We start from the raw sequence: 57,671 nt of genomic DNA on the forward strand, positions 1-57,671 counted from the left end.
CGGCGACACTTCTTGAATTTTTGATTTAAGTTCATTTGAAAGACCTGAAATTGCCTGAACATCAAGAGAAGAAGGAATTTCTAAACGCTCATCTCTCTGAAGAGAGGCAATATCTTGTGCTTGTTTATCTAAATAAACCGCATATTGTGCTTCAATTTCTAAAGATTCTGCTGTTTTAGAATCAATTGTTTGTAATTGTGGCCAAAAATTTGAAAGACGCTCTAAGGTCATATGAGGATAAGCAAGAAAATCATAAGCCGAACGCCGAATTCCATCATGATTAACATGTAATCCATGAGCAGAAGCTTCATTGGGTGTTAAAAAAAGATTTTGACATATTGATCGTGCTTGATCAAGCCGTTGTTGTTTTTTCTGATAACATTCCCAACGTATTTTACTCACAATACCCCATTTTTGTGCCAAAGGTGTTAAACGCGTATCAGCATTATCAGATCGTAAAGATAAACGAAATTCAGCACGTGATGTAAACATCCTATAAGGTTCACAAACACCACGTGAAACCAAATCATCAATCATAACACCAATATAAGCAGTAGAACGACTTATAAGTATTTCATCTAATTTACCTACTTTACGTGCAGCATTTAATCCAGCTAAAAGTCCTTGTGCTGCTGCTTCCTCATATCCTGTTGTACCATTAATTTGGCCTGCTAAGAACAAACCCGGTAAAGAACGTAATTCTAAGTTTCTCGTTAATTGTTGTGGATTAACAAAATCATATTCAATAGCATAACCAGGTTGCAAAACTATAGAATTTTCCAATCCTTCAATGGTTTTCAATAGAGAAATTTGTACATCTTCAGGAAGAGAAGTAGAAAGACCATTTGGATAAACAGTATCATCATTTAATCCTTCTGGTTCCAGAAAGATCTGATGTCCATCACGTTCTCCAAATTTCACAATTTTATCTTCAACAGAAGGACAATAACGTGGTCCTAACCCTTCAATATTTCCAGAATATAAAGCAGAGCGATAAATATTCTCGCGAATAATTTGATGTGTTTTCTCATTTGTACGTGTTATTGCACATTCAATTTGTGGTTGTTCAATTTTCTCTGTTAAAAGAGAAAAGGGTATGGGATTTTCATCTGCTTGTTGTTTTTTGAGAGCTTCCCAAGCAATTGTTTTTTTACTCAAACGAGCAGGGGTTCCTGTTTTTAATCGTCCAAGTTTTATATGATATTTTTTCAAATGTTCAGCAAGTTTTACACTTGACTGATCTCCCATACGACCAGCAGCCCATGTTTTATTACCAATATGAATAAAGCCATTTAAAAATGTACCTGTTGTTAAAACAACAGCACCAGAAAAAATTGTTCCTTGTTTTTTTAAAATAACACCTGATACACAATTATCTTTAACAACCAGATCAATAACTTCATCCTCAATAAGAGTAAGATTTTCTTGTTCTTTTAATAATTTTTGAATTGCTTTTTTATAAAGTTGTCTATCTGCCTGTGTCCGTGGTCCTCTTACTGCCGGTCCTTTACGTCTATTAAGTAGTCTAAACTGAATTCCAGCAGCATCTGCTGCTCTTCCCATAAGACCATCTAACGCATCTATTTCACGAACTAGATGCCCTTTTCCAAGTCCACCAATAGCAGGATTACACGACATTGTTCCCAGTGCTGATATTTTATGTGTAACAAGCGCTGTTTTGGCTCCTACACGTGCTGAAGCTGAAGACGCTTCACAGCCAGCATGACCACCACCAACAATAACAACATCATATGATTGCATTTAATTCATTCCGTAGAAAATATTATAAGGTTTCACGTGAAACAGAATATAAATTACATAATCTTTATAATCTGTCTATGAAATAATCAATGTTTCACGTGAATCATTATTTACCAACACAAAATTCTGAAAAAATAATATCAAGCAAATCTTCAACATCAATATCTCCTGTAATTTTCCCAAGAAAATCACTTGCACAACGGAGATGTTCTGCACGTAAACTGAGATCAAGAGAATGATAATTAAGAGAAAATTCAATCTCTTTAACAGCCTGCTTTAATAATTGAAGTTGCCTTTTACGTGCTGGAACAATATTTCCAATTTCAGAAGCACGATAATAACAAAATGATTCAAGTTCTTTTATAAAATAATCAAAATTTAAACCAGTTAATGCGGAAAATTGTATAGACCAACGCTGAGCACTTTTTTCATAAAGATCAAGCTTATTGCCAACACACCATATTTCAGCCGATGTTTCTGGTAAATCAACTTGCGTAGGATTTCCTATATCATAAACCAAAATAACCAAATCAGCTTCCATAACATGCTGTTTAGCAACTTCTATTCCCATCTGTTCTATTTTATTTTCTGTTTTTCTAAAACCAGCAGTATCTGTTAAAAAAATAGGTAAACCACCAAGAATAATTCTCATTTCTAAAGCATCACGGGTTGTTCCTGCTTCTTCCGTTACAATAGCAACAGATCTTCCTGAAAGACGATTCATAATGCTTGATTTTCCAGAATTTGGAGCACCAGCAATAACAATTTTTAATCCATCACGTAAAATACTCGCACGTTCTCCTTCAGTAATATATTCCCGAATAGAAGTACAAAGATCATCAACATCTTTCCAAACTTTATCAGATATTGCGTTGGGAATATCTGCTTCATCAACAAAATCAAGTTCTGCCTCAATAAAAGCACGCGCCTTCATAAGCTTATGACGCCAATCACGATAAAGCGTCGTTAAATGTCCACTTGTACCCATAACAGCTAAACGCCGTTGGCTTTCCGTTTCTGCTTCTATTAAATCAGCAAGACCTTCTGCTTGAACAAGATCTAATTTTCCTTCCATAAAAGCACGACGTGAAAATTCACCTGCCTCTGCAATACGGCATCCAGAAAATGTCGACAATTCATCGAGAAAACGATTAACTACTGCTTTTCCTCCATGTAAATGGAATTCTGCACAATCTTCCCCCGTAAAACTATGAGGAGAAGGAAAAAAAACAGTTAAACCAGAATCTAAAAAACTACCATCACGAGCAGTAAGATTTCCATAATGCATAAAACGTGCTTTAGGTAAACGACCACAAAGCGTTTTAACTATATCCACAACATGAGGACCAGAAAGCCGAATGACTGCAACCCCTGAAGGTAACAATCCACTCGAAACAGCAAAGATTGTATCCACAGGTTTTATCCTAATAAAAACTTTAATAACTCTACGTATTCATTGAATCAAAAAATTCACTATTATTTTTTGTTTGCTTTAATTTATCAATCAAAAATTCAATTGCATCTGTTACATTCATAGATGCTAAAATACGACGAAGAACAAAAATTTTGTGTAAATCTTGTCGTTCTACCAGAAGTTCTTCTTTACGCGTTCCTGACTTTAAAATATCCATAGCAGGGAAAATACGTTTATCAGCAACTTTTCGATCAAGAACAATTTCCGAATTACCTGTTCCTTTAAATTCTTCAAAAATAACCTCATCCATACGACTTCCTGTATCAATCAAAGCCGTTGCAATAATAGTTAAAGATCCGCCTTCTTCAATATTACGTGCTGCACCAAAAAAACGTTTTGGACGCTGGAGGGCATTTGCATCCACACCACCTGTTAAAACTTTACCCGAAGAAGGAACAACTGTATTATATGCACGTCCAAGACGTGTAATAGAATCGAGAAGAATAACAACATCACGCCCATATTCAACGAGACGTTTGGCTTTTTCAATGACCATTTCTGCCACTTGTACGTGACGTATTGCTGGTTCATCAAAAGTAGAAGAAACCACTTCTCCTTTTACTGAACGCTGCATATCAGTAACTTCTTCTGGTCGTTCATCTATTAAAAGAACAATGAGATAGCATTCAGGATGATTAGTGGTAATAGAATGAGCAATATTTTGAAGTAAAACTGTTTTTCCCGTTCGAGGAGGAGCTACAATTAACCCTCTTTGTCCTTTTCCCAATGGAGATATCAAATCAATCACGCGTGATGACATATCTTTCTCTGTAGGATCTTGTATTTCCATTTGGAAACGTTCATTTGAATAAAGAGGAGTAAGATTATCAAAGTGGATTTTATAACGAATCTTTTCAGGTTTTTCGAAATTAATTGTATTAATTTTAAGGAGAGCAAAATAACGTTCTCCCTCTTTTGGACTGCGTATGGGTCCTTCAATTGTATCGCCTGTTTTTAAAGAAAACGACTGTATTTGTGCAGGTGAAAGATAAATATCATCAGGACCAGGAAGATAATTAGCATCAGCAGATCTCAAAAATCCAAATCCGTCTTGTAAAACTTCAACAACACCTTCTCCTATAATTTCAACGTCTTGTAGAGCAAGTTTTTTCAAGATAGCAAACATTAATTCTTGTTTGCGCATAAGGGAGGCATTTTCAACTTCTAATGTTTCAGCAAAAGAAACAAGCTCAACGGGATTTTTGCTTTTAAGTTCTTGTAGTTTCATTTTTTGCATGAAATATGCTCTTTGTAATTAAGGAGAAGATTGTTCTAAATAATTTATGGAAATTTATGAGTGAAATATTATTAAGAAAAAATATCCTACACTCAATTTTTTTAATCTGCAAGTACCATTTATATGAAATTTGTTCCTGTAATATTAAGTAATTATATGAAAAACTTGAAAAAATGTAAAATCCAAATAGTATTTAATTATTTTAATAACAAAAATGTGAGTTAGAATTATAGCATTAATGAAATGCTATTCAAAAGTATTTTTTACAGAAATTTATATTAATAAATTTATATTAAAGAAAGGATTATTCTTATTTATAACTGTGTTTAGTGTGGATTATTATTTATCCTCAATTTTATCCACAAAAGGAACTGAAAAAAGAATAAAAATATCACTATCTTAAAGATATTATCCCCTCTTTTTTTATAAGAGGGATTAAATTATCACAAGCATTTAATTTGTGCATAAAAAAGGAGAATTTTTCATAAATTTTAGTTTTATAAAAAACGGTGAGGATATATACACATGTCTTAACAAGGAGTTAAAATTTTTGTGACAAAAGAAAAAAAATTCTTTCATTTACACATGCTTTCTGATGCAACAGGAGAAACATTAATTTCTGTTGGAAGAGCTGTAGCATCGCAATATGCAATGATTCAGGCAACAGAGCATATCTATCCTATGATTCGTAATAGAATACAGTTACAGAAAGCTCTTGATGAAATACAACAAGAGCCAGGTATTGTTCTTTACACAATGATTGATGAAGAACTTAAACTACTCCTTCAAAAAAAATGCAAAAAAATAGAAGTTCCCTGTATTGATATATTGCATCCTGTTTTAAATGCTTTTCAGTCTTACCTTGGAATGCCAACACATTTACGTGCGAGCGCACAACATGATCTTAATGCAGATTATTTTCGCCGTATTGAGGCACTGGATTTTACAATAGAGCATGATGATGGACAGTCTTCCAGTAGCTTATCCGAAGCAGATGTGATCCTTGTGGGAATTTCAAGAACCTCTAAAACACCAACAAGCATCTATTTAGCAAATCGCGGAATCAAAACGGCTAATGTTCCTCTTATTCCAGGAATTGATTTGCCAGAATCTCTTTTAGAGGTAAAAAATTCTTTAATTATTGGTTTAATTGCTTCAGCTGAAAGAATCTCACATATTCGTCAAAATAGAGATTTAGGAGAAGGTTTTGCTCTTGATAATTATACTAATCGTATCAACATAGCTGAAGAATTAATCCATGCAAAACGCATTTGCGAACGTTTTGGTTGGCCTATTATTGATGTCACAAGACGTTCTATTGAAGAAACTGCTGCTGCAATATTTGAACTGTTATCACGATTTCGTGAAGGAAATGAGAGAAAATTCTCATGAACGCAGATACTTTAATATTAGCATCTCTTAGTTTTTATCGTGCAAAATTATTAAAAAAAGCAGGCTTAAATTTTTCCATTGAAGGAGCTTCTTTTGATGAAAGAGAAGTAGAAAAAAAAGCAAAAGAAAAAACACCTAAAGAACTCAGCTGTTTTCTTGCGAGCGCAAAAGCAAAAAATGTTTCAGACCGTTTTCCTGATGCTTTCGTTATTGGTTGTGATCAAGTTCTTGATTTTGAAGGTCAAGTTTTTCACAAAGCAACAAATATTAAAGAAGCACATCAACGTTTATGTGAATTATCAGGAAAAACCCATTCTCTTCATAGTGCGGTAGCTTTATTTAAAAATGGTCAAAAAATTTGGGTTGAAGCTTTTAGTGCACATATGTCCGTCCGTTTACTCTCATCAGAATTTATTGAACGTTATTTAGCACGCGTAGGAAAAGATGTTTTAAACAGCGTGGGAGTATATCAAATTGAAGGAGAAGGAATTCATCTCTTTGAAAAAATTGAAGGAGATTTTTTTACCATTGTTGGTTTACCTTTGCTGCCTCTACTCATAAAACTGCGCCACTTAGGAATTATTGATGGTTGACTTAACAATAAAAAAAACAAATTATCCGCGTGCTTTTGTTGTTGGTTCTCCAATTCATCATTCAAAATCGCCAAGAATTCACAATTTTTGGCTTAAACAATATGGTTTACAAGGAGAATATCTTGCACAAGAAGTAACATCTGAAGAGTTCAGTCATTTTATTGCGTCTTTACAAAAAATAGGCTTTTGTGGAGGAAATGTTACTTTGCCTTATAAACAGGAAGCTTTTCGTTTAGCAGATTATAAAGATGAGAGAGCAACAATGATTGGTGCTGTTAATACACTTTGGTATGAAGGAGATAAGCTTTGTGCCACGAATAGTGATGCCTATGGTTTTAGCGCTAATCTTGATGATTTTGTATCTGATTGGGGAGGGGAAACAGCTCTTGTTTTTGGAGCAGGTGGTGCCGCACGCGCTATCATATATGCCTTAAAAAGACGCGGATTTGAACAGATTTATTTAATTAACCGTACAAAACAACGTGCTGATAATTTAGCTCAGCATTTTGGAAAAATCATTAAAGTTTACGATTGGCATAAAATCCATGAAATACTTCATCAAGCTGATTTGATTGTTAATACAACCTCTATTGGCATAAAAAGTCCAGAAGAAAAAAGTGATTCTTTTTTTTGCGATTTTCATAAAGCAAAAAAAACGGCATTAGTAACAGATATTATTTATACACCATTGATAACTCCTTTTTTACAACAGGCAAAGGCTTGTGATCTCAAGACGGTTGATGGACTTGGGATGCTTCTACATCAGGCTGTTATAGGGTTTGAACAGTGGTTCGGAATAAGACCACAGGTAACAAAAGCGTTACGGACAGCTATTTTAGAGGATATGAGTGAAAAAAGAGAATGAAGATCATAGGATTAACGGGATCAATTGCTATGGGAAAATCAACAGTTGCTGATTTTTTCAAGCAAGCGGGTATTTCTGTTTTTAGTGCTGATGAAGCAGTACAACAGCTTTATAAAAGTGAGCCAGCTTTGTCATTCATAGAGCGTATTTTTCCTGGTGTGGTTGAAAACGGAGAAGTTAACCGTTTGAAACTTTCTGAAATTTTGATTGATGATAAAGAAAAATTACAAACATTAGAAAAAATAATTCATCCTTTGGTGCAAGAAAAAGAAAGGGAATTTATTGATATAGCGCGTGAACAAGGGAAAAAATTAGTTATTCTTGATATTCCACTTCTGTTTGAAAAAAATGGTGAAAGTCGTGTGGATAGCGTTATTGTTGTTTCTGCTCCACCAGAAATACAAAAAGAACGTGTAATGATTCGCCAAGGTATGAATGAGAAAAAATTTGCCTTTATCAACGCTCAACAAATGCCAGATGAAAAAAAACGAGAACGCGCTGATTTTATTATTGATACAGGGAAAGATTTAGAGAATACACGTCAACAGGTTTTTGATGTGATAAAAAAATTGCTAAAGAATTAAAATTATGCGTGAAATTATTTTTGATACAGAAACAACAGGTTTAGATAAAGAGAAAGATCGCATAATCGAAATTGGTTGTGTAGAAATGGTTGATCGTTATCTCACAGGACGCCAATTTCATGTTTATTTAAACCCTGAAGGCGTTATTATTCCTGATGAAGTTGTAGCAATTCACGGATTAACCAATGAACGCTTGAAAAACGAGAAAAGTTTTAGTGATATTGTTGATGAATTTTTGGAATTTATCAAAGACGCGACAATGATTGCGCATAATGCGAGTTTTGATATTGGTTTTATTAATGCAGAATTAAAACGCGTCAACAAACCGCTTATCAGTGTTGATAATATTCTTGATACATTGGCTATGGCGCGGCGTAAATTTCCTATGGGTCCTAATTCTCTTGATATTTTATGCAAACGTTTTGGAATTGATAACAGCCATCGTGTTCTTCATGGTGCTTTGCTTGATGCAGAGATTCTAGCCGATGTTTATATTGAGCTCATCGGTGGAAAGCAAGGTGTATTGGGTTTTGATAACAGAAGGGGTATTGATGAACATATCCAGAACGATAAAGATACATCTTATGCCGTTAAAATTCGCCCGCAGGCTTTACCTTCAAGATTGAGTATGCAAGAAAAAAAGTTACACGCTGATTTTATCTACAAAATGGGTGAAAAAGCTCTGTGGAATAACTTCAAAATTCATGAATAACATCATCTTTTATCTAAAAGAGTCACGATTGAAATTAAAGAATATCGATGTCAAAAAAAACGGTCGTTGTGGGGAGGGGAACACCACAACGACCCTGTCGCTACATCGTACCTCAGCTATCATAGGAGGAGCAAAATGAAAGCTATTAATCCTGTAACAGCAAAGAAAAGCTCTAGGTACTTAATATAAAGTGCAACGACTTCACGTCTTATGAAGAGAAAAAATGGCTTTTTAGAGGCAAAGTGAAAAAATATATAAGGGTAATTTGTTTTTTTAGCTGAAATGGAGAAAAAATGTCATGAAAGCAACAGATCATCTTTTTTTGGTTGACGGATCAGGCTATATTTTTCGTGCTTATTATGCTTTGCCGCCTTTAAAACGTAAAAAGGATGGACTTCCTGTAGGAGCAGTAGCTGGTTTTTGCAATATGTTATGGAAATTACTTTGTGATGCTCGTAATACAGCTACGGGTGTTGTTCCAACACATTTTGCTGTTATTTTTGATTATTCATCTGATACTTTTCGGAAACAAATTTATCCTGAATATAAAGCGAATCGCGTTGAACCTCCTGAAGATCTAATTCCTCAATTCGCGCTAATACGCCAAGCAACGAAGGCTTTTAATTTGCCTTGTATTGAAAAGGAAGGCTTTGAAGCGGATGATTTAATTGCTACCTATGCAAAGTTGGCAACAAAGGTTGGGGCAAAAACAACCATTATTTCTTCTGATAAGGATCTTATGCAACTCGTAAATACGCATGTATCTTTGTATGATGGAATGAAAGATAAGCATATAGGTATCTCAGAAGTTATAGAAAAATGGGGTGTTGCGCCTGAAAAAATGATTGATTTACAAGCATTAATTGGAGATTCAACGGATAATGTACCGGGTATTCCAGGCATTGGTCCAAAAACTGCAGCTCAGTTGTTAAATGAATTTGGTTCTCTTGATCTTTTATTGCAAAACGTAACAGAAATTAAACAAACAAAACGACGTGAAAACATTCAAGCTTATAGAGAACAAGTTAAAATATCTCGTGAACTTGTCAGGCTTAAAACAGATGTTCCTATAGATAATGATTTAGATGATTTTATTTTGGAGCCACAAGATGGTCCACGTTTAATTGCTTTTTTGAAAGCGATGGAGTTTTCAACATTAACGCGTCGCGTGGCAGAGGCAACGACATGCGATGCAGCTGTTATTGACGCACTTGATATAGATGTTGAATGGGAAAAACTAAGCCCCAGGAATGATTCTGATATCAGGCATGATTCTTATATCAAGAATACTGAGCGCGCATCTCTTCATAATTTTTCTGAAAATTCTCCACAAGTTTTTGCACAAAAACGTAAAGATCAAGCGCTGACTCAAAAAATTACAAGAGATGCTTATACAACAATTCTTGATGAGGAAATTTTAAAAGACTGGTTATCACAAGCACAAGAGCAGGGTTTTTTTGCTTTTGATACTAAAACAACATCTCTTGATCCGATGCAAGCAAAGCTTGTTGGTTTTTCACTCGCATTACAGCCGGAAAAAGCAGCTTATATACCTCTTGAACATTTTGATGAAGGAGAAGAGGACCTTTTGAGGGGCGGGCGCATTGCCTCACAGATTGAGGACCAAAAAGCTTTAGCACTTTTAAAACCGATATTAGAAGATTCAGCGGTGTTAAAAATTGGTCATAATATAAAATATGATTGGTTGGTGATGAAGCAATATGACATTATGATAAGCTCTTTTGACGACATCATGCTTTTATCATATGCTTTTGATGCTGGAATGTTAACCCATAATATGGATGATTTGTCTGAACGTTGGCTTGAGCATAAACCAATTGTCTATAAAGATTTAACGCATAACGGGAAAAAAATTACTTCTTTTGCACAAGTAGATTTAAAACAAGCAACCCTTTATGCGGCGGAAGATGCTGATATAAAGCTACGTCTTTGGCAAGTATTGAAACCGCAACTTGTTGCTCGTGGAATGACAAAAATTTATGAGCGTCTTGATCGGCCTCTTGTAGAAATTCTTGCAAGAATGGAAGAACGGGGGATTCTTATTGATAGGCAGATTTTATTGCGTCTTTCAGGAGAGTTAGCACAAGCTGCTTTGATTCTAGAAGAGGAAATTTACAAACAAGCTGATGAAAAGTTTAATCTTGCTTCGCCAAAGCAATTAGGGGATATCCTTTTTGGCAAAATGGGATTGCCTGGAGGCGCTAAAACTAAGGGTGGACAATGGTCAACTTCTGCACGGACCTTAGAAGAGTTGGCTGCTGAAGGTCATATTTTACCGCGTAAAATTATTGAGTGGCGTCAACTTTCAAAGCTAAAATCTACCTATACAGATGCCTTGCCTTCTTATATTTTTTCAAAAACAGGGCGAGTTCATACAAATTATTCTTTGGCAATAACATCAACAGGTCGGTTATCATCATCAGAGCCAAATTTGCAAAATATTCCAGTGCGAACTGCTGAAGGACGTAAAATTCGAACAGCTTTTATTGCTCCCAAAGGACATGTGTTACTTTCTGCTGATTATAGTCAGATTGAGTTGCGCATTCTTGCACATATTGCGGATATAAAAGCATTAAAAGAAGCTTTTGCTAAAGGGCATGATATTCACGCTATAACGGCATCACAAATGTTTGGTGTTGCGATAGAAGGAATGCATTCAGATATACGACGGCGTGCAAAAGCGATTAATTTTGGTATTATTTATGGTATTTCAGCTTTTGGACTAGCCAATCAATTGGGAATTTCACGCCAAGAAGCGGGTCGTTATATTCAACTGTATTTTGAAAGATTTCCAGGAATTAAAGATTATATGGAGAAGACCAAAATCTTTGCACGTGAAAATGGTTATGTAGAAACAATTTTTGGACGTCGTATCCATTATCCAGAGATAAAAGCAAAGAATGTAAAAATTCGTTCTCTTAATGAGCGGGCAGCTATCAATGCTCCAATTCAAGGTTCTGCAGCAGATATTATTCGTCGCGCTATGATACATATGGGAGATGCTTTAAAAGAAGAAAAACTATCAGCAAAAATGTTGCTGCAAGTTCATGATGAACTGATTTTTGAAGTACCAGAAGAAGAAAGTAAAAAAACCATGACTGTTGTTAAAAATGTTATGGAAAATGCTACAATACCGGTTCTATCTTTATCTGTACCGCTTGAAGTAAAAGTTATGACGGCTCAAAATTGGGATGAGGCACATTAATTTTTTTTATTTATTTTTAAGAATATTGATTGCGTTGGAAAGATTAAGATAGGCTTTGATAGGCAAATGATCTGAAGCAATGCGTGCAAGTGGTGAATAATGATTTTCAATACTTGTTACCAATTGGTGGGGAAAAGAAAAAACTCTATCAAGGGCTAACAAAGGAAAACGAGAGGGAAAGCTTGGTACAACTTCAAAAGTGCTATCAAAATAGGGAGAAAAATGATTTAAAGATGAGCCTTTTCCCATTCGCCATTCATTAAAATCTCCTATGAGGAGTGTAGGCATAAGGGGGCGTTTTTGGAAAATTTCAAGGAGCATTTTTGTTTGTTGTTTACGAGAGTAACGTAATAAGCCAAAATGAGCCGCAATAATACGAATAGGGCCTGCTGCCATTTCCAACTCTACAATTACAGCCCCACGTGGTTCAATACTAGGAAGAGTGACTTGTAAAGTATCACGTACATATCCCTTTCGCAAAAAAAGAGCATTCCCATGCCAACCATGGCCATGAGGTGACGTAGTATTAAGAGGTACAGGAATCAAACCGGTTTCAGCTTTTAATAGCTGAAGATTAATCAAACCGATGCGTTCCCCAAAACGTTTATCTGCTTCTTGAAGAGCAAGGATATCAACTTGTAATTCAGTAATAACACGGACAATTCTTGTAGGATTAAAAACTTTATCAACACCTACACATTTATGCACATTATAGGAAGCAACGGTCAGATCATAATTACTATTTTGATTGACGATGTTTGATTGATGATGAGAGCGGCTGTGAGTTGTATTTAAAAAGGAGCTATGGAGTTTTTGTTGGATAAAACCGGTAAACCAAGGGAATTTTTGCTTATAAGGGATTTTTGTCATTTTGCGAAAAGAATAGTTTCTAAGAAGCAGAGGATAAAGATTTACACTAAAAACAAAAGAACCTTGTCTCTTTTAGAAACAAGGTTCTTTAATTAAGTAATGATTTTTACAATCAATCACGGTTTGAGCCAAGAAACTGTAGCAAGAAGACAAACATATTGATGAAATCAAGATAAAGATTCAGCGCGCCCATAATAACTTTACGTCCTCTGGTATCGCTTTCATCTCCTTCATAATACATCAACTTAATGCTCTGGGTATCGTAGGCTGTTAAACCAGCAAAGATAAAAACACCAATCACAGAGATAGCAAACTGCAAAGCGCTTGATCCAAGAAAAATGTTCACAATCATGGAAAGCAACAAGCCGATCAATCCAATGAATAAGAATGAACCGATTGCTGTGAGATCACGCTTTGTTGTGTATCCATAAAGTGAAAGAGCTCCAAAAGTTGCGGCGGAAATGACAAAGGTTTGCACAACACTTTCTGTCGTATAGCGCAAAACGATTGAAGACAGTGAAAGACCAACCAGAGCAGCATAACCAAAAAAGAGACTACGAGCAGCATTTGTGCTCAATGTATTAATTTTAAAACTGAGAAATAAGACTGCTATGAGTGGTGCAAACATAACAATATAAGAGAATGGCGATGTATAAAATGTTACTCCAAATGGTGTTAGATAAACACTGCTATTGATTTGAGCTGCTGCTTGGCTCATATCTGTTGTCGTTGCTAATGATACAATTGCATAAGCGGCAGCAGCTGTGATAAGCAAACCAATGGCCATTGCATTGTAGACACCCAACATATAGTCGCGTAATCCCTGATCAATTGATGCATCGGCATGAGAAGCAGGTGCCGAACGTAAATCTTTAAAATTAGCCATAATATAAAATCCTTTAGCATATGTTCTGTCAGGTATAGGGCTTTAAAGGTGTCTCTGTCATTACACAGATAAGCTTGGTATAAGCCTTAATTGGGCAAATACAAAAACCCTTAAGAATCACTGACAGAATTCCAGCATATATGCTCTTATTATGGAGATTTATTTAAAAATTACAAGAGATTTATATGAAGAAGGAACCTTACAAATTGGTAAGGAAATAGTTCATTTTAATAAAAAATATTTCCATTTTTTGCCATATTTTTGCAAGATAAAAAGACTACACTTAAAAACTTTTCTATTGTTCACAGAAACTATGTAATACAATCCCTTATAAAATATTCACTATTTTTGCGTTTATGAGAAGAGCGGCAAGTATCATCACACTATTTTCAACCTCCAATATTGCATCTGTTTTGCACGGTTATAAGAGCTGTTGAATTGGATTTTTATATAATATATTGATGTATAATGATAAATTGTCTTTTTGAATGCTAAATGATACTCCGAATATCGCAAGATTCTCTGGTTGAAAATCTGTTCATATTAAATCAATCAAGATTATTGACTTGCTTGTGTCTTACAAGAGACATGGTTTTAATGGATTCAACATGAACAGATTCCAAATAAAAGAGATTTAGGATAGTAAGGGCTTTTATTCAATATGAAAAACGGTAATTTATATTTATAATCAATATGTTGCTTTAACAAGACACCATTGAAAATAGTTGAAAAAATGTTTTTTATTAAACAATATATAAAATAAAAAAGGAGAGTTTTTAAACGAAGCACTTAAGAAAGGCTCTGTAAAAGCGATATCTGTAAAAACTAAAAAACATACGAAAAGCAATTGTTCTAATCAAATAAACAGAACTTCAAATGCTGTGAAATGTCTCCTCAAAAATTGTGATGTAGGACACATGGATAAAAAATATTGATTCTATTTGGGTTCATTTCTTTTGCACTAACTAAGTGTAGAAATGTAAAGTTGGAAAGAAAGTAAGATCTTATAGTCCCATGAAGAGAAACACGTGAAATGACGAGCAACAAGAATTGATTAAGAGAAATCAATGCGTAATCAGACTTGTGATGGTCAATAATCTCTGTTTTCTAAGGCACTGAACATATCAATGAGAAGATGTACTATTGGAATGACGCCTTGCTTTCATCCAAGTACGCAATTCTTCAATAAGGATGGCAATAACACCGAGAGTGATAAAACTATCTGCAAGGTTGAAAATAGCAAAATAAAAAATATCATCAATATGAAAAAGTATATAATCAGTGACATGATGAAAGCGAATACGATCAATGAGATTGCCGATGGCTCCCCCAATAATAAGAATAAGACCAAAGCGCATTAAAGACTTATTATATTCAGTATTTTTCCATAACCATAGAAGAAAGATAATCACAATGATCGTGATGGCGATGATTCCCCACTGAGAAAAGGAAGAAAAAAACGAAAATGCAATGCCAGAATTGCGCACATGATAAAGGGAAAGAAAAGGAATAAGCGAAATTTCTGTTCCTAAAGGCATATTGTGCATAACCCAGTATTTGACAGCTTGATCAAGTACTACTGTAAAAGCCAAGCCCAAGAGAAGAAAAGGGAGTGATTTACGAATCATGTTTTTCCTCACATGGTTCCAGTATTAAATAGGGGCGACGGATTTCATAAAGCATAACAGCTGTTGCTACAGCTAGATTAAGCGAGTCTGCTCGTCCGCTTTGTGGAATACGCGTAAGTTTATCACACCGATTCGTAAGAAGATCTGATAATCCCTGTTTTTCATTTCCCATTAAAAGGATAATAGGGCCATTTTTGAAGTCAAGTGTGCGATAATCCAGAGAACCTTTGAGGTGTGTTCCAACAATCATACCTTTAAAGTGAGAAGACCAGTTTAAAAAGCCGTTTTCATCAAAACGATAAAGTGGTACAGAGAAAATAGATCCCATGGTTGCACGGACTGTTTCAGGCGAGAAAGGGTCTGTTGTCTCGCCAATTAAAATAACACCTTTAGCACCTACAGCATCAGCTGTTCGAATAATGGTACCAAGGTTTCCAGGATCACGTACACGATCAAGCGCGATGTAAACATCTTTAATCTGCCCTTTTATCATTTCAAAAGAGTGCCATTTTTGCTTGAAAATACCAATAACTGTTTGTGGATTATCGCGTCGGGTAAGTGATTCCATAACCTTTTGTGAGGCTTTAATAACAAAACCACCGTTGGCTACAGCACGTGCGGCAGTATTTTCGATAGTAGCATTACCGATTTCACTTTTAGAAAAAATAAGCGTCTGTATTGTCCAGCCAAGATTGAGAGCATCAATGACCAATTTCAATCCTTCTGCCATGAAAAGACCTTCTCTATTACGGTTTTTCTTTTGGCTAAGTGCTTTAAGATTTTTTATGATGGGGTTGCTAAGAGAGGTAATTTCTTTCACTCTACCAGTTTTGGGTCTACACATATTCAAGCAATCCAACGGCTAAAAAGAGAAGTAGAAAGAGCACGTCCTGCAACTTCTTCACGCAAAATGAGTTCTCCTGATTCGACCGTACCACCAAGATTTACAAATGCATCACGCATTAAAGCATGAAGTGCAAAGAAGGAAGCACGAATAGAATAAGCCGTAAGGACAACAGAGAGCGGTTTATCAGAGAGAAGTTTACGACAATTTGTGATCATAGCGGGTAAATGATCAAACAGTTGCCAAATTTCACCATGGGGTCCACGCCCATAAGCAGGGGGATCAAGAAGAATCATATCATAGCTTTTCTTACGACGCAGTTCACGCTCGACAAATTTCATAGCATCATCGCAAATCCAGCGAATAGAATGATCTGGTAATCCTGCTCTTTCTTGATTAGCTTTTGCCCACGCAATGGCTTTTTTAGAAGCATCAACATGGGTAACATTCGCACCTGCTCGTGCTCCAATCAAAGAGGCAATACCTGTATAGCCAAAAAGATTCAACAATTTTATAGGGCGTTCGGCTTTAACAATTTGTTCTTCCATAGAGCGCCAATGGGCATCTTGTTCAGGAAAAACCCCCACATGACGAAAGGAAGTAAAACGGCCTAGAAAAGACAATCCATTCCAAGCAAGAGCCCATGTTTCATCAAGTGGCTTTTTAGGAAAATGCCAACGCCCAACCCCTTCTTCATCAAGGTTTCCTGTGAAAATAGCATCAACATCAGCCCATTTTTTTTGTGGTAAAGCGGGTTTCCATAGTGCTTGACCTTCTGGTCGAATAATGCGGTAAGCTCCATAACGTTCTAATTTTTGTCCATGACCAGAATCAATGAGAGCATAGTTTTCGCTTATACCCGTTTCTAAAATAAGGGGCAGCTTTTCCTGCGGATATCTATTGTTATGGGAGAATTGAAAGCATTGTGCGGGCATGTTTTGTATCACGGTATATGAGGTATAAAAATATATTATAAAACTCTTAAATGTTTCGTAAAAGTGCAAAAAAGCTAAAGTCAATTAAAACATGTATAAAAAAGAAAAAGAGCACTTTTAACTCTGTACTGAATATAGAATACAGAGAGAAAAGATTTCATTTAAATACCATTACACCAGATTTGTGATAGATGTTTTCAATTTTTCAATCTCGGCTTTACTTTTTTTGAGAGCTTTTTTGTATTTGTGGTAGGAAAACCAACTGATCAGATTTCCTAATAAAATACCAAAAACAAAGAAAATAAAGAGCCATATAAAGAGGGGAGCATGATAAGTAAAACTTTCAGGATTTGCTCGAAAAGGATCAAGGGTTAACGGAACCATTTGACGATTAGCCACGATAAAAACAATCAAAACCGCTGCGAGAATCACACCGATACTTGTTAGAAGAATACGTTTAATTATCATAAGTTTCTCACTGATTAAGACGGTCGCGTAAATCCTTGCCAGTTTTAAAAAAAGGAATCCACTTTTCTTCAACAGAAACGGCTTCACCTGTTCGTGGATTACGTCCATTACGGGCTGAACGGCTTTTTACAGAAAAAGCTCCAAATCCACGAAGTTCAACGCGATTGCCATTTGCAAGTGCTGTTGCAATTTCCTCAAAAATAGCATTTACAATATTCTCCACATCCCGTTGAAAAAGATGCGGGTTATGACGAGCGATAATTTGCACAAGCTCTGATTTTACCACAATAGCCTCACTTTCACACAAAAAAATTTTGTAATTGTGCACTCCATGCATATTACAATATATAAACGGATAAAAGCAAAATAAAATCAAGAAAAAACAAATTGCAAGAAACAAAATTTGAAAATACCTTCTATAAAGGGTATACAGATTAAAAATGCGGAGGATTTAAGAGATCAGGAGAGTATGTCCGTACACAATCATTATAAAGCCTTTTCAACGCAATCATCTTTTGGAGATGTTTTAAAAAAAGCATCTCGTCATTCGCGTCGCATTAGCATATTAAAAATTTTTTTACCTCTCTTAGCGTTGATTTCAGCGCTGGTTTTTTGCTGGTTGACGTTTTTCTTGGTTCCCGTTACTTCTGATTCTATGCCTTTGAATAATGGAGAAAGTGGCGTGATGAATTTGACGATGCTCAATCCAAAATTAGAAGGGTATACGCGTGCTCATGAACCTTATTGGCTTAAAGCAGAAAAGGCATTTCAAGACCATACCCACGCTGGAATGATTGGGTTGCAAAACATTACAGCTAGAGCATTTATGGGCCAACAAAGACAGGTTTTTCTTTCAGCACAAGGGGGGGGTTACGATAACATTAATGGTTTTTTACAGTTGGATAAGCCATTCACGATTACGACAAATGATGGGATGATGGTACAATTTATGTCAGCTAGTATTAACTTATCCGAGGGACAGTTAAAAACAGATCAACGTGTTAATATTCAGCAAGCCGGTTTGAATCTTGCCGCAAACGCCTTACAAATTCGAGAAAAAGGAAAAAACATATATTTCCATGGTGGTGTGCATTTAGTGCTTCAAAAGCAATAACGCAATATCAATACAAATCTTTAAAGGATATTTATAAAGAGAAGTATGTGTATATACAAACAGAAGAATTGAAATAATGAAATCGTACAAAAGATGGATAGGTGTGATGTTGGCTTTTAGCATGGGAATGTTAGGAGAAGGAGCAGTTTTAGGATATGCTGAAGTGGCCCATTTTGGAATAAGTCTATCAAGCGATAAAGAACCGGTAGAACTTCATGCAGATTCTTTGGAAATACGTGATAAAGAAGGGATAGCGCTTTTTAAGGGTGACGTTTCAGTGGTACAAGGTGAACGTCTTTTAAGAACGGCAGAATTAGTTGTTTACTACGATAAAGCATATAAAGAAATTGATAAAAACAGGAAAGATACAAAGGCATCATCTGTTTCTTTATTTGGTTCGTCGAGTATACAAAAAATGGAAGCTTTAGGAAAAGTTTATATAAAAATTGCTACGCAAGTTGCTACGGGTGATAAAGGCGTTTTTGATGGAAAGTCAAAAATGATGAGTTTGACAGGGAATCATGTTGTGTTAACTGATGGTGACAATGTGGCAACGGGGTGCAAACTAACGGCAAATATGGAAAGCGGAAAGGCTTTTTTAGAAGGTTGTGAGACGCCTAAGAAAAAAGGCCGTGTTTCTATTATTTTAAAACAAAATCAAAAGAATGGCCATTAAGATTTCATGTTTGGAATCAAAAGAAAAAAACAGACCGATAGGTATAATCTTGAAAGTGAAGCTTCAAAAAATCCCTTAAAAGGGACCTTGATTGCCAGTAATTTGATTAAAGTTTATCGAGGAAGACGAACTGTTAATGGTGTTTCTTTTGGCATTCGTACGGGAGAAGCCGTTGGCATTTTAGGGCCCAATGGGGCAGGTAAAACAACTTGTTTTTATATGGTGACAGGGCTTATAAAATCTGATGGAGGATCCATTAAAATTGATGGATTTGATATTACGCATCTTCCGATGTATCGACGTGCGCGTTTAGGTATTGGATATCTTCCACAGGAAGCGTCTATTTTTCGTGGTCTTTCAGTAGAAAATAACATTAAAGCTGTTTTAGAGGTCGTTGAAAAAGATCGCCTTAAACAACGTGAAGAGTTAGATAGCCTTTTACATGAATTTAAAATTGATCATTTACGTAAAATGTCTGCACTTTCGTTATCTGGAGGTGAACGTCGGCGACTTGAAATTGCGCGCGCTTTAGCTTCTCGTCCCCATTTTATGTTACTTGATGAACCATTTGCAGGAATTGATCCTATCGCTATTTTCGATATTCAACAACTTATTCGTCATTTAACGAGGCGTGGCATTGGTATTTTAATAACGGATCATAATGTGCGTGAGACATTAGGGCTTGTCGATCGCGCTTATATTATTCATACAGGGCGGGTGTTAGTTCACGGTTGTCCTAACGATATTATCAACAACGTTGATGTACGCAGAATTTATTTGGGAAATCAGTTTTCTCTTTGATTTTACAGCTTTCACGAGTTTCCATTTAAGTTTAACCAAACATTATTACTGAAAATCTCCTTATTTATGCCAAAACTTCTTTTATGACTATAACCTTAATGTTGTTATTGAGTGGTGAAAAAGGCTTCATCATTAGAGGTTAGTCTGTTGTTTTATAAGTTTAGCTTACTCATAATTGTATCATAGAAAAGATATCACTAGATTAACGTGATAATGAGTGATAAACGAAGCGCTCAATAAATGCGTGTGTTATTGAAAGGTAAGAGATATTTATCATATTTTTCTCTGTCGAATCAAATCATATATCGATGATGCTGTTTTAGGTATTTTGATGGGAGCACCGGTTTATATATTGCGGTTATTCAATAGGAGTTGTCGTATTTTATTGGTTTATATGGCCTATTTGAAAATAGGAGCTTGGCTACAGATATCAGGCTAAATCTATAAATCTTTTAAAATAATCATTAAATTTCTAAAAATCTTTATATTCTTGTTATAAGTCGATGTTCAAGCTATACAGTAATTTTCAAAGTAAAGGTCCATTTTGCTCAGTATGCTTTTCATCTTAATTTAAGGGCTCATTTTTAAAGAAAGAAAAACTCTGATGGCGGATTATACATCAACTCTTATGACAAGTTTAATAAATTTATGAATAATGGCCTTTTCTAGAGTCGTAAGGAAATTAACTTTATGAACAACTTCATTTCTTTGGTTTCTTATGCCGTTAATGATGATCCGAATAATATTTATTGTTGTTTTAGAAGTGATATGAGATGTATTGAGCCATCACCCATTATAAATTGAAAAGTAAAAACACATGCGATGTTGCGAAAAGTGAAAGAACATTAAGTATCTATAGCGTTTATAGGTTTATTGATGAGCATTTTAGCGTGTAAGAGGAAAATTAAAGTATGAATTTGAGTGAGTTAATAGCACCGGAAGCGATCATTCCGGCTCTTAATGCTAATTCGAAAAAACAGGTTCTGCAAATTTTAGCCGAAAAAGCTTCCAAGCTAACAGGTCTTAGTGAGCATGTGATTTTTGATGTTGTTTTACAACGCGAGAAGCTTGGTTCAACGGGTTTGGGTGGAGGTATTGCGATTCCTCATGGAAAATTACCTGATATTAATCGGATCATTGGTATATTTGCACGTCTTGAAAGTCCTGTTGATTTTGAAGCTCTTGACGACGAACCTATAGATCTCGTTTTTCTCCTTTTAGCACCTGAAAATGCTGGTGCAGATCACTTAAAAGCTTTATCACAGATCGCACGTGTTTTGCGTCACACTGATGTTGTACAAAAGTTTCGCAGTACGCATAATGCCAATGCGCTTTATTCTTTATTGATTCAGACTTCAGAATCAAATGCAGCTTAAAAGTTATTATGAGCGTATAAATTGCGAGGTATGCACTACAGAGCGTAGGAAATAATATAATTTGCATCTTAAGACTAATAACAAAAGGTTATGTCATGAGATTTAAGAAAATCACTTCTAAGTGAACCTTCTTTTTAAAGAGCAAGCAACAAAAACGAAGGGCTTGTCCTTTCTTGTTCTCGTATATTAAAGCATCTAATTATTATGTTCGTGGATTCTTTTATCCTGTTATACTGTAAAAACACTATCATTTGAGATATGGTGAGATAAATTCTGTAAGTCTTCTTAATATATTAAGTGCTTTAGAGTGCGTGGTAAATATTTTTAAGCAGGACTTGTCTGTAGAGCCTTTAGTTAAGTGAATCACATGAGTGGGAAGAAAAGAGGAGACCGCTCGACAAGAATCCAAACTTTTTCAGTCCAGATTGGATTAAGAATCTTCGTCCTTTGAAAGCGGGAAAGAAATCAACAGAAAAGTTTATTTGTGCATTGAATTTTTTTGTAAGTTGAGTTTGAGTGTTTAGGGATAATATTTTAATGCTCAAGAAGAAATAAGAGATATATTGTATCTTCAGTATAGCAAGATATTGATTTTAAATATAATTCACTATTTCGCATGTTGGATGAGAGATCCGAATATTGTAAAATTCTCTCATTCCAAACTTGTTTATGTTGAATCAATCAAAACCATTTCCTTGCACGTTGTAAACGGAATTAGCGTGTGGATAAAAACTGTACAAGAAAGGGGTAAAAATGCTTCCTATGAATCGTCTCAAGTATCGAGAGTTGTAGCAGAACATTGGGAGCTGGAAAATAGTGTTATGGTGCCAGCTTTCTTCTTCACAAGTGGAGAGATCAACTATTTTATAGATATGATTTAGATGTCTGCTGTTGTATAGAGCTCATGCTAAAGAACAATTTTGTACGGTAAGAATGAAAATTATACCTTTAGGTTGGGTGAAAGAGTTTTTATGCATAGGAAGATTTATTTAAGTGTCTTTAATTGATTAAAATATTGTTTAAAAAACGGTAATGTTAGAACTGCTATAGAAAAAAGTTTTATATTTCTTTTTATAAATTACTTAGAAATAAGATAAGGAGACTTTCCCAAAGAATTCTTAAGAAGTTTTTTATAACAGAAAGAAAAATATCGTCTAATACATTAAAATAATACGATTAAGCTATTATAAGCTACTAAAATCATTTTAGAAATTAATAATTGGATATGAAATATATAAGGAAATAAGATCAAAAGAAACAAAGTTGTATGTGATTATTGAGATAGAATCTAAATTCTTTATGTTTTATTATTAATATCTTGATAATATTTTATTATTTTTACAAGGTATTTTGAAGATTGAGAAAAAGTGTTATCGGGACGATATTGAATACGAAATATGAATGCACTATAATGAGTAAAAGATGGAGTATTTTGCGAACATAAATGTATTGAATGCATAAAGTCGAGAAGTGATATTCGTAAGGCGATTAAGCTTTTTTGCGGGGAGTCCGGGGTGTATTTTCAAAATTTTGCATCAGATTGCTTGTGATATAAAGAGTATGGTTTATTTCTTAACAGAGTGATGGTATATTTTTATCTCGTTTTGAAGTTCTATAGCTTAAAGAAATCATTTTTTATACAAAAACGAAATAAGTAGCGTAAAATGAAGATATTATTTTTTAATGTGGTTATTGAATAACAAGTTTATGTTTTGGTAACGATTAAAAGGTCACAATGAAACGTAGAAATCTATTTTGATTAGTGTGAAAATATTTCGCTTATTGAAGGAATTAGGACAATAACACATGAATATCGAGGAGTTTTTGTTGAATTTTTCTAATGAAGAAAATCTTGTTAGAGACTAAAGAAGTGAGCTAAATGAAGATGTTTGAAAAGACTGTTATTGCTGCATCTGTAATGGTTCTTGTTACAGCGGGAGTGGCATATGCACAAACGCCAAGCCGTTTAAATCAATTTGAAGCGTGGGGAGCCTATTCTTATAAATCGCCCAAAAATACGATTTGCTATGTGTTATCGGTACCTTTGAAGGCTCTTCCAACGACAGTTAATCATGGTGATAACTTTTTCTTGGTTACCAAGCGTTCTCATTCACCTATTTCGTTTGAACCGCAGTTTATGGCTGGTTATACCCTTCAAGAAGGGTCGAGAGTGACAGTGACCATTGGAGGTAAGGACTTTGATTTTTTCACGAAAGATTCCTCAGCTTGGCTGGCGTCATCAGAGCTAGAAAAGCAGCTTGTTTCTGCTATGCGTGCTGGAAGCAATATGACAGTGCAAGCGATATCAAAACGAGGAACGCATACCACTTATACTTATTCCTTAAAAGGGGTCACTGCTGCATTAAATGCAGTTCAAAAGTGCCATTAAGGTTTCGATAACTCTAAAATAGTGATGTGAATTGGAAAGCAATGGCCATTTCCTATGACCTTAGACCAGTTGGTTCATGTTTTGTACGAAAAACAGATAATGTGGTCGTGAAGGAGAGTTCTAAGCTCTCTTTGATTGGTTTGTCGCAAGATGAAATGATGCAAGCTTTAAAGACTGTTGGTGTACCAGAGCATCAAACGCGTATGCGTGTGCGTCAGCTTTGGCATTGGCTTTATGTGCGTGGTGTTTCAAATTTTGATGATATGCTGAATATTTCTAAAGCAATGCAAGAAACACTTAAGTGTCATTTCTCCATTGCGCGCCCAGAAATTGTTGGAGAACAAATATCAAAAGATGGTACGCGTAAATGGCTCTTACGTTTTCCTGCACGTGGAGCTGGAAGGCCTGTTGAAATTGAAACGGTTTATATCCCTGAAGAAGGACGTGGTACTTTATGTCTTTCATCGCAAGTAGGGTGTACGTTAACCTGCTCTTTTTGCCATACGGGAACGCAGATGCTTGTTCGTAATCTGACCGCAGAAGAAATTTTGGCACAATTATTGGTTGCACGTGATTGTTTGGGTGATTTTCCTGATAAGAATACCCCTGATGGAGCAATTGTTCCCATTGAAGGACGAAAAATTACCAATATTGTTATGATGGGAATGGGAGAACCTCTTTATAATTTTGAAGCTGTTAAAAAAGCTTTATTGATTGCCTCTGATGGCGATGGACTTTCTTTATCAAAACGTCGAATTACGCTTTCAACTAGTGGAGTTGTTCCTGGAATTATCCGAACTGGAGAAGAAATTGGTGTTATGTTAGCAATTTCACTCCACGCAGTACACGATACACTAAGGGATATGCTTGTTCCCATTAATAAAAAATATCCGCTTGCTTTACTAATGGAGGCTTGCCGTAATTATCCTGGTCTTTCCAATGCAAAACGAATCACATTTGAATATGTTATGCTGAAAGATATCAATGATAGTTTAGATGATGCTAAGCGATTGATTCAGTTATTGAAAGGGATTCCTGCTAAGATTAATTTAATCCCTTTTAATCCGTGGACAGGGAGTAATTATCAGTGCTCTGATTGGGAGCAAATCGAGCGTTTTGCTGATGTCGTTAATCAAGCGGGCTATGCTTCTCCTATTCGGATACCGCGTGGACGCGATATTTTAGCTGCATGTGGACAGCTTAAATCGGCTTCAGAGCGCTTACGTAAATCTGAACGTTTACGACTTGAAAATGCCATTGGTGATTAGTTAACGTAATTTTCAGCTATATCGAGGCCTATGCTTTTTTGTTTGTAATTTAATATCCAAACCTCATGCGATGGCATATGTGAGACAGATACTAAGATGGATAAGTGCTAGACGAACAGTTTCAGCGTTTATATGCTAAATGGGGTAAGATATTGTCTATAGTCTTGTTTGCATAATCTCTGAAATAAGAAGGAAGCCTAATTTAGAGGGAATATGAAGTCTTAAGGATTGTAACTAATTTCTACCTTATTATCATACTCATTAATTAGGTTTTGTGTCTTTTAAAAGAATCTACGGTAATATCTTTTAAAAAGTGGAGATTGTGCAGTGGCTCATGCTTTTGTTTATTCTTTTCTTAGATAGTTTTTATCCATACGAAAACTCCAGCTTCTCTTGTGATGTACAAAGGAAAGGTATTGTTTTATTCAAAATAAACAGGTTTGAAATGAAAAAATCTTATAATATTTGTTTTTTTATTTAAATTAAAAGCGATACATTACACTTATAAATCAATGTTTTGTAACCACAAGGAGATGGAGGGCAAAGCTGGTAAAAGTACCAGCAATAAGCCAGTCGAGAAAGCGAATATAAAGAGGGTTCTTTTTGAGAGTTTTGGTAAATTTATGCGCTGTAAAAACGATTGCAATTGTAATGGGGAAAGAAATAGGGATATAAGAGAGTCCTAAAAAGAGTAATTTTTGTGTTGCCATAGGATCATTCGCATTGATAAATTGTGGTAAGAATGTCGCGTTAAAGAGTATAACTTTAGGATTGAGAAGATTAATTCCAATACCAGCAAGATAGTTACGTTTAGCGCTTTGAGATTTAGAAGATGTCTGTTCAAAGGAAAAATTGGGGTTTCTCCGTAACGCTTGAAAGGAAAACCATAAAAGATAAAAGGCGCCAACAATTTTCAGAAGAACAAAAGTATGTGGTGCAGCAAAAATAAGCGCTGATAAGCCAAGTGCTACAGCCGTAACCTGAATGGCAAACCCTGTTGCACTACCCAAGGCGCACATAATTCCAGCTTTTTTGCTTTGTGTAATGGTTCGTCCTACAGAAAGCATCATATCTGGTCCTGGAATAAGTGCTAAAATCAACGATGCTAAAGCAAATTGTACAACAATAGACCACTCCGGTAGAAATGACACGTAAATCTCCTTTTATTTTAAGCAGTGTTCACTATTTATACTTTGAGGCACCTTTATTTACGCTTTTTGCGTCTTTTTAATGTTGCTTAAAAAGAATTTATTTTTATATTTTTTGCATCGTTTCGATTTTTGGGTAGAAATAAAAAAGTAGCTCATATAGAACGTTAAAATGAAAAGGTGGCAAAATATTAGAAAAGTTGTTTTGGCTTATTCAGGTGGATTGGATACGTCAATTATTCTTAAATGGTTGCAAAGTGCGCTAGGTGTTGAAGTTGTAACTTTTACAGCAGATTTGGGGCAGGGGGAAGAGCTAGAACTTGCTCGTTGTAAAGCTGAAATGCTAGGTGTTAAAGAGATCTACATTGAAGATTTGCGCGAAGAATTTGTGCGTGATTTTGTGTTTCCGATGTTTCGAGCCAATACCGTTTATGAGGGGACTTATCTTTTAGGAACATCAATTGCACGTCCACTTATTTCAAAACGCCTTATTGAAATTGCTGAGGAAACAGGGGCAGATGCCATTGCTCATGGAGCAACAGGAAAAGGCAATGATCAGGTACGCTTTGAGCTTTCCGCTTATGCGCTTAATCCTGATATAAAGATTATTGCTCCATGGCGTGATTGGGATTTTAAGAGTCGGACAGATCTCTTTGAATTTGCTCGTATTCATCAAATTCCTGTAGAAAAGGATAAGCAAGGTGAAGCGCCTTTTTCAGTGGATGCAAATTTATTGCATTCTTCATCAGAAGGAAAGATTTTAGAAGATCCAGCACTTCCTGCTCCTGAATATGTCCATATGCGTACTCTTTCGCCGGAAGATGCTCCAGATCAAGCAACCAGAATTACTCTTGGCTTTAAAAAAGGCGATGCTGTTTCAATCAATGGAAAAAATTTATCTCCTGCAACTTTACTTGCAGAATTAAATCGTTACGGGCGCGATAATGGTATTGGTCGGTTAGATTTGGTAGAAAATCGCTTTGTGGGTATGAAATCGCGGGGTATTTATGAAACACCAGGTGGAACCATTCTTTTGACGGCTCACAGAGCTATAGAATCTTTAACGTTAGATCGTGGCGCAGCTCATTTAAAAGATGAGTTGATGCCACGTTATGCAGAACTCATTTATTATGGATTTTGGTTTTCGCCGGAACGTAAGATGTTGCAGGCAGCTATTGATTTATCTCAAGAACATGTTGAAGGTGAAGTCACGTTAAAGCTTTATAAGGGGAATGTAATTATTGAAGGGCGCCAAAGTAAGAAATCACTTTATTCCAGTGAGTTAGTAACTTTCGAGGATGATCAAGGTGTTTATGATCAAAGAGATGCAACTGGTTTTATTAAATTAAATGCTCTACGTTTGCGTACATTAGCAATGCATCATCAAGGTGATAAAGAAAAGAAATAGAAAGTTACGGTGACAAGTGTAAAGTAGGTGCAGTGCTTTTGTATGAAATGCCTAGTTTAAGCATTTTTCTGTTGGTTTTTACCGTTCTTTCGTTCAATACTAGAAGCTTATCTTTTGCGCTAATAAATATAATAAGCAAAACCCATGATAATAATAGCAATGAAGGCTTCGATAATCAAAACAAGTCAATTTTGCTTTATAATATTGAATGTTTTTGATTTTTATCAGAACAGAATATGTTTATAACGAGGGCGGTTTTTGTATTGTGGCTTAAGAGTATAAAGAAATTTTCATCTTTTTGCTTGCTATTATTGACGAATAAATTCAAGAACCATACACCCTATTTTGAAAGAGTGTAATTTTTAGGATAAATAATAATGATGCGTGATCAGTGTGATACCCTCAACCTTACGCCTGAATTAAAAGATGCAGCTTCTCAATCGAGAACTTGGCCGTTTGAAGAAGCACGTAAGATTATCAAACGGTATGAAAAAACGGGTTATCCAGACAGTGTGATATTTGAAACAGGTTATGGCCCTTCTGGTTTACCGCATATTGGAACTTTTGGGGAAGTTGCACGTACAACCATGGTGCGTCATGCATTTCATATTCTCACGGAGAATAAAGTAAAAACAAAATTACTTTGTTTTTCTGATGATATGGATGGTTTGCGCAAGGTTCCTGAGAATGTGCCTGATCGCGAGAGGATGGAACATTATCTTGGTCAACCGTTGAGCCGTGTACCCGACCCTTTTGGAGATGATTATCCTTCTTTTGGAGCGGCAAATAATGCGCGGTTACGGGCTTTCCTTGATCGTTTTGGTTTTGATTATGAATTTGCAAGTGCTACGGATTATTACAATTCCGGTCGTTTTGATGAAACACTTTTAAAAATCCTTGCTTGTTATGACAAGGTTATGGCAATTATTTTACCAACATTAGGTGAAGAACGGCAAGCGACCTATTCACTCTTTCTACCGATTTCTCCCTTTTCTGGAAAAGTATTACAGGTACCGATGATTGCGCGTAATGTTGAAAAAGGGACTGTCACTTATATTGAACCTGAAACAGGAGAAACCATAGAAACAGAGGTTACTGGGGGCAAAGTTAAGTGTCAGTGGAAGGTAGATTGGGCAATGCGTTGGACAGCACTTAGCATTGATTATGAAATGGCCGGAAAAGACCTTATCGATTCCACAAATCTTTCTTCTAAAATTTGTAAAGTATTAGGTGGAAAGCCCCCAGAAGGATTCAACTATGAGCTCTTTTTAGATGAGAAAGGGCAGAAAATTTCCAAATCCAAGGGAAATGGCTTAACCATTGATGAATGGCTTACTTATGCCCCAACAGAGAGTTTAGGACTTTATATGTTTTCAAAACCTAAAACAGCAAAAAGGCTTTATTTTGATGTTATTCCTAAAGCTGTGGATGAATATTATGCTCATCTTTCTGCTTATGGTCGTCAAAGTTGGCAAGAACGGCTTAGTAATCCTGTATGGCATATTCATAATGGTTGTCCACCGCAGGTTGATTTGCCTGTATCCTTTGCGATGCTTTTAAATTTGGTAAGTGCTTCAAATGCGGAGAATGCAGAAGTTCTTTGGGGTTTTATTTCTCGTTACGCTAAAGGAGCAAATGCACAAACTTATCCAGAACTTGATCAATTGGTGAAGTTTGCCATTAAATATTTTGATGTTTTTGTTAAACCAAACAAGAAATTTCGTATACCAGATGATAGCGAACGAGCAACATTAGCACAAATTGATGAAAAATTAGCTCATTTACCTGAAACTGTTGATGGCAACATATTACAAAATATGCTTCTTGATGTTGCACGGTTAACGGAACGCTATCAAGATCATAGCAAAAAAAGCCCTGAAGGTGGGCCTGGTGTTTCCAATGTTTTTTTTCAAATGTTGTATGAAGTTCTTCTTGGACAAGAGCGAGGTCCACGATGGGGATCATTTATAGCGCTTTATGGGATTAATGAAATGCGTGCACTGATTGCTGAAACACTTGCACGACCTATGGAGGAATAATGGAACGAAGAGTGCAGGAAGTAAAGCGACGCCGTACATTTGCAATTATTGCTCACCCAGATGCGGGGAAAACAACATTAACAGAAAAGCTTTTATTGTTTGGTGGTGCTATTCAACTTGCAGGAGAAGTAAAAGCCAAAAAAGATCGTATTCAAACCCGTTCTGATTGGATGAATATTGAGCGTGATCGTGGTATTTCCGTTGTGACTTCGGTGATGACGTTTGAATATGAAAATCATATTTTTAATCTCCTAGATACCCCAGGCCATGAAGATTTTGCAGACGATACTTATCGCACGCTTACAGCTGTTGATAGTGCTATCATGGTATTGGATGGGGCCCGCGGGATTGAGCCTAGAACACTAAAACTGTTTGAAGTATGTCGGATGCGGGATATTCCTATTGTTACTTTTATCAATAAAATGGATCGTGAGGCACGTGATCCTATAGAGCTTTTAGATGAAATTGAAGAAAAGCTTGCTCTTGATACCGCCCCTATAACATGGCCCATTGGGACGGGTAAAGATTTTGTTGGTACCTATGACCTTCATCATAATCGGTTTCGTCAAAAAGATGATGAGATAACACAGCAAATAGTTTCAAATCCCAGAGAGATTTTCCATTTACTCCCTGAATATCAACGTTCCACTTTTATTGAAGGGGTAGAACTTGCTCAAAGTGTTTGCAAGAATTTTGATCTTCAAGCTTTCCGTGAAGGTCATATGACTCCGGTTTATTTTGGTTCAGCTTTACGAAATTTTGGTGTTCGTGATTTGATCAATGCACTTATTGATTTTGGTCAAAGTCCTCGTGATCAAAGTGCAGATCAGCGCAATATCATAGCAACTGAACCTAAAATGACGGGATTTGTTTTTAAAATTCAAGCGAATATGGATCCTAATCATCGTGATCGTATTGCATTTTTTCGGGTATGTTCGGGAACACTTGAACGTGGTATGAAAACAAAGTTGGTCCGAACAGGAAAACCGATGACACTTTCGGCTCCACAATTTTTCTTTGCGCGTTCGCGCCAAATTGCTGATCAAGCCTATGCTGGTGATATCGTAGGAATCCCTAATCATGGAACATTGCGTATCGGCGATACTTTGACTGAAGGAGAAGATATCCTCTTTAAGGGAGTACCAAATTTTGCACCAGAGATTTTGCGTCGTGTTTGTTTAGGCGATCCAATGAAAGCAAAAAAGCTCAAAGAAGCTTTGCAACAAATGGCTGAAGAAGGGGTTGTACAATTGTTTATTCCTGATGATGGGTCGCCTTCTCTCATTGGTGTTATTGGTGCTTTGCAAATTGATGTCTTAAAAGAACGATTAAAAATAGAATATTCTTTGCCAGTGAATTTTGAGTCTGCGCGCTTTAATTTATGCCGTTGGATTTCAGCGCAGAGCAAAGATGAGTTGCAAAAGTTTCTCAGCAATCACCGCTCTGCTATTGCGTATGATTTAGAAGGTGATCCAGTTTTTTTAGCGGAGAACCATTTTTCATTAAATTATGAAGCAGAAAGAGCTCCTAAGATAAAATTTTCTACTTTTAAAGATTATCAAGTAAGCTTGTAATGTAAAGAAGAATTTTTTATGTAACAATTTGGTTGGTAATGATTTTTCATATTGAGTTGGGGATCTGAATATTGTTATTTTTTCTGAAAACAAAAGGAGTATGTAAAGAACACTTTCAAATTGCACTGTATAAAGAATACGGTAAATTTATTTATAATATTCAATAAGTTATAATATATTTGTAATTGTAACGTCTTTTAAAATTTTGATATATTTTTTCACAATAGCTTAAGACAAGCTCATATATTTAAGTATTTTGAATGTCAGTTAAAAATCTCCTGTATAAATAGAGCTTTTCAGTTTTTTCTTGTATGAAAATTGTATACAGTCAAAATAAAGCAAATAATCAATAAGATGAAATTTGTTATTCCCAATATGAGATCATATGACTTATAAACCACGTGTCTTTTCTATATCTTCTGGAACGGATTTTTTGCCTCACTTTGTTGATGCACTGCTCTCTGGTAGCCTTATTGATAATTTTGCTCCCAATGGAGATATTCAAACTGCTCTTGCTGATAGCCTTATTTATGTTCCGACACGTCGTGCTGCGCGCGCTTTGCGTTTAGCTTTTGTTGAAAGAAGTAATACACAATCAACCTTTTTGCCAACTATTCGTGCTCTAGGAGATGTCGATGAAGACAGTTTCCTTTTTGTTGAAAATCATACCAGCACTCTGAATCCACCCATTGGAAAAAGTGAACGCTTACTGCTTTTAGCGCGCCTTATTCGTCCATGGCGTGAAAATTTACCTGCGCATCTGCGTGCCATGTTTGGTACAGAAGATGTGCTTATTCCGGCTCATAGTGCTGATGCAATTTGGTTTGCTCAGGATTTAGCGCATTTGATGGATGAAATTGAAACAGAAGGAGCAGATTGGTCGAAACTTAAAGATATTGCACCTGATATGGTCGCTGAATGGTGGCAAATAACGCTTGACTTTCTGACTATTGTTACACAAAATTGGCCCAAAATCTTGAAAGAAAGACAACGAAGCAATCCCGTTGAATGGCGTAATCAAGCACTCACAATGCATGCAGAGGCTTTACGACGTATGCTGCCTGATAAACCGATCATTGCAGCTGGTGTGTCGGGTTCTATGCCCGCAGTTTCTCATCTTTTAAAGGTTATAGCTTCTCTGCCCAAAGGGGCTGTTGTTCTTCCTGGTCTTGATCTCTATATGGATGAAGAACAATGGAATGCATTAAGCACAAGCAATAAAGAAAAAACAGCTTGCGATTTTTTTGATCCAGCAGAAAATGTTTTTAGCCATCCTCAATATCATTTAAAAAAACTTCTTTCTCTCATGGAGTGTCAACGTCATCATGTTTGCGAAATTGGCCAACAAAGTAGCACAAAGAAAAGACGAATGGCTCTTTTATCAGAGGCACTTCGACCAGCTTCTACGACAGATAAATGGATACAAATTGTCCGTAACGATTATGAGGCTCTTTGTGCAGACTGGTCATTTATTGAAGCTATCAATGAACGTGAAGAAGCTCTCGCTATTGCTGTTGCTTTACGCAAAGCTATTGAAGAACCCCAAAAAACCGCAGCTCTTATTACAAATGACCGTAATTTAGCACGCCGTGTTGCCGTGGAATTACAACGATTTGGAATTGAAGCAAATGATTCAGGGGGAATACCACTTGCCCAAACATTGCCTGTAACTCTCTTACGACTTATCTTAGAAAATGTATTGCAACCTGATGATCCCATTGCTTTTCTTTCTCTTCTTAAACATCCCCTTACAACACTCCAACAAAATCGTCATCGTTTACGGGAAATGGCAGAAAATTTTGAACTTTTTGTTCTTCGAGGGAATACAGGGCGCATCAATCTTTGCGAGTGTGATCAATTTCTTGAAAAATGGATTGAAACATACTTTCATAATAGTTCTGAAATCAACGCTCTTGATCAGCAGAAATGTGAAGAAGCACGTTTCCTTTGTCATCTTTTGAGGACAGCTGTTGAACCTTTAACATCTCTTATGAAACAAGAGAAAGAATGCACCATCAACGAAGCTGCGATAGCAACTGTTGAAGTTTTTGAAAATTTTGGTCGCAATGAGGATAATTCTCTTGCACATCTTTATCAACACGAAGCAGGACAAGCCCTATCAAAGTTTTTACGTGAATTGGTCAGTGATCAATCAGGATTAACATTTCATCTTTGTGAATGGCCTGCTATGTTTTCTGCTATAATAGCAACTCGTTCCGTCGCACCTTCGCCTGGAGGACATCCACGTTTATTCATCTGGGGTACTTTGGAATCGCGTTTGCAAACGGTTGATACAGTGGTCATCGGCGGTCTTAATGAAGGGTCATGGCCGATATCAACCCGAAATGATGCTTTTTTATCGCGACCGATGAAAATGATGTTAACTCTGGAACCACCAGAGCAGCGTATTGGTCTTTCTGCGCATGATTTTCAATGGGCAATGGGAATGGATAAAGTGGTGATGAGTCGCGCATTGCGCGTTAATCATACGCCTTCCATTCCTTCACGCTGGCTACAACGCATGGAAACAGTTGTAGGAAAACAGGTTTGGGAACAAATCCGTGAACGAGGTGAAATACTACGCCATTGGGCAAAGATACTTGATCATACAAGCATAACTTCTGAGGTGGAACGTCCTTGCCCTTCTCCACCTCTTGATATACGCCCGCGCCATTTTTCAGTCACTGAAATAGAAACATTGCGATATGATCCCTATGCTATTTATGCCAAAAAAATCTTAAGGCTCAAACCACTTAAAGAACTTATTCATGATCCTAGCGCTTCAGAACGTGGAACACTTTATCACGCTATTCTTGCGGCTTTTTGTACACAAATGAAAAATCCAAATGATGCAAATGCACTCAACGTACTGCTTTCTATTGGACGTAAAGAATTTGATAAATTCAACTTTCCACCCGATATTGAAGTAATTTGGTGGAATAGTTTTGAAAATCTTGCTCCACGCTTTATTCAATGGGAACAAAGTTTAGGACTGCGAGAGCGATATTCGGAAGTAGTATCACAAAAAATCCCTATAGGAACAACAGGGGTAACCCTTTCAGGACGTGCTGATCGTCTTGATGTTTTGCCAGATAAAACGGTTGAAATTCTAGATTTCAAAACCGGAACGCCTCCTTTATCAAAACAAGTTCGTGAATTATTATTTCCGCAATTGGCTTTAGAAACAGCTTTACTCATACAAGGGGGCTTCCCAGATTTTCAAGATTTTACACCTTCAAATTTATTTTACATTCCCCTTAACAAAAAAGGTGAAATTAAATCCCAATCAATTCTTTTAAAGAAAAAAGACGGAAAAACTTATCTAAGTGCTGTTGATCTTGCTGAAAATGCATGGGAAAATCTTATCGCACTCATAATTTATTATCGAAATCCACAACAAGGCTATCTCTCACATGCTGTCCCCATGTCAAAACGATATGAAGGTGACTACGACCATTTGGCTCGGTTGTGGGAATGGTCAAGTGGTTTTCATAAAGAAGAGTAATCATGACGTTTTTTTCTATTCCTGAAGCCGCTCTTGATGCACAAGCAACAGCAACACATCCCCAAAAAAACGTGTGGGTTTCTGCAAATGCTGGATCTGGAAAAACCCACGTTTTAAGTGAACGTGTTATCCGTTTGCTTTTAAACGGTACGCCTCCAGCACGTATTTTATGCCTTACTTATACAAGAGCTGCTGCTGCTGTTATGCAATCACGAATTTTTCGCACGCTTTCCAGTTGGAATGAGCTCGATGATGCACAGCTGCAAGAAACCTTAACACGGTTTGAAAAAAAAACTGTTAATGCGCAAAAACTAACTTATGCACGGCAACTCTTTGCGCGTGCCCTCGAAACGCCTGGTGGCTTAAAAATCCAAACGATTCATGCTTTTTGTGAATCTCTCTTGCATCAATTTATGTTAGAAGCCAATATTGCAGGGCATTTTGAACTTCCCGATGATATCAGTCGAAAAAAATTACGACAAGAATCTCGTCGTCAACTTTTAGCTCGTCGTGATGTACAACCTGCTTTGCAACAGTTACTTCAAGTTATTAGCGAACATACTTTTAACCAATTGCTCTATGAGGCAGTTGAAAAGCAACATAAATTGTCTGATTTTTTATCTTCTCTTTTATCTGAAAATGGAGAAGAAAAATTGCGCGCGCTTTTTAACTTAGCGCCCAATGAAACAAATCAATATCTTCTGGAACAAATTAAACAAACAGCGCGCCTTCCTCTTTATGCTCTTAAGCATTGTGAAATCAATGGTAATCAAAGCTTTAAGGATATGGTGGCAAAACTTTCCCAATTAGAAAAGGTACATGATGAGACAAATATTCTCAATCTTATTTCTGATGTTTATTTTACAACAAAAGGTGAGCCGCGTAATTTTTCACATTTATCTCATAAAAAATCAGACGAAATTTGGCCTTTTATTCAACAAATGCTTGAAGATAAACAAAACAAGCTTTCTGTTCTTTTAGAAAAATATCAATGCGCAAAGGTTGCCACCCTCAATATGGCTGCTTTTCAGCTCTGTACTATTTATCTCAAAATTTATAAGAATCTAAAAAAGTCCAATGGCTTCTTAGACTTTGATGACCTTATTGAGCGTACACTTCATTTGTTACAGCGCAAAGGTGCAAGCCAATGGGTGCACTATAAACTTGATCAGGGACTTGATCATATTCTACTTGATGAAGCACAAGACACCAACCCTGAGCAATGGCAAATTATTCAACTGTTGGCACAGGAATTTTTTTCAGGGTATAGCCAACGAACAAACATACGGACTCTTTTTGCTGTTGGAGATGAAAAGCAATCTATTTATTCTTTTCAAGGCGCTGCTCCAGAAAATTTTGCTGCAAATGGACGAATTATTCAAAAAAAAGTGCAACAAACAAATCAACAATTTGAAAAAATACAACTGCATTATTCTTTTCGCTCTACAGCAGATGTTCTTAAAAGTGTTGATCTTGTTTTTGAAACACCAGAAAACTATAAAGGGCTTTCGGCAGAAAATACAAAAACGGTGCATGAAGCTATCCGTATTCACAGTCCCGGTGAAGTTGTTATATGGGATGCCATTTCCAAAGAAACGAGTGACTTTCCTCAAGATTGGCATACAACTGTTAATCATTTAGATACACCTGAAGTTCGTTTAGCAGAAAAAATTGCTGAAACGATTGCCGACTGGTTACAAAAAGGCGAAATGCTTCCAGCAAAAGGACGCTTAATACGTGCAAGTGATATTATGATCTTGGTCCGTAAACGTGATCAATTTGTCTCAGCTCTTTCCCGTGCTCTTAAACACCGTAATATTCCCGTAGCAGGGGCTGATCGTTTACAGCTTACCAAACATATTAGTATCCGTGATTTAATGGCGCTTGCGCGTTTTGTTTTGCAGCCACAAGATGATCTTTCTCTTGCTTGTGTTTTAAAAAGCCCACTTTTTGCTCTTAGTGAAGAGGAACTCTATCAGCTTGCCGTACACCGCACCGGCTCTCTTTGGCAAAGTCTGTGCGCGCATATATCATCGCAGGTATCTTTTAAAGATGCTTTTGAAAAGCTAAACCATTATCGCGCTTTAGTGGATAAAATACCAGTTTTTGAATTCTATAGCTATATTCTGAACAATGATAAGGGACGACAAAAAATTCTGTCTCGTTTAGGATCTGAAGCAAATGATGTGCTCGATGCTTTTATGGATTATACGCTCACTATTCAAAAAACAGGATTACCAGGATTACAAGCTTTTTTAGAAACATTAAGTGCAAGCGAACCAGAAATTAAACGTGAATTTGAACAAAGTAATGAAGAAATTCGTATCATGACTGTTCATGCTGCAAAAGGACTAGAGGCTGCTGTTGTGTTTTTAGTCGATCCTGGTAGTGCGATTTGGCATCCTCAGCATGCGCCTCACTTGCTTAAAGTTCCTTTAAACAATGCACAATGGAACGGAAAACAAGCCTTTATTTGGCATCCCAATGAAAAGTTTGATACAAAACTCTCTAAACAAGCAATTTCATATTTAAAAGAGCGTGCAGAAGAAGAATATAGGCGTCTTCTTTATGTAGGAATGACACGCGCTGAAGATCGCTTGTTTATTTGTGGGTATAAAGGTCCGAAAACGCCATCTCATACATGGTTACAACTCGTAAAAAAAGCCCTTGAACCGCATGCCCTTGCTATAAAAGATTCTTCGGAAGATATTGCAGCTTGGCGTTATTGCATTACACCTGCTTCTTCTGCTTCTATAAACTCAAAAGTTCCTTCCGCTGAATGCCAAACCTTACCACCTTTGCCTGCTTTTTTCTCTCATAAAGTACCAGCAGAACCAGTGTTACCAAAACCGTTAAAACCGTCAGTGGCGAGCCTTTCCATTGAAGCTGATACAGAGCTGTCCTCAAGTCCAAAACAGCTTACCACTTCACCTGTTTTAGGAGCCATGAACACAAACAGAGCTTTTTCCATTGAATATGGTAATCTCGTTCACCGATTGTTACAATATTTGCCCGATTGTCCCCCACAAAAACGTCGAGATTATGCTCGAAACTATCTCAATATCAAAGCCTCTCATTGGCATGAGAGTCAAAGAGAAGATGCTCTTTGCCATATTTGGAAAATATTAGATCATGTTTATCTCAAACCCCTTTTCTCTGAGCATTCACGTGCTGAGGTCTCCTTAATGGGTATTGTGAAAATTCGTGGAAAAGAACAAGCAATCTCTGGTCAAATTGACCGTCTCTACATCAAGCAAAACAGCATTATCTTTGCCGATTTTAAAACCGGAACTCCACCAGAAAATGAAGCTGCTATTGCTTCCCATCACTGGTTGCAAATGGCCCTTTACCAAAAATTGTTGCAAGCTATTCATCCCGATAAAGATATCCAGGCTCTGCTTATCTACAGTAAAGAAGCCAAAATTTTTAAACTTCCTCCAGAAAAACTTGAGGCATTTCTTCGTGAAGTTGCCTTATAAGTTACTCTTTTCCTTGCAAAGCATTTTTACATTTTATTTACTTTCATAAAATCGCTCAAACAAACACAACGCACAATCCCTGGTGTAAAAAAGTCCTTTAATAATTTATCTTTGCAATAACTTGATATGAATTGTTATTATACCAATCTATAAAAAGTGAATATAAAAGGATAAATAAATGACGTGTATAAAAGTTGATAAGGACAATTTCGAAAGTGAAGTTCTAACCTCTTCCATCCCTGTTGTGGTTGATTTTTGGGCAGAATGGTGTGGCCCTTGCAAAGTGATTGCTCCAATTTTGGATGAAATTTCAATAGAAATGCAAAATCAAGTTAAAATTGCTAAGGTAAATATTGATGAAAATCCGGAACTGGCTACCCAATACGGAGTACGTTCTATCCCTACATTATTAATGTTTAAAAATGGAAATATTTCATCGAATATGGTTGGCGCTACCTCTAAAGGACGTCTTTCTGAATGGATAAAAGATGGGCTTAGTTAATTCCACATATAATCACTATAAAGGAGAGAAATTTTGTCTCTCCTTTTGACTTTTTTAAAATATTCTTTTTTGCATTATATTATAATGAAAAGACAATAAAAATCAAAATTTTAAATGAATTTAAGAATTCATGCTTTTATGCATGTTTCAATTGACTATTTTTTATAAAAAATTGCTTTGTATGAAGAATATAGGCAATTCTTTCCTTATAGGCGCGTTAAAAATATTAGGTGAATGATAATTTCATAAAGGTATTTCTTCTTAGATAAGACTATTGAAATAGATAGTGTTTTCAACACATAAAAGGAGATTTTAAGCAAAAACTTTGCAAATTACTTTTCTGAAGCTCACAATTTTTAAGCAGAAAGAAACAAGCAATTCACTACAGGTTATATAATGCTCTTCTAAAGGGTTACCACTTCAATTTAAAATTCTCTTATACTATTCTCTAGAATCAAAATTGTAGGTATCAGATTCTCTAAAATAAATTGATGAATTCCTATAAATTAACGGCTGTCCTTTGCAATTTATGTCATTGTTATATGAAAGAGTCAGCATTTCGTTTCATCTTCCATGGTTGGTACCTCCATGAATCCTTCTTTATGTTGTCCATCATCTCAGATTTCATAGGTAGTATTGAGGTATTATCAAATTAAAAAATGATGATGTTCATGTTTTTTTAAAATGTACGAATTGCGAAAGACTGTTGCAAACATTCAATGGAATGTTGCGCTGATCTAACTGTTACATGACGCCCATGTTCTTTATAGTGTAAGGTGACTGCAAAAGTGGCAAGCTCTAAAAGAGCTGTATTTCTTTCTGGCCATTCAACAAGTAAAATATTTTTCTCACGAGCTTCATGAAGCCCTAATTCATCAATTTCTTCTGCCATAGAAAGGCGATAAAGATCAGCATGAATAATTTCAAACTTTGGAAGTTGATAGCTTTGCACAAGAGTAAAAGTAGGGCTTGGAACATCCATAGTGTTATTGTTCGCAAGTGTTTGAATGATTGTACGTGCAATGGTTGACTTTCCAGTTCCAAGATCCCCTTGCAGCGTCACAAGATCTCCTGGCTTTAAAGAAAGAGCTAAATTTTGTGCAAAAAGCTTTGTTGCCTCTTCATTTTCAAGAAAAAAACTAAAATTCATTAAAAGTTCCATGAAATGGATGAAAAATTTTTGTTATCATAAAGGTTAAAATTAAAAAATCTTATCTCCTTTGGAGAGTGGGAAAAAACATTTAACTGTTGTTCCTTTTCCAGAACCGGTAAGAATTTCAACATGTCCACCGTGTAGTTCAACGAAACTTTTTACAAGGGAAAGGCCAAGACCCGCTCCCGCACGCCCACCATGGTGTGAATGGGAAGAAAAACGTTTAAAAATACGATCAAGGATGTCTTCTGGGATGTCAGAGCCCTGATTGTGAACGCTAAAGACAATGTTATCATCTTGTTCATCGACGCAAAATTCAATAGTACTCGCCTCCGTTGCAAAATTAATAGCATTACTCAGTACATTCACAAAAATTTGATGCAAGCGCTTTTCATCAGCAGAAATAGAATTTAAGGAAGGAGAAATTTGTTGTAAAAGCGTAATATGACGTCCATTAAGGCGATCTTCTACACGTGCTACTGCTTGTATCATAGCATCGGCAATGTTAACCGATTTTATGTCCAACTCCATAATGCCTGCATCAAGGGTAGCAAGATCAAGAATATCGTTAACAATATTTAAAAGAGTTCCTGATTCTGAATGAATGTGTTCAAGATATTCTTGTTGACGTTCATTGATAGAGCCGAAAATTTGATCACGTAAAATATCGGAAAATCCAATAATATTGGTGAGAGGTGTGCGTAATTCATAAGAAACATGTTGGACAAATTCATTACGCAAACGATCAGCACTTTCTAATGCTTCATTTTTTTCTTGAAGAGCACGCGCAACATGGACAGTGTCCGTAACATTCACAAAAGTAAGCATCGTTTGTCCATTAGGAAGAGGGACCAGAGTATAGTCAATAATCATATCATTTTTAAGATCTATACGACCTGAAAATGTTTCACGTTTTTCAGCAAAACCGGTAATGAATTTGGTAAATTGATCCCATTCTTGTCCTAAGGTTAAGGCTGAACAATGGCTTTGTAACTGTGTAATATGGGTCCCTTCTACCAGTAAATTATAAGGAAGAGACCACAATTTCGACAAGGCAGGATTCGATAAACGAAGGCGTCCATCAGTACCAAAAACAACCACGCCTTCGGAAAGTTTATCAAGTGTTTCACCTTGTATTTTAATAAGTGTATTATAACGGCGTTCAAGATCAATTTTTTCTGTAAGGTTTTCGTAAAGCCAAGTGACACCTCCTTGTGGATGAGGGTTCGAGATAACACGCACCGTACGCCCATCTGGAAGATTCCAAATTTGTTGGTTCGATTCTGTTTGTCGATAGGCTTTAAAAAGTTCTTCTTTCCATGCGCGCCAATCGGGGTGTGCAGCAATGAGCCCTTTTTCACGTAGACGTTCAAGAAATAATGTATGGCTTGGTTCACTTTCTAAAAAGGAAGTCTCCAACGGCCATAAAATTTTAAAAGCATGATTACAGAATTTTAATTTTTGGTTTGTATCAAAAATAGCTACAGCTGTTGAAATTTGGTCAAGTGTTTCACAATGGCTTTGAAGGACATAACTTAATTCATGAGCAATATTTTCATATGCGCTGTCATCACGCGCAAAAGCTGCCATCCCTTCGGCTGTTGTAATACGTGTGAGATGAAAACGATGTCGTTCTCCATCAATAACTGTGTGAACATGTTCTTGAAAAATTGTTTCTGTTTCATTTGTTTTGCGTTGTGTATTTTCATTGAAAAGATCCCCCACTTCATCACTGCCTTCACGAAAATCTGTCATTTCTCTAAAGGCGCGATTGATAAAACAAACTTTTCCTTCACAATCTTTTATCCATACGGGCTCTTGAATAAGATCAAGAAGATTACGCTGCATTCTCAGTTCAGTAAGAAGGCGGGCGATATCTTTCTGTAAACGAGCATTTTCACTCTGTTGTTTTGAGATATCTTGAAAACGAGCAATAGCGACTGTTCCTGCGATGACTCCTGTAACTTGCAGCAATACATTGTTTGTGGTGGTGATAGAAAGATCAAAAGGGTGACATTTACAACGTAGTTGAGTCAATGCATAATCAAGTTCTCGAAGAGAATTTTCTTCAACCCAGAGCTCAAAACGCTGAAAATCTTTCTGGTCGATTCCTATTTTTTGCAATGCAGAAAGGGCACCAACGACACGGGGTAAGGTTGTTGGATTTTCCCAAATAAGAAGGAATTGCTCGGTTTCTTCCAGAAGCCATTCATAATATTTAAGTTTTTCAGAAAAATTTGCCTGAATTATCTTCAAAGTCTTCTGTGCAGTTTTTTTTGCACGCATAATAACAGCTAGGCACGTGAGAAGTGAAGCACAAGAAATTCCTCCACACAGCGCTAAAAGCAGCCATGGACCATTCGGCAAAGTGAAGAAAAATGGTAAATAACCTTCCAATGACTGAGCAACAGCGCATGTTGGAGAAAAAAAGAAAAAAAGGCAAAATATATACGCATAGATTCGAATCATTTTTTGAGCTTTTTCTTTGGGGTTATAGTCACCAAAGCTGCGCACGATATCTTTCCCTTTTTTAACCCAAGGAAATGTTTAGTAACGGTAATGGTTTGGTTTATAAGGTCCTTGTGGTGTGACTCCAATATAGGCGGCTTGTTCTTCTGATAAAACACTTAATTTTATTCCTAACCGATCAAGATGTAGACGTGCAACTTTTTCATCAAGATGTTTAGGCAAAACAGTGACTTCATTTGTATAGTGTTCTGCACGGGTAAAAAGTTCAATTTGCGCTAAAACTTGATTAGTAAACGAGGCTGACATGACAAAAGAGGGATGCCCAGTCGCATTCCCGAGGTTTAACAAACGCCCTTCAGAGAGCAAAATGATGCGTTTTCCATCGGGAAAGGTGATCATATCAACTTGTGGTTTAATATTTGTCCATGGCAAATTTCTAAGGGCTGCGACTTGGATTTCGTTATCAAAATGACCAATATTTCCAAGAATACACATATCCTTTACTTGTCGCATATGGTCTAAACGAACAACATCTTTATTGCCTGTTGTCGTGATGATAATATCAGCACTGGAAGCAGCATCATCCAAATTAACAACTTCATAGCCATCCATAGCTGCTTGAAGAGCGCAAATAGGATCAATTTCTGTTACTTTAACACGAGCCCCAGCACCAGAAAGAGATGCTGCTGAACCTTTTCCTACGTCACCATAACCACAGACAATGGCAGTTTTACCAGCGATCATCACGTCTGTTCCACGTCGAATACCATCGACCAATGATTCTTTACATCCATATTTATTATCAAACTTTGATTTAGTGACGCTATCATTGACATTAATAGCAGGAAAAGGCAAAAGCCCTTCTTTTTGTAACTGATAAAGACGGTTTACACCTGTTGTGGTTTCTTCGCTTACACCTTTAATTGCTGCGCGCTGTCGTGTAAAAAATCCTGGCGTTGCATCCATACGCTTTTGTATTTGTTTGAAAAAAATTTCTTCTTCTTCTGTTTTTGGATGCGATAGGATATCTTTATTTTGTTCTGCACGACTTCCCATTAAAATATAGTTTGTGGCATCAGCGCCATCATCTAAAATAAGATTGGAAGGATTACCATCTGGCCATTGGAAAATTGCATCTATATAAGTCCAATATTCTTCCAATGTTTCACCCTTAACGGCGAATACAGGAATACCAGTTGCGGCGATAGCTGCTGCTGCATGGTCTTGCGTAGAAAAAATATTGCTAGAGCTCCACCGTATATCGGCGCCAATCGCTTTTAATGTTTCAATTAAAACAGCTGTTTGAATTGTCATGTGCAATGAGCCAGAAATACGCGCTCCGCGCAAAGGTTGATTAGAGGAAAACTCCTTACGACAAGCCATCAAACCAGGCATCTCAGTTTCAGCAATATCAAGTTCTTTACGACCATAAGCGGCAAGTGCAATATCTTTGACAACAAAATCTTGAGCTGCCATTCTTTATTCCTTTAAAATAAGTTTTTCCAAGACGGTAGGAGAAATTAAAAAAAAATGCAAGACAAGAAGAGGACTTCTTTATGTGAAAAAGCTCTTTTAAAATCTCCATAAATTTGTGCAACAAATATGCATTTATGAATCTGAATAATGATGTTACTGATAGAATAAGAGATCTTCATGATAAGTCTTATTATATAAACAAAACTCTATCCTTTTCACGTAACTTTAAAGCTTTTAAAAATCTCCAAAGAGAATACCTTTTAAATAATAAAAATTGTGCATTGCTTCACAGTTTTTATATCGATTTTTTATGGGATAATATCGAAAGTATTATACTCGTATTCTACTCACTTATGCGGTTGTTGAAAAAGGAAGAATTACTTTAATCTCATTATTAAGCTTTCTACCAAAATAATATAATGCAAAGTCATAGGTTATCATATTTATGAATAGGCAATTCAGAATCGGTTCTTTAGGATTCCAATGTTGCATCTGCTCTTGGATAAAGACAGTTTATAAGAAGTGCTTTTCTCCTGTTTTCAACGATTTTTATCAAAATACTATAGGTATACGATTAAACATTTTTTGTGATACTGAATAGAGCATTTAAAACGCAAAAACATTACTCTATTGAGCATTCTGATTTCAGAATCGCTAACAACGAGCTATAAATTATAAATCAAATAATAACTCAGTTTTGGAAAAATTTATTCTAGACGTGTAAGTTTTGGGAAAATTGACCATGTGGACGAAATCGCCAAAGATAACTTGGCAAGAATGCAGCCATTGCTCTGGGGGTAATTCCCGCACCTTCTAGAGTATATCCATTCTCTATAGCCTCTTTAGAAACAATGTTATCCATTTGCAAAAAACGTATCTGATTGGCTGTTACAAGTGTTGGTACAAAAGGCAATTTACCGATAGTTCCCAAAATTCCTCCAATCAATAGACCAGCAGAAAGAGGTATGGATAGGATTGTTTTTTTACGGTGAATAATTTTGAGTATATTTTCAAGAGTATTTTGAAAGGTGATAATCTGGGGACCACCAAGATCATAATTTTTTCCCCAAGCAACCTGTCCATCTAAAGCGCGCGCGATAAACTCAGCAACGTCACCAACATACACGGGTTGCAATTTGCTTTGCCCACCCCCAAAAAGAGGCATAATTGGTAAAAAACGTGACAAATCTGCTAAGGTGTTAAAGAAACAATCCTCTGGTCCAAAGATAACGGATGGACGGATAATAATTGCTTGAGGATGCTTGTTATGAACGATTTGTTCACCCATAAACTTAACACGTGCATAAAGACATGAAGCATTCTCGTTAGCCACAAGTGCTGACATATAGATGAGCGGAATAGCAGCTTGTGCTGTTAATTCAGCAACATTGTAAGCACCATCAATTTGTGTGTTTTTAAAATTCGATTGATTTGCTTGTTTTAAGCTACCAGGTAAAAACACTGCCGCATCAGCTCCAAGCAACGCGCGTGCAACAGAGGCACGATGCTTGATATCCGTTTTAAGCATTTGGGTTTGTCCTACTTCTCCTATTTGGAGCATGTAATAAGCTTTTTGTGGATAACGAACAGCGATACGAACGCGATATCCCCGCTTAGTCAAAGTTTCAACGACATGTCGTCCTACAAAACCAGATCCGCCAAAAACAGTAATAAGTTTAGGATGTTGATAAAGTGCACAATCAAGTTGCATGATTAAAAAGTCTATCTTTCAAAGCTTTAAAATAATCAATTTCTAGCATGGAGGTGTTTTATTGTCACGTAAAATATCGCCCGCAAGATAAAGGGAACCACTAATAAGGACAATTGCCTCTTTATATTCGGCTCTAATCTTATGCAAAGCATCTTGTAGATGTGCTTGTGGAGTAGCAAAGATTCCTGCTTTTTGCGCTGATTCAGCTAATTTTATTGGAGAGATACTGGCATTATTGTTAATTAGCGGTATCGTATATATTTTATCGACAAGGTTCGCTAAGGAACGAAAATAACCGACAGCATCTTTGGTATTGAGCATGCCAGCAATCATAATAATAGGACGATCTGTTTTTTTTCTCCATTGTGTAAGTTCTGCTGCAATAACTTTTCCAGCAGCAGGATTGTGACCACCGTCTAACCATAAATCAATATTAGGAGACAGTTGATCAACCAAATGTCCTTGGATAAGATGTTGCATCCGTGCAGGCCAATAGATATTTTTCAAAGCATCATTTATGGCTTGTTCTGAAAGTTGAAAGCCCGCTTGATAGACTGCTTCAAGAGATGCGCCAGCATTGGCAATTTGGTGGCCTCCAATAAGGTTAGGAAGGGGAAGATCCATGAGACCTTGATTGTTTTGAAAAACCATACGTCCATGTTCTTTATAACTTTGATAATCTTGATCAAATAGAGAATAAGGTGCTTTATTTTTATCGGCAAGGGGTATTAAAGTAGCAAGAGTTTCTTCATAATTTTGCTTCCCGATGACTACTGGAACGTTTGGTTTGATAATTCCCCCCTTTTGAAAAGCGATTTGAGCAATTGTGTTTCCAAGAAAGTTCTCATGATCATAATCGATGGGCATAATAAGCGATACAGCTGGTTTGTTAATGACATTGGTAGCATCAAAACGTCCTCCCAACCCAACTTCTAAAATGACAACATCAGCTGGATGTGTACTAAACAGCATAAAGGCAGCGGCTGTAAAAATTTCAAAAATAGTAATCGGCTCTTGACGATTTACTTTTATAATTTCACGGATTGTCTCAGCCAATTGGTTTTCTGTAACAAGTTGACCACCTCCTTTTTGACCTATCCGGCAGCGTTCATTCCAGTTGACGAGATGAGGTGAGCTATAGACATGAACGCAGTATCCTGCACTTTCTAAAAGAGCACGGCAAATTGCTGAGGCAGATCCTTTGCCATTTGTTCCAGCGATGTGAATAATAGGGGCAAGTTTTAAATGTGGATTACCAAGACGCTCTAAAAGGTGAATAATACGCTCTAAAGAAAGATCAAATTTTTTCGGATAATTTTTTAGTAAATCATCTACCACCTTTTGTATTTGGCTTTGTTGCATAAATTTAAGCTGCTTTTGTTGTAGAAAGCGATGTTTGAGAGTCTGTAGGGGATGGATCGGAAGGGTTAAAAACAGCAGGGCGTTTCATCATCAAACGTAAAAGACGCGCAATCGTTGTTTTCATTTCTAAACGTGAGACAACCATATCAATCATACCATGTTCGAGCAGATATTCACTACTTTGAAAACCTTCTGGTAGGGTTTCGCGTATAGTTTGTTGAATCACGCGTGGACCAGCAAAACCAATCATAGCGCCAGGTTCGGCAATGTGAATATCACCAAGCATGGCGTAAGAAGCAGTAACACCACCGGTGGTTGGATTAGTCAGCACAACAATATAGGGAAGTTTTGCTTCTTTCAACATTTCAATCGCTACAGTTGTACGAGGCATTTGCATCAACGAGAGCGTTCCTTCTTGCATGCGTGCGCCACCAGAAGCAGAAAAAAGAACCAGCGGACGCCTTTCGGCAATGGCAGTATCAAAAGCTTTGATAATAGCTTCTCCTGAAGCCATACCGAGTGATCCACCCATAAAGGCGAAATCTTGAACGGTTGCAATGATTGGTAAGCCTTCAATCGTACCACGTGCACTTAAGATATTATCATCAACACCAAGTTTAGAACGATAATCTTTTAACCGGTCAATATAGCGTTTTTCGTCACGAAATTTTAAAGGATCTGTTACAACTTTTGGATTTTCAAGAGCTGTATAAACACCATCATCAAAAAAATGCATGAGACGATTTTTAGCGCTGATACGCATATGATGGCCAGAATTGGGAGCTACAAATTGATTAGCTTCCAGATCTTTATGGAAGATCATTTCACCACTGGTAGGATCTTTAATCCATAGATTTTCTGGAATTTCACGGCGCCCCAATATAGAGTTAATTTTAGGACGAACATAATTTGTAATCCAGTTCATCTTTATAACCTTCCTTTAAATATTACACATCTTTCGCATGATTTGAAAGAATATGAACCTAAGCAGTCACATTTGCTTTACCGATGGAACAAAGGAGTCTATTTAATACTTTTATCAGTGTACGTATAGCTTGTTTTTTAACTTTTTAATTTTCCAATATCATAACAATCATATCTATGAAGAGTATTCCCTATAACAAATTTCTCATAAGTTTAAGAACTTACATGTTTTTATTTTTTTACTTTGGTATTAAAATTCACTCCTTGCGATGGTTAACAAATCCCTTATTTTTTAATAAAAATGAATATCCAATTAATCACTCGTATCAACGGTTCTGAAGAAAAGAAACCTTATAATATAAGGCGTTAATAAGGCTAAAATAATCCATTTAAAATACTGTATAAGACGACATCATATTAGCGAAACGCTAACATCAGAGCAAGATTTTTTTCAAAAGGTTTTTTTAAAGCGCGTGCTTTTCACAATTAAAATAGAATACGCTCAAAATACCATTATATTACTCATTTACGTGTTTATTTTACACAGATATCTTTCAATAATTTCCAAAACTCTCTTATGAAGAGTATACACTCTCCATGAATGGTATAAAAGACATTATGCTATCCGTTTTTACTGAAATAGAAAGTACAAAGCGACACCATCATATTCTTTTTCAGTTTTCAATACGACGATAATGTTTGCATTAAGAGGATTCATATAAAGATATTTCACGCCTTTTTGAAAGTACTTTTATCCGCACACCACCTCCGTTTATGACATATTAACAAACGATTTCAATTGACCTAATATGAATAGGATTAAAATGAAAAACCCTCATAATATTTAGGTTTTTCACTCATGTTGTGAAACGATAAGTTATCATTATAAATCAATATATTGCTTTAATAAAAGATAAAGCATAAAATTTTATATTATGTTTTCTTTGGCTGGCAAGTTTTATTAACCTTAAAGTCAAGGAACACTATTTTTGTGTAATGCGTGCCATGGTCTTTTGGGAAAGCATTTTGTGTAAATATGTCATAAAGGCAGCTGCAAAAAGCGGTGTTGCTAAATTAAGAATTGGAATCGAAACAAAAAGCGCTATCAATAATCCTGCGCCAAAAACCGTTGTGTAATGAGTATGTAAAAAAGCACGGGCATCTTGTTCTGTTCGAAAACGGTAAGCCGCAAACAAGAAATATTCATGACCGAGCAAATAACCATTAATAAGATAAAAAGCAATTAAATTAATACCTGGTATGAAGAATAAAATAAAAGCAATTCCATTACCAAGAAGGCTTAAAATAACAAATTTAAAGGAAATGATAAGAGAACGCTGAAACGGCAAAGCTTGTCCAATAGGCTCGTTTGGGTAATCCTCTTTTTCAATGATTTCAGCAGCAGAGTCAATGAAAAAACCACCAATCATAGCTGAGATCGGTGCAATCAAAAAAGCCAACAAAAGAGCCAAACCAAGATTAAAAATGATAAGCATGCTAAAACCAATCCATCCCGCCCAACTAGGGAGTCCAGGAAGAAATTGAGCAATCCAGGGCCAAAAGTAAGACACAAAAAGTTGGTGCACACATAACCATAAAATGGTGAGAATGAAAAAAGTAACCCCCAATGCTTTCAGTATCATAATACGATATTGCGAGGTCATAAGACGTTGTAAAGCACGATAAGCAGCAGTAAAAATCATAGATTAATAAACTAAGGAAAGAAGCAAAAAAAACAAGAAATATATTTAAAGTATGTACAGTGTAATTTTTTCTTTCTTTGAATTACAAGATTTTTTTCAAGAACATTATAAAAAACGGTTAAGGTTTCTTTGTTAAAAATAAAGTTTGAATAAATAGAAATTTTGATTTTTAAAAACAAAGAAGAATTTAAAAAGTAGCTGTTGTAGAAGAAATTTTTAGTATTTTTGTACATAGTGTAGATTATTGCGTTTATATGATATATGTAAAAAATTAAGGAATAAGAACTATTTGGGAGAAAAGTTGTTTACTTCTATTTATTCAGTAGAGTTATCTAACTTCGTTTATCTAAGTGCTTAATTGTTTTACACAATTCCTAAAATTCTGTACTTTTCTACTATTTGGCGGCATGCTTTTGCCCCTCGCTTTCAAAAAAATATTGAGTTCAATGGAATAGGGGTAACGTAGTAGCTCCGTAGATATTCTAATTTTGGGCAACAGAATGATTAATATGATAGAAGTGGAAAAAATAAGCTTAGGCGATTGACCGTCCGATCCCATAGAAGAGCAGTTTTTTGAGGAAGCAAAGAAAGGGAGAAACCACGGATGCTTAAAAATGATGAGATTTTGAATTTTAAAAGCTATAAGTGCAATGAAGTAAGCATTCATTGAAGCACTTTTCATACAAGTGGTGCACTGTATCAAATAATTTTTAGATAATAACACCACTAATTTATCGAAGAGAATTGATCATTTTCAACTTGAATAAGAATCCCAAATATAGAAATATTCTTTAATTTCAAAGACTCTATTCAACATCAAAAAATTATTTACGTACACATTATAGGCGAGACCAATGTATGGATACAAAGCTTTCAATAAAGGAATAAAAATGCTTCTCATGAAACATCACAATGTGAGGATATCATGGATAAAATTCTAGTTTTTGTGGTCTTGGTATTCTGGAGAGAGGACACATACATTTAATTTTAAAGACCGATCACTGAGAAAAATAATAAAGGCTTCAGTTTCATAAACTTATAGACAGTGGTGCAGTGAATTTTGTCTACACTCTTTATAAGCGTCAGTGTGAGATATGCTTCAAATTGCATTGAGATGTTATAATATCATTGATTTATACATTATTTTTCATAGCGAATAAGAGCTCAAAATAAAGTTTTCATATTTTCTCATTAGCTGCTCTCATCATGAAACAATCAAAATCATTTATTTGCATATCATAAATATGACCGATATGTGGATAAAAACATTGAAGAAAGAAAATGCTTTTTATAAATTTTATCCATTACAAGAGCTTTGTCAAAATTGATGGTAGCCAAAGTGAATGATAGCTTGTTTTTTTTATAAGCTGGCGAGACAGTGGTGCAATAGATCCTACTTTTATGAAGGCTAGGGTGAGATAGGATTTTTTAAAAAAACATTTCCCAACGCTCATCACACCCATTTCGCAACAGCGTTTGTGAATGGTATATGGGTAAAGCTCTCGTGAATAATATAAAACTTATAGGGCATCACTAACTTTACGCTTAATAAAAAGAGCACGCTGGCACCATCATTCTCAGTGTTTGTCCGAGACAAGCCCTTGGTTCTTGAGACGGTCCATTATAAGCGCTTTTAGTTCTTTCTGAAACGTTTTGTATTCATACAGTTATCCTTGTTTACAACGTGCAAGAAAATGATTTTTATTGATTCAACATGAGAGAGATTGGGAATGAGAGAATCTTATGATATTTGGGATTCTAATTTAATATGAACAATGCGATATTATCATTATAAACCAGAAATATTATATACTAATTGAGATGGATAGACACCTATTGTCAGTTCTATTTTATAAGGTGTTTTAATATCAACGCGTTTGAAGAGTTCTTATTTGCAAAGGGGTATATTTTCCTCATGAGGAGTAGGTGTTTTGGGGGCAAAAAATGATACAATCACGTTTGCTAATTTTTGCGCTACGTGTTGTTTACTCATATGGGGCCATTGTTCAACTTTTTTTCTACTTACGAGATAAACTTGATTTGTATCAGCGCCCATGACACTTGTACCATCTAGTTGAAGAGAAATATCATTAGCAAGAATGAAATCAGCTCCTTTTTCAACACATTTTTTTTGTGCATTGGCAATGATATCACATGTTTCAGCAGCAAAACCAATGACCAATGAGGGGCGGTTTGGAGCGTGTCCAATCGTTGCTAAAATGTCAGGATTTTCAACCATATGAAGGGATGGTGGTATTTTATGAGCATTCTTTTTAATTTTGTGTAAAGACTGCGTTTGACTGCGCCAGTCACAAACAGCGGCAACAAAGATAGCACCATCAGCAGGCAATGCGGTTTGAACGGCTTGTAACATCTGTTGTGCTGTTTCAACATGAATGGTTTTTACTTCTTGTGGGTCTGCGAGATTAACAGGTCCACAAATAAGTGTTACTTTTGCACCCAAATGTGCAAGAGCGGTTGCGATGGCATGACCTTGTTTACCTGAAGACCGATTAGCAATATAACGCACTGGATCAATTGGTTCATGGGTAGAGCCAGAGGTAACGATGAAATGGCGGTCAGAGAGAGGTTTTTCATGCACATTCAAAAGATTCTCTATGGTAGCGACAATAGTTAAAGGTTCGCTCATGCGTCCATATCCCATCTCGTCACGTTCAGCCATATTTCCGATTTCTGGTCCGATGATATGAACGCCATCTGCGCGCAATTGTGCAACATTGCGAATAGTGGCTGGATGCGTCCACATGGACGGATTCATAGCGGGTGCAATCAAGAGTGGACAGCGTGCCGCTAAAAGAATGCAATTAGCCAGATCATCTCCTATGCCATTGGCTATTTTTGCAATACGGTTGGCTGTAGCAGGAGCTAAAATAATCAGGTCAGCATCACGTGCTAATCGGATATGTCCGATATCGTGTTCTTCTTCGCGTGAAAATAAATCAGTATATACAGTACCACCGCTTAAAGCTTCAGCGACTAAAGGCGTAATAAATTTTTGCGCTGCTTTTGTCATCACAACTTTTAAATGTGCTCCACGTTCTTGTAAACGGCGAATCAAATCAAGTGCTTTATAGGATGCAATACTTCCACCAATAATAAGAAGGAGAGATTTTGATTTCAATGATTGCATTTCAACAGCGCTAGCATGAAGGGGTTGTGTGGTGAGAAGAGAGGGATTGCTTAAAAGGCGCCGGACTTCTTCTTCCATAGAAATACCATTTTGCGCGGCGCGTATGCGCAAAGCTTCTTTGGTTTCAGGAGACAGGTTACGAATGGTAATACTGGCCATAAAATACCTCCAAGAAATAAAATGATTGCAATGATTTCATTGTTGATATTTTTAGCATATTAAGGAGATTAGAAAAGATGAAAAAAGTAAAAAGTAAGACAAGCGCAACAAAGTGCAATGATGAAAAGACTATAACGACCATAACGGTTTCTGTGACTTTGTTCTACAGCAAGTTGTTTGAGGGTAGCATGAGAAAGATTAAAACCTGTTTTTCTCATTTGATTAAAATCTTCTTCTATTTGTTGGAAATTTTGAACCAATTGTGGTGTTTTGCGTGCCAGCGAAAGGAGAGCTTGTGCTCCTTCACTAAAGTCTTTTGCAACGCCTACGGGTCCTAAATTTTTACTAATCCATTCTTTGACAATGGGTTCAGAAGCTTTCCACATATTAAAAGTGGGGTCTAATGTGCGGGCAACACCTTCCACGACAACCATCGTTTTTTGCAGCAATAAAAGTTCAGGTCGCGTTTGCATGTCAAATAATTCAGTGACTTCAAACAATAAAGTGAGCAATTTAGCCATGGAAATGCTTTGTGCTGATTGTCCGTGAATTGGTTCGCCAATAGCGCGGTTGGCTTGCGCAAAGCTTTCAATATTATGGTGTGAAGGAACATAGCCTGCCTCAAAATGGGCACGTGCAACTCGATGGTAATCGCGGGTAATAAAGCCGTAAAGAATTTCAGCAAGGAAATGCTTTTCTTTTTTTCCAAGCCGTCCTGTAATACCTAGATCAACAGCGACAATACATCCTTTTTCATCTACAAATAAATTACCAGGATGCATATCGGCGTGAAAAAAACCATCACGCAGTGTATGACGAAGAAAAGATTGAATAAGCGTAATAGCAAGCGCCTTCAAATCAAATCCTGCTTCTTTGAGTTTGGAAGTTTCGGATATTCTTATACCATCAATCCATTCCATTGTAAGAACATTACGTCCTGTCCGTTCCCAGTCAATACGTGGAACCCGAAAGCCTGTATCATGTTGAATATTTTCAGCCATTTCAGATATAGCTGCTGCTTCTAAGCGTAAATCCATTTCAAGTCGTGTTATTTGTGCTAAAGTATCCACCACACAAACAGGACGAAGCCTTCGAGAGGCAGGGATATAGCGCTCTTGCAAATGAGCAATGAGATAGAATCCTCTAAGATCTTTAGAAAAACGTGCTCTGATATTGGGACGAATAACTTTTACAGCACATTTTTTCTTATGGCCAGTTTCATCACTGTATTCAGCTGGATGAACTTGAGCAATAGAAGCGGCGGCAATGGGGGGATAAAAATTTACGAATAAATCATCAATAGAGCGACCAAGAGAACTTTCAATTTGAGCAATAGCGGCGGTGCAAGAAAATGTTTGGACACGATCTTGTAGTTGTGACAAATCTTCCGCAATATCACGGCCGACAATATCAGGCCTTGTTGCAAGAAATTGACCAAGTTTTATGTAAGAGGGTCCAAGCTTATTAATGGCATATGAAATATTTTCAGATCGCTGTTTCTTTTTTGTTTTGCGTCGTGCTAATGCACTCGCTATACGATGACATAGCGCTGGAAATCCTTGAAGATCATCATGAGGAAGAGCACTTAAAACACCTTCACGTGTTAAAACCCATCCTGCACGCATCAATTGAAAGTAAGGGGAAATTTGCACCATTTTTAAATTTTCCAACCTGAATGCAGCGCTGCAATCGCACCGGTGAGATTGCGGTACGATACCCGCGAAAACCCCGCATGCTTGATCATATGGGAAAAATCATCTTGCTTAGGAAATTTGCGGATAGATTCAACCAAATAACGATAAGCATCGCCATCATTTGCGATAAATTGACCCAGCTTAGGGATAGCATGGAAAGACCAAAGATCATAAATTTTATCGAGCCAAGGCATCTCGACATTTGAAAATTCTAAACATAAGAAACGTCCACCGGGCTTTAAAACACGAAAAGCTTCTCTAAGAGCTTGATCAATATGAGGAACATTGCGAATTCCAAAAGCAATCGTGTAAGCGTCAAAGCTTCGATCTTCAAAAGGTAGATTTTCTGCATTGGCTTCAACAAAATCAATCAGAGGGGCAAGACCATTTTTTTGTGCGCGTTTTTTGCCAACGCTGAGCATTGAGCCATTAATATCAAGCACCGTAGCATGGGCTTTTTGGCGTGAAGCATTAAGAATACGAAAAGCAATATCACCTGTACCGCCAGCGACATCAAGAACTTTCCAATGAGAAAGTGCTGGTGGGGAAAGCCAAGCAATCATGGAATTTTTCCACACACGGTGTAGCCCTAAGGATAAGATATCATTCATCTTGTCATAATTTTCAGCAACAGAATGAAACACACCATCCACCATGAATTGTTTTTGTGTTTCATCTACTCTTGTAAAACCAAAAGAGTGCTCCATGCCACCCTTGGTTCCTACACGTTCTGTTTCAATTGCCATGTATATGATCTTCCTTATTTTTCTTTTATCGTAAATGAAATAGAGAGGGAATGTTCAACTACGAAAAAACAACGTATAAAACTACGACGTTTACACAGCCAAAAACAGAAGAGTACCTTTAGATATCAAGATTGGCAACGCTTAAGGCATTGTCTTGAATAAAAATACGTCTAGGTTCAACTTCATCACCCATGAGACGAGAAAAGAGTGAATCTGCATCGGTTGCATCATTAATTTTTACTTGTAAAAGAGAACGTGCATTGGGATCAAGCGTTGTTTCCCAAAGTTGTTCAGCATTCATTTCCCCAAGACCTTTATAACGTTGAAGAGTAACACCTTTTTTACCGTTTGTAAAAATGCTCTCTAAAAGGCTCATAGGACCAAAAATACGCTCTGTTTTATCTTTGCGACGTAAAAGAACAGGAGGATGATATATGTCGATAAAATTTTGGGAAATGCGATCAATTTGGCGTGCGTCAGTTGAATTTATAAGTCCCACATCAAGCGTAACAACATCTTTAACACCACGCAAAATACGCTCAAAACATAAACTTCCATCTGCTGTATATTGTCCACTCCAACCTTGTTCCATATCATCAGCAATCAGATTAAGGCGGTGTGCTGTAGTATCTGCTATTTTTTGCGCTTTTTCTTGTGTTGCAAAGACTTCAAGATTAAAAGCGCCAGCAATTGCTGCTTGTTCAACAATATTACGGTCATAACGGGTATGAAGACCATTTAAAAGTTGACGTAATATACGAGCATCTTTAGCGAGTTGATACAAATCAGCCCCTGCACGAACTTCTCCCGTTGAAAGCTCAAGCGTTGTTTCTTCTAATCCAGTATCGATCAAGAATTCTTCAAACGCTGCTTCATTTTTAATATATTGGGAAGATTTTCCACGCGACACTTTATAAAGAGGAGGCTGAGCAATATAAAGATGTCCACGTTCAATCAACTCGGGCATTTGTCTAAAAAAGAAAGTGAGCAGCAGAGTACGAATATGGGCTCCATCAACGTCCGCATCTGTCATGATAATAATCTTATGATAACGTAATTTATCCGGTGAAAATTCATCTTTACCGATAGACGTTCCAAGAGCTGTAATAAGTGTTCCAATCATATCAGATGAGAGCATGCGGTCGAAACGTGCTCGTTCAACATTGAGGATTTTTCCACGAAGGGGTAAAATTGCTTGATTTTGACGTGAGCGCCCACTTTTTGCTGAACCGCCAGCCGAATCCCCCTCGACAATAAAGATTTCTGATTTTGCGGGATCTCGTTCTTGGCAATCGGCAAGCTTTCCTGGTAGAGAAGTGATATCAAGCGCCCCTTTTCGTCTTGTGAGTTCACGTGCTTTGCGTGCTGCTTCACGTGCTGTTGCAGCTTCTACCACTTTACTAATGAGAAGTTTTGCTTCATGAGGATGTTCTTCCAGCCATATTGAAAGACCTTCATTGACCAAACTTTCAACAATAGGGCGCACTTCAGAAGAGACTAACTTATCCTTTGTTTGTGAAGAAAATTTTGGATCAGGAACTTTGACAGAAAGAATAGCTGTTAATCCTTCACGGCAGTCATCACCGGTTAAGTTCACTTTTTCTTTTTTAGCAATACCTGAAGATTCAGCATAGCCATTAATTTGGCGTGTAAGGGCACTTCTAAAACCTATCAAATGCGTTCCACCGTCACGCTGAGGGATATTATTGGTAAAACACAAGACCTTCTCATGATAGGAATCATTCCACCACAGGGCAACATCAACGCTCATACCATCCTTTTCACTTGCAATATAAATAGGAGTATCAAGCAGAGCTTTTTTTGATTGGTCAATATATTTCACAAACTCTATTAATCCACCTTCATAATGCAATTCAACGGATTTAATATCAGCATGACGCTCGTCAACAAGAAGAATATAAACCCCAGAATTTAGAAAGGCTAATTCCCGTAAGCGGCGCTCCAAAATTTCAAAATCAAACTCAACCATAGTAAAGGTTTCAGAGCTTGGTAAAAATCTAATTTCTGTTCCACTTTCTTGATCGCAATCGCCAACAACTTTTAATGGAGCATCAGCTACCCCGTGGGTAAATGATATTTCATGAATTTTACCATTGCGTTTGATTTGCAATTTAAGCCAAACGGATAATGCATTCACAACAGAGACGCCAACACCGTGTAATCCGCCTGAAACTTTATAAGAGTTTTGATCAAACTTTCCGCCGGCATGAAGCTGTGTCATAATAACTTCAGCTGCAGAAATACCTTCTGTTGGATGGATATCTGTCGGAATTCCACGTCCATTATCACGAACAGAACAAGAACCATCAGCATGGAGTGTGACGTTTACAAGAGTTGCATGACCGGCT

At 36.6% G+C, this 57,671-nt stretch carries 40 protein-coding genes (2 of these 40 running past the window's edge); 18 read left to right on the plus strand and 22 right to left on the minus strand.

What is annotated here, in order from left to right:
* The 3 genes from mnmG to rho form a co-directional block, all read right to left on the minus strand.
* Positions 1-1,761 carry the 5' portion of a tRNA uridine-5-carboxymethylaminomethyl(34) synthesis enzyme MnmG gene (gene mnmG / locus ACFIJW_RS06020; protein ID WP_375633640.1) on the minus strand. 108 nt of this gene lie to the left of the window's left edge, so the window shows 1,761 of its 1,869 coding nt (coding positions 1-1,761); the start codon lies at positions 1,759-1,761; its stop codon lies beyond the left edge, outside the window.
* A gap of 106 nt (positions 1,762-1,867) precedes the next feature.
* Positions 1,868-3,175: a tRNA uridine-5-carboxymethylaminomethyl(34) synthesis GTPase MnmE gene (mnmE, locus tag ACFIJW_RS06025; protein WP_375633641.1), complete on the minus strand. Its 1,308-nt coding sequence runs from the start codon at positions 3,173-3,175 to the stop codon at positions 1,868-1,870.
* Positions 3,176-3,206: 31 nt separating this feature from the next.
* Positions 3,207-4,472, minus strand: coding sequence for a transcription termination factor Rho (gene rho / locus ACFIJW_RS06030; RefSeq protein WP_015857121.1), 1,266 nt, complete (start codon positions 4,470-4,472; stop codon positions 3,207-3,209).
* Positions 4,473-5,024: 552 nt separating this feature from the next.
* Between rho and ACFIJW_RS06035 the strand changes: the two genes are divergently transcribed.
* The 6 genes from ACFIJW_RS06035 to polA all read left to right on the plus strand — a co-directional run bounded on the left by ACFIJW_RS06035 (position 5,025) and on the right by polA (position 11,844).
* Positions 5,025-5,864 carry a pyruvate, water dikinase regulatory protein gene (locus ACFIJW_RS06035; protein ID WP_375612767.1) on the plus strand — a complete coding sequence of 280 codons (840 nt, stop codon included), beginning with the start codon at positions 5,025-5,027 and terminating at the stop codon, positions 5,862-5,864.
* Positions 5,861-6,457: a Maf family nucleotide pyrophosphatase gene (locus ACFIJW_RS06040; RefSeq protein ID WP_375611343.1), complete on the plus strand. Its 597-nt coding sequence runs from the start codon at positions 5,861-5,863 to the stop codon at positions 6,455-6,457. The genes ACFIJW_RS06035 and ACFIJW_RS06040 overlap by 4 nt, the downstream gene beginning before the upstream one ends.
* Positions 6,450-7,322, plus strand: coding sequence for a shikimate dehydrogenase (locus tag ACFIJW_RS06045; protein ID WP_375629126.1), 873 nt, complete (start codon positions 6,450-6,452; stop codon positions 7,320-7,322). The genes ACFIJW_RS06040 and ACFIJW_RS06045 overlap by 8 nt, the downstream gene beginning before the upstream one ends.
* A complete protein-coding gene (gene coaE, locus ACFIJW_RS06050) occupies positions 7,319-7,906 on the plus strand; it encodes a dephospho-CoA kinase (protein WP_375612770.1) in 588 nt (195 codons plus the stop codon). Before ACFIJW_RS06045 ends, coaE begins: the two co-directional genes overlap by 4 nt.
* Positions 7,907-7,910: 4 nt before the next feature.
* Positions 7,911-8,618, plus strand: a complete 708-nt coding sequence (gene dnaQ / locus ACFIJW_RS06055; protein ID WP_375629128.1) for a DNA polymerase III subunit epsilon — start codon at positions 7,911-7,913, stop codon at positions 8,616-8,618.
* 298 nt (positions 8,619-8,916) lie between these two features.
* Positions 8,917-11,844, plus strand: a complete 2,928-nt coding sequence (polA, locus tag ACFIJW_RS06060; RefSeq protein WP_375633642.1) for a DNA polymerase I — start codon at positions 8,917-8,919, stop codon at positions 11,842-11,844.
* Between the two features lie 6 nt (positions 11,845-11,850).
* Here polA and ACFIJW_RS06065 read toward each other — a convergent pair whose 3' ends face one another.
* The 7 genes from ACFIJW_RS06065 to ihfB form a co-directional block, all read right to left on the minus strand.
* Positions 11,851-12,714, minus strand: coding sequence for an endonuclease/exonuclease/phosphatase family protein (locus ACFIJW_RS06065; protein ID WP_375633643.1), 864 nt, complete (start codon positions 12,712-12,714; stop codon positions 11,851-11,853).
* A 112-nt stretch (positions 12,715-12,826) separates the two neighbouring features.
* Positions 12,827-13,600 (minus strand): Bax inhibitor-1/YccA family protein, encoded by a 774-nt coding sequence (locus tag ACFIJW_RS06070; protein WP_375611347.1) that lies wholly within the window; start codon positions 13,598-13,600, stop codon positions 12,827-12,829.
* A 1,124-nt stretch (positions 13,601-14,724) separates the two neighbouring features.
* On the minus strand, positions 14,725-15,228 hold the full coding sequence (lspA, locus tag ACFIJW_RS06075) for a signal peptidase II (RefSeq protein WP_375611348.1): 504 nt from the start codon (positions 15,226-15,228) through the stop codon (positions 14,725-14,727).
* Positions 15,218-16,072: a TrmH family RNA methyltransferase gene (locus tag ACFIJW_RS06080; protein WP_375611349.1), complete on the minus strand. Its 855-nt coding sequence runs from the start codon at positions 16,070-16,072 to the stop codon at positions 15,218-15,220. The genes lspA and ACFIJW_RS06080 overlap by 11 nt, the downstream gene beginning before the upstream one ends.
* A gap of 2 nt (positions 16,073-16,074) precedes the next feature.
* Positions 16,075-17,007 carry a class I SAM-dependent methyltransferase gene (locus tag ACFIJW_RS06085; protein WP_375633644.1) on the minus strand — a complete coding sequence of 311 codons (933 nt, stop codon included), beginning with the start codon at positions 17,005-17,007 and terminating at the stop codon, positions 16,075-16,077.
* 171 nt (positions 17,008-17,178) lie between these two features.
* Positions 17,179-17,475: a lipopolysaccharide assembly protein LapA domain-containing protein gene (locus ACFIJW_RS06090; protein WP_375617461.1), complete on the minus strand. Its 297-nt coding sequence runs from the start codon at positions 17,473-17,475 to the stop codon at positions 17,179-17,181.
* Between the two features lie 7 nt (positions 17,476-17,482).
* Entirely contained in the window at positions 17,483-17,761 is a 279-nt protein-coding gene (gene ihfB, locus ACFIJW_RS06095; protein WP_273790186.1) for an integration host factor subunit beta, read from the minus strand.
* A 183-nt stretch (positions 17,762-17,944) separates the two neighbouring features.
* On the opposite strand from ihfB, the gene lptC reads away from it, so the two are divergent.
* The 6 genes from lptC to rlmN all read left to right on the plus strand — a co-directional run bounded on the left by lptC (position 17,945) and on the right by rlmN (position 25,099).
* Positions 17,945-18,589 (plus strand): LPS export ABC transporter periplasmic protein LptC, encoded by a 645-nt coding sequence (lptC, locus tag ACFIJW_RS06100; protein WP_375633645.1) that lies wholly within the window; start codon positions 17,945-17,947, stop codon positions 18,587-18,589.
* A 76-nt stretch (positions 18,590-18,665) separates the two neighbouring features.
* Positions 18,666-19,265, plus strand: a complete 600-nt coding sequence (locus ACFIJW_RS06105; RefSeq protein ID WP_375633646.1) for an LptA/OstA family protein — start codon at positions 18,666-18,668, stop codon at positions 19,263-19,265.
* Positions 19,266-19,271: 6 nt separating this feature from the next.
* On the plus strand, positions 19,272-20,066 hold the full coding sequence (gene lptB / locus ACFIJW_RS06110) for an LPS export ABC transporter ATP-binding protein (protein WP_375633647.1): 795 nt from the start codon (positions 19,272-19,274) through the stop codon (positions 20,064-20,066).
* Between the two features lie 911 nt (positions 20,067-20,977).
* A complete protein-coding gene (gene ptsN / locus ACFIJW_RS06115) occupies positions 20,978-21,442 on the plus strand; it encodes a PTS IIA-like nitrogen regulatory protein PtsN (RefSeq protein ID WP_375633648.1) in 465 nt (154 codons plus the stop codon).
* A gap of 1,885 nt (positions 21,443-23,327) precedes the next feature.
* Positions 23,328-23,831, plus strand: coding sequence for an invasion associated locus B family protein (locus tag ACFIJW_RS06120; protein WP_375633737.1), 504 nt, complete (start codon positions 23,328-23,330; stop codon positions 23,829-23,831).
* Positions 23,832-23,872: 41 nt separating this feature from the next.
* Positions 23,873-25,099: a 23S rRNA (adenine(2503)-C(2))-methyltransferase RlmN gene (gene rlmN, locus ACFIJW_RS06125; protein ID WP_375633649.1), complete on the plus strand. Its 1,227-nt coding sequence runs from the start codon at positions 23,873-23,875 to the stop codon at positions 25,097-25,099.
* A 509-nt stretch (positions 25,100-25,608) separates the two neighbouring features.
* Here the strand turns inward: rlmN and ACFIJW_RS06130 are convergent.
* Entirely contained in the window at positions 25,609-26,250 is a 642-nt protein-coding gene (locus ACFIJW_RS06130) for a LysE family translocator (protein WP_375633650.1), read from the minus strand.
* Positions 26,251-26,419: 169 nt separating this feature from the next.
* On the opposite strand from ACFIJW_RS06130, the gene ACFIJW_RS06135 reads away from it, so the two are divergent.
* The 6 genes from ACFIJW_RS06135 to trxA all read left to right on the plus strand — a co-directional run bounded on the left by ACFIJW_RS06135 (position 26,420) and on the right by trxA (position 38,754).
* A complete protein-coding gene (locus ACFIJW_RS06135) occupies positions 26,420-27,655 on the plus strand; it encodes an argininosuccinate synthase (protein ID WP_375633651.1) in 1,236 nt (411 codons plus the stop codon).
* A gap of 377 nt (positions 27,656-28,032) precedes the next feature.
* Entirely contained in the window at positions 28,033-29,694 is a 1,662-nt protein-coding gene (locus tag ACFIJW_RS06140) for a lysine--tRNA ligase (RefSeq protein WP_375633652.1), read from the plus strand.
* Positions 29,694-31,268: a peptide chain release factor 3 gene (locus ACFIJW_RS06145; protein WP_375633653.1), complete on the plus strand. Its 1,575-nt coding sequence runs from the start codon at positions 29,694-29,696 to the stop codon at positions 31,266-31,268. Before ACFIJW_RS06140 ends, ACFIJW_RS06145 begins: the two co-directional genes overlap by 1 nt.
* Before the next feature lie 385 nt (positions 31,269-31,653).
* On the plus strand, positions 31,654-34,773 hold the full coding sequence (gene addB / locus ACFIJW_RS06150; protein WP_375633654.1) for a double-strand break repair protein AddB: 3,120 nt from the start codon (positions 31,654-31,656) through the stop codon (positions 34,771-34,773).
* Positions 34,774-34,775: 2 nt separating this feature from the next.
* Positions 34,776-38,252 carry a double-strand break repair helicase AddA gene (addA, locus tag ACFIJW_RS06155; RefSeq protein ID WP_375633655.1) on the plus strand — a complete coding sequence of 1,159 codons (3,477 nt, stop codon included), beginning with the start codon at positions 34,776-34,778 and terminating at the stop codon, positions 38,250-38,252.
* A gap of 178 nt (positions 38,253-38,430) precedes the next feature.
* Positions 38,431-38,754 carry a thioredoxin gene (trxA, locus tag ACFIJW_RS06160; protein WP_375633656.1) on the plus strand — a complete coding sequence of 108 codons (324 nt, stop codon included), beginning with the start codon at positions 38,431-38,433 and terminating at the stop codon, positions 38,752-38,754.
* A gap of 679 nt (positions 38,755-39,433) precedes the next feature.
* Here the strand turns inward: trxA and tsaE are convergent.
* From tsaE to gyrB, 11 genes are all read right to left on the minus strand, one after another.
* The gene (tsaE, locus tag ACFIJW_RS06165) at positions 39,434-39,904 is read right to left on the minus strand and encodes a tRNA (adenosine(37)-N6)-threonylcarbamoyltransferase complex ATPase subunit type 1 TsaE (protein WP_375633657.1); all 471 of its coding nucleotides are present in this window, start codon (positions 39,902-39,904) and stop codon (positions 39,434-39,436) included.
* 51 nt (positions 39,905-39,955) lie between these two features.
* Positions 39,956-42,421 (minus strand): ATP-binding protein, encoded by a 2,466-nt coding sequence (locus ACFIJW_RS06170; RefSeq protein ID WP_375633658.1) that lies wholly within the window; start codon positions 42,419-42,421, stop codon positions 39,956-39,958.
* A 33-nt stretch (positions 42,422-42,454) separates the two neighbouring features.
* Positions 42,455-43,852, minus strand: coding sequence for an adenosylhomocysteinase (gene ahcY / locus ACFIJW_RS06175; RefSeq protein ID WP_375633659.1), 1,398 nt, complete (start codon positions 43,850-43,852; stop codon positions 42,455-42,457).
* 712 nt (positions 43,853-44,564) lie between these two features.
* A complete protein-coding gene (locus ACFIJW_RS06180; RefSeq protein ID WP_375633660.1) occupies positions 44,565-45,563 on the minus strand; it encodes a complex I NDUFA9 subunit family protein in 999 nt (332 codons plus the stop codon).
* Between the two features lie 42 nt (positions 45,564-45,605).
* Positions 45,606-46,925 (minus strand): bifunctional folylpolyglutamate synthase/dihydrofolate synthase, encoded by a 1,320-nt coding sequence (locus ACFIJW_RS06185; RefSeq protein ID WP_375633661.1) that lies wholly within the window; start codon positions 46,923-46,925, stop codon positions 45,606-45,608.
* Between the two features lie 4 nt (positions 46,926-46,929).
* Positions 46,930-47,850 (minus strand): acetyl-CoA carboxylase, carboxyltransferase subunit beta, encoded by a 921-nt coding sequence (gene accD, locus ACFIJW_RS06190; RefSeq protein ID WP_012754464.1) that lies wholly within the window; start codon positions 47,848-47,850, stop codon positions 46,930-46,932.
* 982 nt (positions 47,851-48,832) lie between these two features.
* Positions 48,833-49,552, minus strand: coding sequence for a sulfate transporter family protein (locus ACFIJW_RS06195; protein WP_375633662.1), 720 nt, complete (start codon positions 49,550-49,552; stop codon positions 48,833-48,835).
* A gap of 1,888 nt (positions 49,553-51,440) precedes the next feature.
* Positions 51,441-52,862, minus strand: coding sequence for a bifunctional phosphopantothenoylcysteine decarboxylase/phosphopantothenate--cysteine ligase CoaBC (gene coaBC / locus ACFIJW_RS06200; RefSeq protein ID WP_375633663.1), 1,422 nt, complete (start codon positions 52,860-52,862; stop codon positions 51,441-51,443).
* A 68-nt stretch (positions 52,863-52,930) separates the two neighbouring features.
* Complete coding sequence (gene ubiB, locus ACFIJW_RS06205; protein ID WP_375633664.1) at positions 52,931-54,517, minus strand: 2-polyprenylphenol 6-hydroxylase; 1,587 nt, start codon at positions 54,515-54,517, stop codon at positions 52,931-52,933.
* Positions 54,518-54,519: 2 nt separating this feature from the next.
* Positions 54,520-55,302: a bifunctional demethylmenaquinone methyltransferase/2-methoxy-6-polyprenyl-1,4-benzoquinol methylase UbiE gene (gene ubiE, locus ACFIJW_RS06210; protein ID WP_375617479.1), complete on the minus strand. Its 783-nt coding sequence runs from the start codon at positions 55,300-55,302 to the stop codon at positions 54,520-54,522.
* 118 nt (positions 55,303-55,420) lie between these two features.
* Positions 55,421-57,671 carry the 3' portion of a DNA topoisomerase (ATP-hydrolyzing) subunit B gene (gyrB, locus tag ACFIJW_RS06215; protein ID WP_375617480.1) on the minus strand. The gene runs 182 nt beyond the window's last position, so only the last 2,251 of its 2,433 coding nucleotides appear in the window; its start codon lies beyond the right edge, outside the window — the gene reads right to left on this strand; it ends in the stop codon at positions 55,421-55,423.

This window comes from Bartonella sp. MM97QHHN, assembly GCF_042194285.1.
GTDB lineage: Bacteria > Pseudomonadota > Alphaproteobacteria > Rhizobiales > Rhizobiaceae > Bartonella.

Excerpts from the sequence above, each read along its gene's own strand:
- ACFIJW_RS06080 (WP_375611349.1), bottom strand. The coding sequence starts at position 16,072 with ATGTGTAGACCCAAAACTGGTAGAGTGAAAGAAATTACCTCTCTTAGC.
- ACFIJW_RS06185 (WP_375633661.1), bottom strand. The coding sequence starts at position 46,925 with ATGCAACAAAGCCAAATACAAAAGGTGGTAGATGATTTACTAAAAAAT.
- ACFIJW_RS06140 (WP_375633652.1), top strand. The coding sequence starts at position 28,033 with ATGATGCGTGATCAGTGTGATACCCTCAACCTTACGCCTGAATTAAAA.
- ACFIJW_RS06070 (WP_375611347.1), bottom strand. The coding sequence starts at position 13,600 with ATGGCTAATTTTAAAGATTTACGTTCGGCACCTGCTTCTCATGCCGAT.
- tsaE (WP_375633657.1), bottom strand. The coding sequence starts at position 39,904 with ATGAATTTTAGTTTTTTTCTTGAAAATGAAGAGGCAACAAAGCTTTTT.
- ahcY (WP_375633659.1), bottom strand. The coding sequence starts at position 43,852 with ATGGCAGCTCAAGATTTTGTTGTCAAAGATATTGCACTTGCCGCTTAT.
- rho (WP_015857121.1), bottom strand. The coding sequence starts at position 4,472 with ATGCAAAAAATGAAACTACAAGAACTTAAAAGCAAAAATCCCGTTGAG.
- coaE (WP_375612770.1), top strand. The coding sequence starts at position 7,319 with ATGAAGATCATAGGATTAACGGGATCAATTGCTATGGGAAAATCAACA.
- ptsN (WP_375633648.1), top strand. The coding sequence starts at position 20,978 with ATGAATTTGAGTGAGTTAATAGCACCGGAAGCGATCATTCCGGCTCTT.
- ACFIJW_RS06180 (WP_375633660.1), bottom strand. The coding sequence starts at position 45,563 with ATGCAACTTGATTGTGCACTTTATCAACATCCTAAACTTATTACTGTT.
- ACFIJW_RS06120 (WP_375633737.1), top strand. The coding sequence starts at position 23,328 with ATGTTTGAAAAGACTGTTATTGCTGCATCTGTAATGGTTCTTGTTACA.
- ACFIJW_RS06135 (WP_375633651.1), top strand. The coding sequence starts at position 26,420 with ATGAAAAGGTGGCAAAATATTAGAAAAGTTGTTTTGGCTTATTCAGGT.
- rlmN (WP_375633649.1), top strand. The coding sequence starts at position 23,873 with ATGGCCATTTCCTATGACCTTAGACCAGTTGGTTCATGTTTTGTACGA.
- ACFIJW_RS06090 (WP_375617461.1), bottom strand. The coding sequence starts at position 17,475 with ATGATAATTAAACGTATTCTTCTAACAAGTATCGGTGTGATTCTCGCA.
- ACFIJW_RS06045 (WP_375629126.1), top strand. The coding sequence starts at position 6,450 with ATGGTTGACTTAACAATAAAAAAAACAAATTATCCGCGTGCTTTTGTT.
- addA (WP_375633655.1), top strand. The coding sequence starts at position 34,776 with ATGACGTTTTTTTCTATTCCTGAAGCCGCTCTTGATGCACAAGCAACA.
- lptB (WP_375633647.1), top strand. The coding sequence starts at position 19,272 with ATGTTTGGAATCAAAAGAAAAAAACAGACCGATAGGTATAATCTTGAA.
- ACFIJW_RS06085 (WP_375633644.1), bottom strand. The coding sequence starts at position 17,007 with ATGCCCGCACAATGCTTTCAATTCTCCCATAACAATAGATATCCGCAG.
- ACFIJW_RS06105 (WP_375633646.1), top strand. The coding sequence starts at position 18,666 with ATGAAATCGTACAAAAGATGGATAGGTGTGATGTTGGCTTTTAGCATG.
- ACFIJW_RS06195 (WP_375633662.1), bottom strand. The coding sequence starts at position 49,552 with ATGATTTTTACTGCTGCTTATCGTGCTTTACAACGTCTTATGACCTCG.
- lptC (WP_375633645.1), top strand. The coding sequence starts at position 17,945 with ATGTCCGTACACAATCATTATAAAGCCTTTTCAACGCAATCATCTTTT.
- ubiB (WP_375633664.1), bottom strand. The coding sequence starts at position 54,517 with ATGGTGCAAATTTCCCCTTACTTTCAATTGATGCGTGCAGGATGGGTT.
- dnaQ (WP_375629128.1), top strand. The coding sequence starts at position 7,911 with ATGCGTGAAATTATTTTTGATACAGAAACAACAGGTTTAGATAAAGAG.
- polA (WP_375633642.1), top strand. The coding sequence starts at position 8,917 with ATGAAAGCAACAGATCATCTTTTTTTGGTTGACGGATCAGGCTATATT.
- trxA (WP_375633656.1), top strand. The coding sequence starts at position 38,431 with ATGACGTGTATAAAAGTTGATAAGGACAATTTCGAAAGTGAAGTTCTA.
- ACFIJW_RS06065 (WP_375633643.1), bottom strand. The coding sequence starts at position 12,714 with ATGACAAAAATCCCTTATAAGCAAAAATTCCCTTGGTTTACCGGTTTT.
- coaBC (WP_375633663.1), bottom strand. The coding sequence starts at position 52,862 with ATGGCCAGTATTACCATTCGTAACCTGTCTCCTGAAACCAAAGAAGCT.
- lspA (WP_375611348.1), bottom strand. The coding sequence starts at position 15,228 with ATGATTCGTAAATCACTCCCTTTTCTTCTCTTGGGCTTGGCTTTTACA.
- ubiE (WP_375617479.1), bottom strand. The coding sequence starts at position 55,302 with ATGGCAATTGAAACAGAACGTGTAGGAACCAAGGGTGGCATGGAGCAC.
- accD (WP_012754464.1), bottom strand. The coding sequence starts at position 47,850 with ATGAACTGGATTACAAATTATGTTCGTCCTAAAATTAACTCTATATTG.
- addB (WP_375633654.1), top strand. The coding sequence starts at position 31,654 with ATGACTTATAAACCACGTGTCTTTTCTATATCTTCTGGAACGGATTTT.
- ACFIJW_RS06040 (WP_375611343.1), top strand. The coding sequence starts at position 5,861 with ATGAACGCAGATACTTTAATATTAGCATCTCTTAGTTTTTATCGTGCA.
- ACFIJW_RS06145 (WP_375633653.1), top strand. The coding sequence starts at position 29,694 with ATGGAACGAAGAGTGCAGGAAGTAAAGCGACGCCGTACATTTGCAATT.